Annotated in this window: 54 protein-coding genes, 2 pseudogenes and 1 riboswitch (1 of these 57 cut by a window edge); of the genes and pseudogenes, 22 read left to right on the forward strand and 34 right to left on the reverse strand. The window is 62.9% G+C overall.

The features are described 5' to 3' along the window. Positions 1–295 carry the 3' end of a phenylacetic acid degradation bifunctional protein PaaZ gene (gene paaZ / locus SB756_RS20635; RefSeq protein WP_341795557.1) on the forward strand. It extends 1760 nt beyond the left edge of the window, so the window shows 295 of its 2055 coding nt (coding positions 1761–2055); the start codon falls outside the window, past its left edge; its stop codon occupies positions 293–295. 160 nt (positions 296–455) lie between these two features. Further along, positions 456–755: a hypothetical protein gene (locus SB756_RS20640; RefSeq protein ID WP_341795556.1), complete on the forward strand. Its 300-nt coding sequence runs from the start codon at positions 456–458 to the stop codon at positions 753–755. Between the two features lie 32 nt (positions 756–787). On the opposite strand, the gene SB756_RS20645 is transcribed toward SB756_RS20640, so the two are convergent. Then, positions 788–2410, reverse strand: coding sequence for a hybrid sensor histidine kinase/response regulator (locus tag SB756_RS20645; RefSeq protein WP_410911639.1), 1623 nt, complete (start codon positions 2408–2410; stop codon positions 788–790). A gap of 116 nt (positions 2411–2526) precedes the next feature. Between SB756_RS20645 and SB756_RS20650 the strand changes: the two genes are divergently transcribed. Continuing rightward, positions 2527–3141 carry a LuxR C-terminal-related transcriptional regulator gene (locus SB756_RS20650; RefSeq protein WP_410911640.1) on the forward strand — a complete coding sequence of 205 codons (615 nt, stop codon included), beginning with the start codon at positions 2527–2529 and terminating at the stop codon, positions 3139–3141. A gap of 38 nt (positions 3142–3179) precedes the next feature. Here the strand turns inward: SB756_RS20650 and SB756_RS20655 are convergent, their stop codons facing one another. After that, positions 3180–3449 (reverse strand): DUF6555 family protein, encoded by a 270-nt coding sequence (locus SB756_RS20655; protein WP_016499664.1) that lies wholly within the window; start codon positions 3447–3449, stop codon positions 3180–3182. Positions 3450–3625: 176 nt separating this feature from the next. Next, the gene (locus SB756_RS20660) at positions 3626–3838 is read right to left on the reverse strand and encodes a general stress protein (RefSeq protein WP_341795553.1); all 213 of its coding nucleotides are present in this window, start codon (positions 3836–3838) and stop codon (positions 3626–3628) included. Between the two features lie 259 nt (positions 3839–4097). On the opposite strand from SB756_RS20660, the gene SB756_RS20665 reads away from it, so the two are divergent. Then, entirely contained in the window at positions 4098–4496 is a 399-nt protein-coding gene (locus SB756_RS20665; protein WP_341795552.1) for an NUDIX hydrolase, read from the forward strand. Positions 4497–4566: 70 nt separating this feature from the next. Here the strand turns inward: SB756_RS20665 and SB756_RS20670 are convergent, their stop codons facing one another. Beyond that, the gene (locus SB756_RS20670; protein WP_410911642.1) at positions 4567–5118 is read right to left on the reverse strand and encodes an ATP-dependent Clp protease proteolytic subunit; all 552 of its coding nucleotides are present in this window, start codon (positions 5116–5118) and stop codon (positions 4567–4569) included. A 244-nt stretch (positions 5119–5362) separates the two neighbouring features. Here SB756_RS20670 and SB756_RS20675 point away from each other — a divergent pair, with 244 nt between their 5' ends. Next, positions 5363–5779 (forward strand): hypothetical protein, encoded by a 417-nt coding sequence (locus SB756_RS20675; RefSeq protein ID WP_341795550.1) that lies wholly within the window; start codon positions 5363–5365, stop codon positions 5777–5779. A 137-nt stretch (positions 5780–5916) separates the two neighbouring features. On the opposite strand, the gene SB756_RS20680 is transcribed toward SB756_RS20675, so the two are convergent. The 9 genes from SB756_RS20680 to SB756_RS20720 all read right to left on the reverse strand — a co-directional run bounded on the left by SB756_RS20680 (position 5917) and on the right by SB756_RS20720 (position 13708). Next, positions 5917–6504: a nucleosidase gene (locus SB756_RS20680; RefSeq protein WP_410911644.1), complete on the reverse strand. Its 588-nt coding sequence runs from the start codon at positions 6502–6504 to the stop codon at positions 5917–5919. Between the two features lie 56 nt (positions 6505–6560). Next, positions 6561–7667, reverse strand: a complete 1107-nt coding sequence (locus tag SB756_RS20685) for a carboxylate-amine ligase (RefSeq protein ID WP_410911646.1) — start codon at positions 7665–7667, stop codon at positions 6561–6563. A 6-nt stretch (positions 7668–7673) separates the two neighbouring features. After that, positions 7674–8627, reverse strand: a complete 954-nt coding sequence (locus tag SB756_RS20690; RefSeq protein WP_410911648.1) for a methyltransferase — start codon at positions 8625–8627, stop codon at positions 7674–7676. Continuing rightward, on the reverse strand, positions 8627–9958 hold the full coding sequence (locus SB756_RS20695; RefSeq protein WP_410911650.1) for an iron-containing redox enzyme family protein: 1332 nt from the start codon (positions 9956–9958) through the stop codon (positions 8627–8629). The genes SB756_RS20690 and SB756_RS20695 overlap by 1 nt, the downstream gene beginning before the upstream one ends. A gap of 18 nt (positions 9959–9976) precedes the next feature. Beyond that, on the reverse strand, positions 9977–10174 hold the full coding sequence (locus SB756_RS20700; RefSeq protein ID WP_016499655.1) for a hypothetical protein: 198 nt from the start codon (positions 10172–10174) through the stop codon (positions 9977–9979). A gap of 60 nt (positions 10175–10234) precedes the next feature. Next, positions 10235–10411: a general stress protein gene (locus tag SB756_RS20705; protein ID WP_016499654.1), complete on the reverse strand. Its 177-nt coding sequence runs from the start codon at positions 10409–10411 to the stop codon at positions 10235–10237. 147 nt (positions 10412–10558) lie between these two features. Beyond that, complete coding sequence (locus SB756_RS20710) at positions 10559–11842, reverse strand: NTP/NDP exchange transporter (protein ID WP_410911775.1); 1284 nt, start codon at positions 11840–11842, stop codon at positions 10559–10561. Positions 11843–11846: 4 nt separating this feature from the next. Continuing rightward, the gene (locus tag SB756_RS20715; protein WP_341795545.1) at positions 11847–12758 is read right to left on the reverse strand and encodes an aldo/keto reductase; all 912 of its coding nucleotides are present in this window, start codon (positions 12756–12758) and stop codon (positions 11847–11849) included. A gap of 89 nt (positions 12759–12847) precedes the next feature. After that, the gene (locus SB756_RS20720) at positions 12848–13708 is read right to left on the reverse strand and encodes a Dyp-type peroxidase (RefSeq protein WP_341795544.1); all 861 of its coding nucleotides are present in this window, start codon (positions 13706–13708) and stop codon (positions 12848–12850) included. 184 nt (positions 13709–13892) lie between these two features. Between SB756_RS20720 and SB756_RS20725 the strand changes: the two genes are divergently transcribed. Next, on the forward strand, positions 13893–14786 hold the full coding sequence (locus SB756_RS20725) for a bile acid:sodium symporter family protein (protein WP_341795543.1): 894 nt from the start codon (positions 13893–13895) through the stop codon (positions 14784–14786). 78 nt (positions 14787–14864) lie between these two features. Here SB756_RS20725 and SB756_RS20730 read toward each other — a convergent pair whose 3' ends face one another. Further along, positions 14865–15332 carry a beta-carotene hydroxylase gene (locus SB756_RS20730; RefSeq protein WP_258911904.1) on the reverse strand — a complete coding sequence of 156 codons (468 nt, stop codon included), beginning with the start codon at positions 15330–15332 and terminating at the stop codon, positions 14865–14867. A 397-nt stretch (positions 15333–15729) separates the two neighbouring features. Between SB756_RS20730 and SB756_RS20735 the strand changes: the two genes are divergently transcribed. Continuing rightward, complete coding sequence (locus tag SB756_RS20735; RefSeq protein ID WP_016499648.1) at positions 15730–16443, forward strand: MgtC/SapB family protein; 714 nt, start codon at positions 15730–15732, stop codon at positions 16441–16443. 17 nt (positions 16444–16460) lie between these two features. Next, entirely contained in the window at positions 16461–16970 is a 510-nt protein-coding gene (locus tag SB756_RS20740) for a GNAT family N-acetyltransferase (protein ID WP_341795542.1), read from the forward strand. Positions 16971–16992: 22 nt separating this feature from the next. Here the strand turns inward: SB756_RS20740 and SB756_RS20745 are convergent. After that, a pseudogene (locus tag SB756_RS20745) lies at positions 16993–18561 on the reverse strand (diguanylate cyclase). A gap of 152 nt (positions 18562–18713) precedes the next feature. On the opposite strand from SB756_RS20745, the gene SB756_RS20750 reads away from it, so the two are divergent. Together SB756_RS20750 and SB756_RS20755 are read left to right on the forward strand one after the other, a co-directional pair. Continuing rightward, positions 18714–19214, forward strand: a complete 501-nt coding sequence (locus tag SB756_RS20750; RefSeq protein ID WP_410911653.1) for a DUF4142 domain-containing protein — start codon at positions 18714–18716, stop codon at positions 19212–19214. A gap of 8 nt (positions 19215–19222) precedes the next feature. Next, positions 19223–19474: a hypothetical protein gene (locus SB756_RS20755; RefSeq protein ID WP_341795539.1), complete on the forward strand. Its 252-nt coding sequence runs from the start codon at positions 19223–19225 to the stop codon at positions 19472–19474. 95 nt (positions 19475–19569) lie between these two features. On the opposite strand, the gene SB756_RS20760 is transcribed toward SB756_RS20755, so the two are convergent. Together SB756_RS20760 and SB756_RS20765 are read right to left on the reverse strand one after the other, a co-directional pair. Continuing rightward, positions 19570–19734, reverse strand: coding sequence for a DUF6021 family protein (locus SB756_RS20760; protein WP_241801080.1), 165 nt, complete (start codon positions 19732–19734; stop codon positions 19570–19572). Between the two features lie 55 nt (positions 19735–19789). Beyond that, positions 19790–20776 (reverse strand): DNA-binding protein, encoded by a 987-nt coding sequence (locus SB756_RS20765; RefSeq protein ID WP_410911655.1) that lies wholly within the window; start codon positions 20774–20776, stop codon positions 19790–19792. A gap of 238 nt (positions 20777–21014) precedes the next feature. Here SB756_RS20765 and SB756_RS20770 point away from each other — a divergent pair, with 238 nt between their 5' ends. The 3 genes from SB756_RS20770 to SB756_RS20780 all read left to right on the forward strand — a co-directional run bounded on the left by SB756_RS20770 (position 21015) and on the right by SB756_RS20780 (position 23672). Beyond that, the gene (locus SB756_RS20770) at positions 21015–21620 is read left to right on the forward strand and encodes a transcriptional regulator (protein ID WP_341795537.1); all 606 of its coding nucleotides are present in this window, start codon (positions 21015–21017) and stop codon (positions 21618–21620) included. Positions 21621–21726: 106 nt separating this feature from the next. Beyond that, positions 21727–22728, forward strand: coding sequence for a threonine/serine dehydratase (locus SB756_RS20775; protein ID WP_341795536.1), 1002 nt, complete (start codon positions 21727–21729; stop codon positions 22726–22728). Further along, positions 22725–23672: an ornithine cyclodeaminase family protein gene (locus SB756_RS20780; RefSeq protein WP_410911657.1), complete on the forward strand. Its 948-nt coding sequence runs from the start codon at positions 22725–22727 to the stop codon at positions 23670–23672. Before SB756_RS20775 ends, SB756_RS20780 begins: the two co-directional genes overlap by 4 nt. Positions 23673–23685: 13 nt before the next feature. On the opposite strand, the gene codA is transcribed toward SB756_RS20780, so the two are convergent. The 5 genes from codA to SB756_RS20805 all read right to left on the reverse strand — a co-directional run bounded on the left by codA (position 23686) and on the right by SB756_RS20805 (position 29002). Beyond that, a complete protein-coding gene (gene codA, locus SB756_RS20785; protein WP_341795534.1) occupies positions 23686–24927 on the reverse strand; it encodes a cytosine deaminase in 1242 nt (413 codons plus the stop codon). A gap of 4 nt (positions 24928–24931) precedes the next feature. Next, positions 24932–26149 (reverse strand): PucR family transcriptional regulator, encoded by a 1218-nt coding sequence (locus tag SB756_RS20790; protein WP_410911659.1) that lies wholly within the window; start codon positions 26147–26149, stop codon positions 24932–24934. After that, on the reverse strand, positions 26146–27411 hold the full coding sequence (gene codB, locus SB756_RS20795; RefSeq protein WP_410911661.1) for a cytosine permease: 1266 nt from the start codon (positions 27409–27411) through the stop codon (positions 26146–26148). Before codB ends, SB756_RS20790 begins: the two co-directional genes overlap by 4 nt. Positions 27412–27692: 281 nt before the next feature. Then, on the reverse strand, positions 27693–28358 hold the full coding sequence (tenA, locus tag SB756_RS20800; protein WP_410911663.1) for a thiaminase II: 666 nt from the start codon (positions 28356–28358) through the stop codon (positions 27693–27695). Continuing rightward, entirely contained in the window at positions 28355–29002 is a 648-nt protein-coding gene (locus SB756_RS20805; protein ID WP_410911664.1) for a TenA family protein, read from the reverse strand. Before SB756_RS20805 ends, tenA begins: the two co-directional genes overlap by 4 nt. 78 nt (positions 29003–29080) lie before the next feature. After that, positions 29081–29195: riboswitch (TPP riboswitch) on the reverse strand. Positions 29196–29447: 252 nt separating this feature from the next. Here SB756_RS20805 and SB756_RS20810 point away from each other — a divergent pair. From SB756_RS20810 to SB756_RS20825, 4 genes are all read left to right on the forward strand, one after another. Next, a complete protein-coding gene (locus tag SB756_RS20810) occupies positions 29448–32843 on the forward strand; it encodes an Ig-like domain-containing protein (RefSeq protein WP_410911666.1) in 3396 nt (1131 codons plus the stop codon). A 100-nt stretch (positions 32844–32943) separates the two neighbouring features. Beyond that, a complete protein-coding gene (locus SB756_RS20815) occupies positions 32944–33927 on the forward strand; it encodes an SCO family protein (RefSeq protein ID WP_410911668.1) in 984 nt (327 codons plus the stop codon). Positions 33928–34008: 81 nt separating this feature from the next. Further along, on the forward strand, positions 34009–36333 hold the full coding sequence (locus SB756_RS20820) for a putative bifunctional diguanylate cyclase/phosphodiesterase (RefSeq protein ID WP_410911670.1): 2325 nt from the start codon (positions 34009–34011) through the stop codon (positions 36331–36333). A gap of 116 nt (positions 36334–36449) precedes the next feature. Continuing rightward, positions 36450–37400 (forward strand): site-specific integrase, encoded by a 951-nt coding sequence (locus SB756_RS20825; RefSeq protein WP_410911672.1) that lies wholly within the window; start codon positions 36450–36452, stop codon positions 37398–37400. Here SB756_RS20825 and SB756_RS20830 read toward each other — a convergent pair. Together SB756_RS20830 and SB756_RS20835 are read right to left on the reverse strand one after the other, a co-directional pair. Next, positions 37390–38499 carry an SMP-30/gluconolactonase/LRE family protein gene (locus SB756_RS20830; protein WP_341798881.1) on the reverse strand — a complete coding sequence of 370 codons (1110 nt, stop codon included), beginning with the start codon at positions 38497–38499 and terminating at the stop codon, positions 37390–37392. The two genes, SB756_RS20825 and SB756_RS20830, sit on opposite strands and share 11 nt — an antisense overlap. 6 nt (positions 38500–38505) lie before the next feature. Next, positions 38506–39114: pseudogene (locus SB756_RS20835) on the reverse strand (SDR family NAD(P)-dependent oxidoreductase); the annotation flags it as partial. A 126-nt stretch (positions 39115–39240) separates the two neighbouring features. Between SB756_RS20835 and SB756_RS20840 the strand changes: the two are divergent. Next, positions 39241–40149 carry a LysR family transcriptional regulator gene (locus SB756_RS20840; RefSeq protein WP_410911674.1) on the forward strand — a complete coding sequence of 303 codons (909 nt, stop codon included), beginning with the start codon at positions 39241–39243 and terminating at the stop codon, positions 40147–40149. 45 nt (positions 40150–40194) lie between these two features. Here the strand turns inward: SB756_RS20840 and SB756_RS20845 are convergent, their stop codons facing one another. Together SB756_RS20845 and SB756_RS20850 are read right to left on the reverse strand one after the other, a co-directional pair. Then, entirely contained in the window at positions 40195–41334 is a 1140-nt protein-coding gene (locus SB756_RS20845) for a glycerate kinase (RefSeq protein ID WP_410911676.1), read from the reverse strand. Positions 41335–41559: 225 nt separating this feature from the next. Continuing rightward, complete coding sequence (locus SB756_RS20850; RefSeq protein ID WP_410911678.1) at positions 41560–42657, reverse strand: sugar diacid recognition domain-containing protein; 1098 nt, start codon at positions 42655–42657, stop codon at positions 41560–41562. A gap of 164 nt (positions 42658–42821) precedes the next feature. Between SB756_RS20850 and SB756_RS20855 the strand changes: the two genes are divergently transcribed. The 4 genes from SB756_RS20855 to SB756_RS20870 all read left to right on the forward strand — a co-directional run bounded on the left by SB756_RS20855 (position 42822) and on the right by SB756_RS20870 (position 48343). After that, positions 42822–44150: an MFS transporter gene (locus SB756_RS20855; RefSeq protein WP_063424194.1), complete on the forward strand. Its 1329-nt coding sequence runs from the start codon at positions 42822–42824 to the stop codon at positions 44148–44150. A gap of 196 nt (positions 44151–44346) precedes the next feature. Further along, positions 44347–45867 (forward strand): FAD-dependent oxidoreductase, encoded by a 1521-nt coding sequence (locus SB756_RS20860; protein WP_410911680.1) that lies wholly within the window; start codon positions 44347–44349, stop codon positions 45865–45867. A 72-nt stretch (positions 45868–45939) separates the two neighbouring features. Further along, on the forward strand, positions 45940–46950 hold the full coding sequence (locus SB756_RS20865) for an aldo/keto reductase (RefSeq protein ID WP_341795519.1): 1011 nt from the start codon (positions 45940–45942) through the stop codon (positions 46948–46950). A 265-nt stretch (positions 46951–47215) separates the two neighbouring features. Then, positions 47216–48343, forward strand: coding sequence for an alkene reductase (locus SB756_RS20870; protein ID WP_410911682.1), 1128 nt, complete (start codon positions 47216–47218; stop codon positions 48341–48343). A 126-nt stretch (positions 48344–48469) separates the two neighbouring features. On the opposite strand, the gene SB756_RS20875 is transcribed toward SB756_RS20870, so the two are convergent. From SB756_RS20875 to SB756_RS20910, 8 genes are all read right to left on the reverse strand, one after another. Then, positions 48470–48682, reverse strand: a complete 213-nt coding sequence (locus SB756_RS20875; RefSeq protein ID WP_410911684.1) for a cold-shock protein — start codon at positions 48680–48682, stop codon at positions 48470–48472. Positions 48683–48880: 198 nt separating this feature from the next. Continuing rightward, entirely contained in the window at positions 48881–49792 is a 912-nt protein-coding gene (locus SB756_RS20880) for a LysR substrate-binding domain-containing protein (protein ID WP_410911686.1), read from the reverse strand. A 77-nt stretch (positions 49793–49869) separates the two neighbouring features. Next, on the reverse strand, positions 49870–50562 hold the full coding sequence (locus SB756_RS20885; RefSeq protein WP_410911688.1) for a TraX family protein: 693 nt from the start codon (positions 50560–50562) through the stop codon (positions 49870–49872). Positions 50563–50565: 3 nt separating this feature from the next. After that, positions 50566–51642, reverse strand: a complete 1077-nt coding sequence (locus SB756_RS20890; RefSeq protein WP_410911690.1) for a metal-dependent hydrolase — start codon at positions 51640–51642, stop codon at positions 50566–50568. Positions 51643–51747: 105 nt separating this feature from the next. Continuing rightward, on the reverse strand, positions 51748–52998 hold the full coding sequence (locus SB756_RS20895; RefSeq protein WP_410911692.1) for an OprD family porin: 1251 nt from the start codon (positions 52996–52998) through the stop codon (positions 51748–51750). Positions 52999–53052: 54 nt separating this feature from the next. Then, positions 53053–54252: a benzoate/H(+) symporter BenE family transporter gene (locus SB756_RS20900; RefSeq protein ID WP_341795513.1), complete on the reverse strand. Its 1200-nt coding sequence runs from the start codon at positions 54250–54252 to the stop codon at positions 53053–53055. Positions 54253–54308: 56 nt separating this feature from the next. Beyond that, the gene (locus tag SB756_RS20905) at positions 54309–55640 is read right to left on the reverse strand and encodes an MFS transporter (protein WP_410911694.1); all 1332 of its coding nucleotides are present in this window, start codon (positions 55638–55640) and stop codon (positions 54309–54311) included. Positions 55641–55696: 56 nt separating this feature from the next. Beyond that, complete coding sequence (locus tag SB756_RS20910; protein WP_028613974.1) at positions 55697–56458, reverse strand: 1,6-dihydroxycyclohexa-2,4-diene-1-carboxylate dehydrogenase; 762 nt, start codon at positions 56456–56458, stop codon at positions 55697–55699. Between the last annotated feature and the right edge of the window lie 16 nt (positions 56459–56474).

The following is a 56474-nucleotide window of genomic DNA, read 5'->3' on the forward strand; positions in this document are numbered from 1 at the left end:
CATTGCTCACGGTTATTTCGTTCTGTCGGCAGCTGCCGGCCTGTTCGTCTCGCCTGGCGCCGGGCCAGTACTGGCCAACTATGGCCTGGACACCCTGCGTTTCATCAACCCGGTGGGCATCGGCGATACCATTCAGGCGCGCCTCACCTGCAAGCGCAAGATCGACCAGGGCAAGACCAGCCCGCTGGGCCAGCCGCAGGGTGTGGTGGCGTGGGATGTGGAGGTGACCAACCAGCTGGGTGAGCTGGTGGCCAGCTATGACATCCTGACCTTGGTGCTGAAACAGCCTGAGTGATTTGTTGACCTCGCGTGCCTCTTCGCGGGTAGATCGGACCGCGAAGAGGCACGCACAGGTTACATAAAGGCCAAGGGCCACCTCGTACATCTGCCCTAATCGCCCACCTCGCCCCTCGGCGTTATAGTCCAGCGATAACAACGCCAAGGAAGCTCGCATCATGCACGCCCTCAAGCTCGTCCTCAGTGCCGCCCTCCTGGCCGGCGTCGCCGGCTGCCAGACCATCAAACCCTCCGAAGACACGCTCAAGCAGCGCACCGAGTTCATTCTGAACACCAAGGTTTCGAACGTCGCCGACGTGCGCAGTGACAGCACCATCACCTACTACACCGCCACCACCGCCAAAGGCCGGTACGAGTGCCAGATGCCCAGCGGTGGCATCGTCGCGTTGGCCGGCATGGGCCTGTACGAGCCAACGCCCTCCTGCATGAAGGAAGGCCAGGCGGTCATCCTGCAATAACCCACGCACAGCCCCTGCGCCCTTGCGCCGGTCTAAAGCGCCGGCGCCGCAGGCTCCTCGCGCAATGCGCGCAGGGCCGCACGCAGTTCAGCTGGGCGTACCGGCTTGGAAAGCACGGCGATATTGCGCTCATGCACCGCTGCCTGAATCTTCTCCGGGTCATGCCCGGTCATGATCAACGCGGGTACGTCCCAGCCGCGCTGGGCCCGCAACTGGTCGATGCAGTCGAGCCCGGTTGCCTCCTGCCCCAAGTCATAATCGGCAACGATCACTTCACAATCGCTGCTCAAGCCAGCAGGCGAACTATGCGCCTCCACTTCGCACCCCCAGCGCTGCAGCAGCGCCGAGGTCGCCCGCAGCACATTGTGGTCGTCTTCCACCAGGCATACCCGCAAGCCGCCAAGCAGGCCGGCCGCTGCCGGCGAGCGCTCGCCCACAACCAGGGCTGGCTGAGCGCTGAGGCGCGGCAAGCCTTGCAGGCTGACCGCCGTGCCGTGGCCTGGCCGCGAACGCAGCTCTACTGTCAGGCCCATCAGATGCCCCAGCCGGCGCACAATCGACAAACCCAGGCCCACACCCTCGACATCGTTGTCGCGTACCTGGCGTACCCGGTAGAACTCTTCGAACACCAGCCGCTGATGCGCTTCGTCTATGCCTCGCCCCTGGTCATAAACGACGATGGCAAGGCCTTCGCCGCAGCGCCGTACCCCCAGCAGCAGCGGGCGATGCGCTGCATATTTGAAACAGTTGGACAGTACGTTCTGCACCATGGTCGTCAACATGCCGCGGTCGGTGCACGTCCAGTACGCGCAGGGCCGCAAGCGTATCTCCACCCCCGCCCAGCGGGCGGGCTCGGTGTTCTGACGCACCAGCTCCGCCAGAAATCCGGCCAGGGCGAATGTCTCGCTGCGCGGTTGCACGCGCCCGTTGTCCAGGGTGTAAAGGTCGAGAATCGAGCGAAAAAGCTGCGATACATTGAGCAGCGAGCGGTCGATGCTGTCCACCAGTCGCCGCTCCTCTTCGCCCAGCTGCGCCTCGCGCAGGCATGCCGTGAACAGGCCGATAGAGTGAATTGGTTGGCGCAGGTCGTGGCTGGCCTGCGCCAAGAAGCGGGATTTCTCGCGGTTGGCCGCCGCAGCCTGTTCAGAGGCCTTGCGCGTGCGCTCCAGCAGCAGGTGCGCATACACCGGGATGACCGTGCTGGTGGTAAGCAACATCAACACCATGAACGGGTTGGCCTGCCAGTAAGGCGTGATCTGGTACACCACCAGCAACGCCGCCAGCGCCAACACCGTGGCAATCGCCAGGTAGCGCGAGCCGAAGCGCATGCCGTTGCCCAGGTTCACCCACACCATCACCGCATAGATCGGCAACGCCGCCTCGCCACCTACCACCAGGCCGAAGCAGGTACCGGTATAGTCATGCACCATGCCCAGTACCCGTCGCCAAGGGTAATTCCCGGGCCAACGGGCAATGGCCTGGCGCAAACCGATGGACACCAGCACAAAGGTGACGATGTAGTAGATGACCGGCAGATAAGGCGCAAGCGAGCTGCCCGGCAGAAAGCCCAGCACGGTCATGTAGACCAGCGCACAGCAGGCGACGATCACGCGCAGGTTGGCTTGATCGAGTTCGTTGTTCTTGTCCAGGTCCATGGCCAGCCTCCCTGTGCACGGGGTCGCATTGCTGCCATCCGTAGGCAGCACCCTTTCTCCGAGGCTGCTAAATTAGCATGGCCTTCTACACTTGCGGCTACAGGGAGTTGCCAAGCGTGACGTGTCGCATCATCGTGGCGGATGACCATCCGCTGTTCAGGGAAGCCCTGGCACGCACTGTAAAGCGCGTGGTTGCGGGTGCCTGCATAGAAGAGGCCGGCAACCTGGATGAAGTAATGGCCTTGGCTGATGGCGGGGAAGTACCTGATACCCTGATCCTCGACCTGCGTTTCCCCGGGCTGGTGGACATCCAGTGCCTTGCGCGTTTACGCCAACAGTTTCGACGCACCACGCTGATCATCGTGTCGATGGTCGACGACCCCGCTATCGTCGAGCAGGTGATGGCTACGGGAGTCGATGGCTTCATCGGCAAAAGCATCGCCGCAGATGAGATAGGTGCGGCAATCCTCGCCATACGCAATGGCGAGGTGCTGGTCAGGTATGCGCCCTCAGGCTTGCTGCCCAACCTCGGTGGCGAATGTGCAGTGGGGCAACTTACCCACCGTCAGCAAGAAGTACTCCGGCTGATTGCCCAGGGCAAGACCAACAAGGAAATTGCCAAGGCCCTGAATATCTCCCCGTTTACCGTGCGCATACATGTCTCGTCGCTGCTCAAGCTGCTTGGGGTCAGCTCGCGTACGGCTGCTGCGGTGAAGTACACCGGCAGCTGACACCATAGGTCAGGGGCTGCCGGCGCTCAGATGGCGGGTTAGACCGTCGCCGCCGGGTCCCCCACCGACTGGTTCGGCTTGCTCCCCGAAATTCGCCAGCTCACCGCGGTAATCCCGTAGCGCTCGGCCATCGGCCGGCTGATCTTCCTGATCTTCTCACGCCCGAACTTGGGAATGATGCCGATACCCGCATCGCAACTTGCCCAATGCCAGGCCTCGGCATTGTCCAGGCGTTCCAGGCGAATGATGAAACTGCGCGGTTGGCCATGCAGTTGGTAATCGATGATGTAAAGCTGTGGGCTAGGCATCGCAGGGGGCCTCCTCTTCTCCATGGATGACTCCCTGATTGATCAGGCCATCGCCAGAAGATTCAAAATTTTGTCGAACAATTGGCACCAGCGGCCGTTACAGGTGCCAGAGCAGGCCTGTTCATGGGCGATTCCGGGTCGGCAAACCCGGAATCGCTGCGTGTCAGCAAGGGTGTTCACCGCTGACTGCGACCGCTGCCGTGGCTATTCTGGCCACCCTTGCGCCCAGCGTCCGAAGCACGCTGGCGGTCGTTGGCGAAGTTGCCGCCAGAAGCCTGCCCGCCCTTGTGACCCGCGCGCGAAGCCCGTTCCCGGTCGTTGGCAAAGTTGCCCGGGTTGGTTTCCTTGGTGCCGCCGCGCCGGCTTGTTCGCTCTTGGTCCTGCGCCATTTGGTTTCTCCTTGCGATGGATTGGCTGGTCGCATGAGCATGTGCCCTGCCTTTGTTCCGAGCGGCCGATTGCCGGGTCTGCTCAATGCTTTTGACTGCAGCTGACCAGTGGCACGAAAAGGACGCCGACAAAATGTTTGCGTGGGGTGCGCGATTAAAGGACAAATCCCTGTCTTGACCGTTCGTCGGATTAAACGCAACGTTTGTTTCTGCCAAGGGCCGAATCCTCATAAAACAAGCGCATCGCTCAGGAGGCCTGATGAAGTTGAACAAGGACCGCGCCACCATCATCTGCCGACATGGCAAGCAAACCCATAAATGGTTATGGGTGAGAAAGTCCAAAGGCGCCTGGACCCTTCCCGGTGGCAAGATTGAACCTGGCGAAACGCCCATGCAGGCAGCAGAGCGTGAATTGCTCGAGGAGACCGGGTTGCAGGCCGATTCCCTGACCTTGTTGATGCGCCACGAAACCCCCGAGCGAATGCACTACGTATTCGAAGCAGAGTTTGCCGACGCACCGCAACCCAAGGCACGGCATGAAATTGCCGATTACCGCTTCGCCCACCTAAACCAGGCTCCCGGGCTCAAGGGTGAAATCAAGTCGCTTATCCGCTCGCTACTGGCTTGCGACAGAACCACTGCGGCGTCAGTCCGGTAAGGCTGCGCGGAATGTTGTCGCCGAACCTCGGGAGCGGGTTTACCTGCCAAGAGGCCCGCAAAGGCGAACGCTAGGCATGCACACTCCACTGAACTGACTCCGGCTCGATGGGCATCTCGTCGATGGCATGAATCATCCCGTTCTCCAGGGCCTCGCGTGGGCTCAGAATTCGCGGGTGGGCCATCAGGTATCGCGGCACATCCAGCACCTGCGCCGCACCCTCGGTCCGTTCGGCAACGATCTGCGCATACAACTCCAGATCGTAATCGAGGCTCATTGCGTATTCGGCCATCCGCGCGTGGTCAACCGAACCATGCAAGGTCCAGTGAAACGGATGGAACAGGAACTTGCTGAAGCTGCACGCCGTGCGCCGCTCCCCCGCCAGGAACAGAATATTACCCATGGATTCCACCGTGCCCAGGTTGTGGGTATGCACCGCTACCGGCAATGCCCGCAAGAAGTTGTACAGGGTAAACCCGTAACTGCATTCGCCGCCCATGGTGGCGATGTTCAATTGCAGGATCCCGGCGCCCTGTTGCAACGCCCGCGAGCAGGTGTTGATCAGGTTGCCACAGGTCGACGAATTGATCGGCCCGGTGAAATGAATGATATGTCTGGCCATGCTTTCCTCCAGGGTTGGCAGGCATCCCTTGCACTGCTGGGTATCGTCACCCTGCCCGGCCACCTGCCAAGGCTGACCTTCCAAAAGCCTGATATGCGGTGGAAACGCCAGGGGCTGCAAAGTTCAACCCGGCATCGGTCTCTCCGTTGGTCAAGCGCGTTGAACCTCCGCTACTGATCACGAGTCGACCGATTCAGGACCGTCTTGAGGACCTGACGAGGGCCCTGTGCCCTGGAGGTGGAAAATGCGCTTTTCTGTGCTGATGGTGATGGTTGCAAGCCTGGCCAGTGGCCAAGCCCTGGCCGAAGCTTGCAATGTGCTGACCCGCTCCTCCAGCGATGCGGTAACGCCGGTGGACCGGCACACCTGCTACAGCTACAGCAATCTGCCTGCAGAAGCGATCAACTGGTCGTGCAGCAACGAGAGCAAGGACATGCTTAATAGCGAGAAGCGCAAGGTAGAGCGCTGTGCGGATGGCAGCGTTGGCAGCTGCATCGCGCCCTTGACTCAGGAAGCGCTGGCCAATCCCAAAGCCGTCGGTGGCGACAAGCCGGCTTTGCCCAAGGATGCCCGCGTGATCACCTACTACTACGATACTCCCAGCCTGGGCCAGGCACGAACCGACTGCGAGCGTAACAACGGTGTCTGGCAGACTCATTAAATCTTCTAACCCATGCCTGTCCCTGTCGCAGCAACTAGCTTGCTCATCAACTGCAAGTCAGCGGGTGCGCTATGGGACCGGCTCTAGCCGCGAACACCGGCAACGCCGGTGCCATCCACCGCGTTTTCGATCAGCGCTCAAACCTGGCTGAACAACACCCGCTTGAATGCCTCGGCCGCCAGGTGCACCTGCACGGCCCAATCCCCTGCGGCATCGCTGCCGGCATCATCGGAAATGTATTTCAGGCACACAAACGGAATACCTTCGTTAAGCGCTATCAACGCCAGCACGTAGGCTTCCATGTCGACCACATCATAAGGCGCGTCGCCATGGTTGACTTCGAAGCTGTCACCGCTGCCACAGGTTTCCAACGGCAGGCCGGGGATTGCTGCGCCATGTTCCAGGACTACCGGGATATCCGACAAGGGTGTTTCGTAACGGGCAAAGCCCAGCGGTGTCACGTCCATGTCGCGTTGTACAAAACGGTTACAGCACACCACCTGGCCCTTGCCATGGCGCTGGCTGCCCGCCGAGCCAAGGTTGACGATAAGTCTGGGCCTGCGGGTTGCAACCGCCTTGGTCAGTGCGATCGCCGCATTGACTTTGCCAATGCCGGTGAACACGGTGTTCACCTCGGTGAAGACATCGCCAGCCTCGGCCTCGAGGGCGAAGACGAACAGCGTGTCATCCAGGGAAATGTCGGGGAATTGCTTGATCAGCATCATGGAGCAGGTGTTTCCGCGTGGCTGCAAGGGGCGCGGCCATTGTCGGCCAACCCCGGCTAATTGCAAGTCCCGGCCGCCACTACGGCCTGCAGCGCCTGTGCCTTGTCGAGCCCGCCCTCGATGGCCTGGGCCAGGCGGTGCAACTGCTGGTCGGCATGGGTGCCGTCGCGCAGCAGGTGCCGGGCATGCTGACAGGCACGCTCGGCATCCACGCTGTCGACCGGCACCTGCTCCTGCAACTGGCCAAGCCAGCCTTCGGCCGTGACTGGCTGTTGCTCGTGCATACCAATGAATTGTGCATGGCGCCCATAGCGCATGGCGCGCCAATAGTTCTCCTGGGCGATCCAGCGCAGTTCGCGGTTGCTGGGCAACAGGTCATGGCGACCGGTAATGGCGTGCTCCACCAAATGGCGAAACAGCGCGGCGATGCACAGGGCATCTTCCAGTTGCGGGCAGCCATCGCAGATACGCAACTCCACCGTCGGGAAGCGCCGCGAAGGCCGAATGGCCCACCAGAAGTCGCCATCCACAGCCAAGGCACCGGTTCGCTGCAACAAGGCCCGGTAGCGTTCATAGGCGGCCCAGTCCGGCAAGGCCTCGGGCAAACCCATGTGCGGCCATTCCCCGCAAATCACTCGGCGGTAGCTCATGTAGCCGGTACGCTGGCCAGCCCAAAAGGGCGACGAGGTGCTCAGTACCAGCAACAACGGCAACCAGCCTAGCAAGCGGTTTATCAGTTGCATGCGGTCACAACCTGGCGGAACACCAACGTGCACATGCAAGCCGTTGAGCAGGCTTCGCCGGGCCACATGCCGGTAGTCATCGAACAGTTGCTGATAATGTGCCGGGGCTGCAGCCTTCTGCCGCAGCCAGGCGGCACTGGGGTGGCTGGCCGCACCGTAAAGTCCCATCCCCTCCTCGGCCAGCGCCACGCTCAAACGCTGCCGCCTCTGCTGGAAGAACTCACGTGCTTCATGAAGGTTGCTGAACACCGGGGAGGCCAGCTCGATCTGGCTGCGGAACATCTCCTGGGCAAAGTATTGGCCCAGCACTTCGCGACAACGCCCGATTACTGCAGGGCACGGTGTCGCAGGGACCTGCCCTGAGTCCAGCCTCACCAGCAGGTATTCCTCCTCGATGCCAAATGTGCAGGCCCGGGCCATGTTGCCTCAGCGATGACGGGTTACCGTGAGCGCCACGGCGGCGATGCGTTCGACCTGCTCATACCCCGGTTCGGCCAGTTGCTCGCCAAACACGTCAGGGTCGATCTCGCGGTACACCCAGGCCCATTGTGGCCCCGCCAGGCGCAAGCGGACAGCTTCGAGCAACGGGTCGCGGCCATCGACAATGGCCACGCCGGTGTATAGCAGCAAGGTGCCGTGGGGGGTCAGGCGTTCGCATGCCTGGTCAACGATGCGCAGCGACAGTTCAGCGCCCAGCGCACCACCGCCGTGGCGATAGGTGCGGGCGCTGCGGTCGAGCATGTATGGCGGGTTGGCGACAATCAGGTCGAACGTACCGGTGATGCCGTCCAGCAGGTCGCTGGGCGCTATCGACACATTACTCACCCCCGCCAGCGCCGCGTTGATCGTGGCGTAGCGCAACGCCAAGGGGTTGATGTCCACGGCGCTGACCTGCGCATGCTGGGCGGCGCGAGCGATCAGCAACGCACCCACCCCGCTGCCGCAGCCGATATCGACTGCGTGCTCGACCGGCATGGGGTTGTGCTGCAGGTGCTGGTGGATGACCTGGGCAAAGCGGTAGCTGTCCGGGCCGAAGAACACCGCATCGCTGGCGTCGGTGGGGAACGCTGAATGCACCAGCAGCAGGTCGTCCAGGCTGGACCAACGCACCGAACTGCCCAGCAGTTCGCCCCTTGAGACCAGCACCTGCGCGCGTTCGAGCAACTGGAGTTCATCATTTGATACAAGGCCTGGGGCGAAAGGTCGGCTCCAGCCGAACACGTCGCGCAAGCTGCTGGCCTGTCCGGAACCCTCGCGGGCATTGACGCGGCTGTGGGTCGCGGGTGTCACGCAGGTAAATCGGTAGCCGTCCGCGCGTAACCGCTGGCCCAGTTGCAGCAACGCCTGGTCGGCGTCGACTTGTGTGGCATCAAGCATCATCAGCGGGGTTCCTCCTGAAGCAGCCCGGTGGTGCGAATGTATGCCCGGGTCGCCGCCAGGCCCTCAGGTGTGGCATGGCGGTTGCCGGCCATGCGCCCTATCAACGCGGCGACTGCTTCACCGGGCATTTCGCCTTGTGATTCCCCCGGCGATTCGGGCAGGCCCCAGCTACCGGGCGCTACACGGCGGATCGTGGGCCGCCAGGTGTCGGCGATCCAGTCGTGCCACAGTTGTTTCTCGTAACTGTTGAACACACCGAACATTACCGCCGTGGGCCCTTCGATCAGCTTCCACCAGCGGCTGTGGGCCGGGTCCTGGCCCCGCACAATCCAGCCTTGGGCCTGCAACGCGGCAACGAACTCGGGCATGGCGCCAGGTGTGGCCAACCACTGATTGATAGTGCGCTGCTGCAGGCGGCAGCGGTCGGCATGCATGAACTGGCCGTAAATACGCTTGCGTTCCAGGGCTGCGAACAGTTCATCCTGCAGGTCGAACTGGCGGATCAGGTCAGCTGCCGCAATACCCAGCTCGTTCAGGCGATAACCGTTGCGCACCCTGTTGTAGAACGCCTTCTGGTCGTGATGGGGGCTGAGCTGGCGCAGGGCCTGAAGCGATAGCTGAGCGTGGCCGCTGGCGGCATTGTCGATCGTCACATGCAACTGGAAGTACTGGCCGTCGATGCCCAGCTCTGCCAGCTCGTAAGTGGTGATCAGCAGGTGCAGCGGTGGTTGTTCATAGCCGAGGTTATAGCCAATGACCTCAGGCAGGTGCGTGTTGCAATGCTGCCCCAGGGCCAGCTGCAGGCTGCCTTGGAGATACCGTGCATCGTCCAGTGGCATCGCCTCTACACACCCCAGGCGACCCAGCAGACGCTGGTAGATCAGCACATGATTGCAACGTGGGTCACCATTGCCAAGCTCTTCCAGGTAAGTCCGGATCAGACCGTGAAAACGTGGGTCGCCCCAGTGCTGCAGCGTGCCGTGCAGCCAGGCTCCATCCACCGCTTTGGTCGGTGCAACCTGTTGCAGAAACCACAGCGCATGGGCGCGGCAGGTAAAGAAGCGAGGTGGTGCGCCTTGCCGGCGTTGCTCAAGGTAGTCGGCGTAGCCGGCGGCGACATCGCCAGCGCACCTCGCGCTCCAGGCTGGCAAATTCGAAGGTGAGTCAGGCAGGTCATCCGGCAAACGTGCAGCACGTGAAAGTTGTTCGTCGAGCCATGCGTCGCTGCCGTCATAGTGGCCTGTCAGCATTGCCTGATAGCGCTGTTGCACGCTAGAGCGCTCGGCGGTCATTGGCAACATTGGAGCGGTGTCGCGGTTCATCACCCTCATGCCGTACTCCTTGTGGGCCTATTGGCTCGGTTTCTGCCCCGGCATCGGTTCCGGGTCGGGCGCAGGCTGCGGTGCCGGCTTGGTATCGGGTTGCTGCATCTGCAGTGATGGCTTGCTGGGGTCGGCATCCTTGCCCGGGTGGTCATTGTCGCGGTCAAAGCAGCCGCCGACCAAAGTCAGCGAGCCCATGAGGATGATCAGTGGAGTCAGTCGCATGGGTATTCCCCCTTTGGCTGATTGCAGTGCCAGGTCGCCCCGGCACTGCGCGTCGGTCAATTACGAGCGGCCGCCCTTGCGGCCCGACTCGTGCGGCATGTCCTTGCCAGAGGACTGGCCGCCCTTGCGTCCGGCTTCGGAAGCCTTGTCACGATCGTTGGCGAAGTTGCCTGGGTTCTTGTTACCGCCTTGGCTGCCTTGTTGGTTGCCGGTACGGCTGTTGTCTTTAGTGGCCATGGTGTTCAAACCTCGTATGACTTCGGAATGCACGGCAAGCTGCCGTACACAGGTTGGGAGTTCGGCGATATCGCGGGATTCGTTTTATTGCGAAGGGTTCGGACCGGCGGCGTTAAATAAGCGGCAACGCCATATTTGGTGCGCCTGTCAGTCGTGCGGCGGGTTATCCAGATGGGCCTGGCGGCGGCCCAGCCAGCTCCCGGTCGCAGCCCAGCCCAAGGCAATCACGGCGCCGATCAGCATCGCCAGTTGCGGGTGCTCACCCATTACGTCCAGCGCACGCTTGACCCAGCCGCTGAGGGCATCGCCGCCTCGGTAGACCACCGTGTCGATGAAGTTCTTGGCCTTGTACTTGTCCTCGGCGAGCAGCACGGTGAACAGCATCTCCCGCCCTGGCCGCACCAACGCGTACTCGCCGGCCCGGCGCACCACCATCACCACCACGAATACTGCGAACACCGGGGCCAGTGCCAGCCACAGGAAACCTGCTGCCATTACCAGCGGCACCGCCACCAGCAGCACCCCCACGCCCAAGCGCCGGGCCAGGCGCCCCGTGAGGAATACCTGAGTGAGGATGGCCAGGGCCTGCACCACCGTATCGATCAGGCCGAAGACCTGGGTTTGCCGGGTGCGGTCGGTGAAGGTTTCACTGACGATGCGCGCCTGCTCGAAATACAGGAAGGTGCTGACGCTGGCCAGCAACACCACGAACAAAGCGATGCCCAGCAGATACGGGGAGCGCAACACGGCGGTAGCGCCGGCAAACGGGTTGCCACCCAAGGGCCGCGAGCCCGCCCGCTCGACCTGTTCAGGTAGTGGGTGGCGCAGTCGCCAGCGCTGCAGGAACAGCGCGGCACCGATACTGCCCAGCAGAAACACTGCGGCCAGCACCAGCAGCCCGGAATGGCCCAGGGGGGCCACCAGCAAGGTGCCAAGGATTGGGCCGCTGAGCCCGCCCAGGCTGGCCCCGGCGGCCAGCAGGCCGAACAGGCGCTTGCCCTGCGCAGTGGAAAACAGGTCGGCGAGCACGCTCCAGGCCAGGGAAATGGTCAGCAGGTTGAAAACCGATAGCCAGATGTAGAAGGCTCTGGCGGCCCAAAGATCGTCCGGGTTGCCGGCAAACAGCGCCGCGAACAGCAACAGGTTGCTGGCAAAGAAACCGTAGGTCCAAGGCAGGATATACCTGCGCTGCACCTTTGACGCGAGCCAGCCAAACAGCGGCAGGCAGGCCAGGGTGGCGATGAAGGTGCCGGTGAATAGCCATTGCAGGTTGTCTACACCACCGGCGACGCCCATGGTTTCTCGCACCGGGCGCAGCATGAAGTAGCCGGTGAACAGCAGGTAGAACAACATCAGGCCGGCGATTACTGCTGGCCCCTCGCCGGGCTGAATGTTCAGCCCTTGGTCCAGGCGCCGCCGCCAGCCTTGCATGATGTCAGGCAAACTGCTTGATCAGCGCCTGTTGCTGCGCCTGGGTGAGCATGGGTGCTTGTCCGGCCTTGAGCTGGTCGAGCTGGCGATCGGGTCGGCCGGTGGCGGGGATTACCGTGGTCACTGCCGGGTGGCTGATGGCGAACTTGAGAAACAGCTGCGCCCAGCTGCCAATGCCTGCCTCAGCAGCCCAGCCGGGTAACGCCAGGTCCTTGACCTTGGCGAACAGGCGGCCATCGTCGAAGGCCCGGTTGATGAGCACCGCAACGCCCTTGTCCTGGCACAGCGGCAGCAGTTCGCGGGCAGCGTCGGGGGCATTGACCGAATAGTTGATCTGAATGAAGTCCAGCGGCTCGCTGCGCACGATACGGGCGACTTCGTCTTGGCCACTGTTCAGGTAATGGGTTATGCCGACATAGCGGGTCTTGCCCTGCCGCTTCAGCTCGCGGGCATAGGGCAGCTGGGTCTGCCAGTCACGCAAGTTGTGGATCTGTAGCAAGTCGACCTTGTCGGTGCGCAGGCTCTTCAGGCTGTCAGCCCATTGCGCTTCGGCGTCGGCACGGCTGTCGGCGGCGATTTTGGTGGCAATGAAGCACTGTCTGTGCCAGCCGCCCTCTTCCAGCAACTGCCCGAGGATGCTGTCGGCACCGCCGTAGTTGGGCGAGGTGTCGATCACCCGGCCGCCCCCTTCGAAGAATGCCTTGAGCACCGCTTTGAGCTGCTGATACTGGGCCGAGTCGGCTTGTACCTCAAAACTGCCGGAAGTACCGGCACCGATCACGGGTAACGCCTCACCGGTGGACGGTACTTTGCGGGTCAGCAAACCCGCCGGGGTGGCGGCGTGCAGCCAAGGGCTGACGGCGGCCAGCACCCCCAGCGTGGCACCCGCGCGTAGGACATCGCGACGTGCGTACATGGAAAAGCTCCCGTCATGAATCGGAAACTTTCAAGGCTAGCCGCACTATCCCGTGCCGGCAGGTGTTTCTGTATCTGGATGTTTAGTGATCAGGCCAGCAGCAGGCTCAGGTCAACACCCGTCTCGCCCATCGGCGGGCACCAGTAATAGCCACCGGTCAGTGGCCGACTGAAGCGGTACAGGCCGTCGATGATGCCGTCCTCGAGGCCGCTCATGCGCCGCAGCTGTACTTCAAATGCATCGAAGCTGTGGCCCAGGGCAACGAAGGCAAGGCCGGCGCCACGCTGGTCTGCCCAGGCCACCGAGCGACGGACCATGAATGCTTCGGGGTCAAAGCTTTCCTGGGCGGTGCGTTTGACGTGCGCAGACTCGGGCGCATCGTCCAGCTCTTCGTTGTCGCTCAGGCGGCGGCCGATGATGTTGTCCTGGTCAGCCTGGGGCAGCGACTTGAAGTACTCCAGGTCGTGCTTCCACAGCTGAAACGCCGCAAAGCTGGAGCCGTCGGCAGCAATGGCCGCCTGCACAGCGTCTTCGTCCACCGGGTTTTCGGTGCCGTCTTCATAGCCGGTCAGGTCATGGCCGCCACGGTGCAGGAAGCCGTCAACGCTGTCCGTCAGGCGCAGGGCTGGTGCCAGCGCGTGCTCCAGGGCCTGGGCGCGCAGTAGCAGATCGCCGCGCTCGTTACCGCGCAGCCACAGCCACAGCGCGTGCTGGGTGCTGGGGTTCTCCACGGCGGCGTCCAGCAGCGGGAAAGCTCGCAGGCCAGGCACAGCGCGGCCCAGGGCCTTGGCCAGCGGTGCACCGACACCCAGGATCAGCTGGTCGCCATCGACCTGTGGCAGCAAGGCATCCAGAGCGGCGGGCAGCGCCTCGGGTGATTGCAGGGTGAAAAACAGGTGACGGGCATGGGCCGGCACCGGGGTGGCAAGCAGCCCTTTCTGGAACGGCATGACAGGCTAATCCTCGGATAAAAGCGGAATGCTACTGCGCCTGCAGGCCTGCTGCAATGCGGCATGCAGCCTCGCCAAATGCCGCAGTTGGTAACAAACGGTTACCAATAGCTGGCCCTTTGCGATTAGCTATCAATCAGGCTCGACCTACACTGCTCGAGATCGTTCGCCCGAGAGACTGCCCATGACTGCCTCGCCCTTGCTCACCGCCTTTCTGCCGCTTGCCTTGGGCATCATCATGCTCGGCCTTGGGCTGTCGCTGACCCTGGCCGACTTCGCTCGTGTGGTGAAGTACCCCAAGCCAGTGGTGGTGGGCCTGGCCTGCCAGATTCTGCTGCTTCCGCTGGTGTGCTTCCTGATCGCCAACGGCTTTGGCCTGGAGTCGGCCCTGGCGGTGGGGCTGATGCTGCTGGCCGCTTCGCCGGGTGGCACCACGGCCAACTTGTTCAGCCATCTGGCCCATGGCGATGTGGCGTTGAACATCACGCTCACGGCCGTCAACTCGCTGATCGCGATTTTGACCATGCCGTTGCTGGTGAACTTGTCGCTGAGCTGGTTCATGGCCTCGGACCAGGCCATTCCACTGCAATTTGCCAAGGTCTTGCAGGTGTTCGCAATTGTCCTGCTGCCGGTCGCCCTGGGTATGCTGATTCGCCATTACGTCCCTGCTTTTGCCACACGCATGCAGAAGCCTATGAAACTGGTGGCGGCACTGTTCCTGGCCTTTACCATTGTCCTGGCGCTGGCCAAGGATTGGCAGACCGTGGTCGAGTACGCACCGGTGGTGGGCCTTGCTGCGCTGTTGTTCAACCTGCTGAGCCTGGCCGTGGGCTACTGGGTGCCGCGCCTGTTGAACATCCCCAAACGTCAAGCAATTGCCATCGGCATGGAGATTGGTATTCACAACGGCACGCTGGCGATTGCCTTGGCACTGAGCCCTTCATTGCTGAACAACCCGACCATGGCGGTGCCGGCGGCACTTTACAGCCTGATCATGTTCTTCACGGCGGCAGGGTTTGGCTGGTGGGTGAGCCGCGGGCATGTGGCCGCGCAGCCCGAGGGTGAAACCGCAAATTGATGGTGCAGACCTGCACTGCCCCTTGCAGGAACGGCACAAGGCCGCTCCTGCAAGGGGCCGAGCCAACCGCCCGGGTCGTTATTGCTGGCCCCGCTCGCGCCGAAGCTGCTGCTTCAACACCTTCAACGGCGGCGCATAGAAAAACCCGAACGACACACTCCCCGTGCGCCCCTTCACCGCGTGGTGCAACTGATGCGCACGGTGCAGCCGCTTGAGGTACCGGTTGACTGGCCGTGGCGCGCGCGGCCAATGCCGGTGAAAGAACCCGTCGTGGGCCACGACATACAACATGCCGTACCCCGCCACCCCGCCACCAATCCACTGCAAAGGGGCATAACCACTTTTGCCCAAGGCGACCAGCGCTGTGGCGATCAGCCCCAGCGCCACCAGGTACAGGTCGTTGGTTTCGAGCATGCCCAGGTGTGGCTCATGGTGCGAGCGGTGCAGCCACCAGCCCCAGCCATGCATGATGTACTTGTGAGCCAGCGTGCCAACGCCCTCCATGGCCACCAGGGTGCCGAACAATACGGCGAGATTGAACAGCATGGAACGGTCCGGTGGATGGCAAAGGGAGGCGCAAGGTTACCGGCTGCCCAGGTTTTTTTCCATGCGGGCGTGACCGGTTGCAGGCCACCCACGGATGAAGCCATCGTCATGTTTTCACCCTTGACCTGCTCTGCCACGCGGCGTATGGTCCGCGACGCAATTTTGCCTTCCTCAACAGGAGACCTGCCTTGGACAGTAGCCCCAGTCGCTTGCGACAGGCCCACGTGGCGCGCTAGCCCGGCAGTTTCCTGCACTGTCTGGCCGCTCTGGCAAGACGGTGGTTTCCTGTAACCCCCGCTTCTTCTCCCCTCCTCGTGGTCCTGCGCATTTTTCTGGTTTTTCAACCACGCCAACTGATGGCGTTCATGCGGGCGTGTGCCTGCGGAAGAGGTTTGCTATGGATTGGAAAGTATTTCTGCTGCGCGTCAGCATTGCCCTGCTACTCGGAGCACTGATCGGCGCCGAACGGCAATTGCGCCAACGCCTGACCGGGCTGCGCACCAATGCGCTGGTAAGTACCGGTGCCTGTCTGTTCGTGCTGATGACCCAGGCGGTGCCAGGCATGGCGCCTGCCGACGCGTCGCGCGTCGCCGCCTATGTCGTGTCGGGCATCGGCTTTCTCGGTGGCGGTGTGATCATGCGCGATGGTTTCAACGTGCGCGGCCTGAACACCGCGGCCACCTTGTGGTGCACGGCTGCGGTCGGCGTGCTGTGTAGCTTGGGGCTGTTGCTGGAGGCAGCATTGGGTAGCCTGGTGGTGCTATGCGCCAATATCCTGTTGCGTGATATCGCCCAGCGCCTGGACCGACAGGACGTGGTGCCGGCCAGCGAAGTGGAACAGCACTTCGAAGTGCGCATCGTCTGCCGCGCCGAGGACGAAATCCAGGTGCGCAGCCTGATGCTGCATAGCCTGGGCGATCCGCAGCTGCGCTTGCAGTCACTGCAGAGCGAAGACCTGGACACCCCTGCGCGCCTGGAAGTGCGCGCCGAACTGCTGGGCACTGCGCAGGCACCGGCGCAACTGGAGCGGCTGGTCAGCCGGGTCAGCCTGGAAAAAGGCGTAAGCTCGGTGCGCTGGCAATTACAGCCGCAGGTGTTGGCGGCGGACTAGAACGACAGGAGTGATTCATGCTTATCCGCCCTACCCTTGAACACGATGTTCAATCCCTGCCGGACATCGAGCGTTCGGCAGCCCAGGCATTTGTCGGCTGGCCGGGACTGGCCTGGCTGGCCCAGGGTGATGTGATGGATTGCGCTGCGCACAGGGCTTTCGTCGAGGCAGGTGGTAGCTGGGTGGCTGAGGATCCTGCCGGGCGCATTGTAGGGTTTGCATGTGCCCGGCTTGTGGGCCAGGCACTGCACCTTCATGAGCTATCGGTGCGCCAGGAAGCCCAAGGAAAAGGGGTCGGCCGCCGGTTGCTGCAGCAAGTCACAGATGCAGCGCGTTGCGCAGGTGTGGGCGAGCTGACGTTGACCACCTTTGTCGATGTACCCTGGAATGCGCCTTTTTATGCACGGTTCGGGTTTGAAATTATCGATGAGGGGCTGCTGGGCGAACGACTCCGGGGCATTCTTGCCAGTGAGCACGCTCATGGTCTGCAAGGGCGATGTGCAATGCGCCTCTGCCTTGCTCGTTAGCCGTCGGGGGCGCAAAGCCAGATCACGAATCAACGCCCAGCACCACACTCCCCGCCACACAATACCGGTCCCGCCCCTGCTGTTTGGCCTGGTACAACGCCCGATCTGCCGCCGCGACCAGCGCCTCAGCAGTCACGCCCTCCCGCGCCAGGTCGCCCACTGCGATCCCCGCACTGAACGATACCCGTCCCAACGGGCTGGCCGCATGCTCCAGCATCTGTCGGTGTAACAGTTGCTGCAGCTCCTGCACCAGCGCCTCTGCCCCACGGCCATCGGTGTCGGGCAACAACAGCGTGAACTCCTCGCCGCCATAGCGCACAGCCAGGTCGGCGGGCCGCTTCAAGGCCTGTCGCAGCACCTCGGCAAAGCGCCGCAGGCAGTGGTCGCCTGCCGGGTGCCCCTAGTGGTCGTTATAGGCTTTGAAGTAATCCAGGTCGAGCATCACCAGCGCCAGCGAATAGCCCTGGCGGCGGGCCCGGCGCAGCTCTGACTCGAACACCGCATCCAGCCGGCGTCGGTTACCCAGCCCGGTCAGGCTGTCGGTCAAGGCCAGCGCTTTCAGTGTCTGATGTGCCTGGAGCAGCGCCCGCTCTATGGCAATGCGCTCGCGCAACTGGCGCAGCACCACACCTGCGAACGCGGCCAGCCCGACCAGTAACAGCAACAGTACCGCCACCGATTTGATTGCATCATGCCGCCAGGGCGCGATGATCGATTCACGCGACAAGCCCGCCTCCACTACCAGTGGGTAGCTGGACAACGCGCGATAGCCATACAGCCGCGGCGTGCCATCGATCACCGCGACCGCCTCGGCTACCCCTTCTGCGGCATACGGCAGGTGGTTACGGAAAATCTCGCTGTTGGCCAGGCTGCGGCCTACCACCTGTGCCACGAACGGGCGCCGTACCAGGATGGTACCGTCGCGCTTGGCCAGCACCAGCGCGCCGCGTTCGTCGATCTTGAAGTCGCCGTAGTAGCGCACGAACCATTCCACTTTGATGGTGCCCAGCAATACACCGGCGAAGCTGCCGTCGGCATATTCCAGGCGCCTGGAAATAGGAATGATGAGATCGCCGGTCGAACGGCTGCGTACCACCGAACCGATACGTACCCCCCGGTCGGTGTGGTTGCGATGGTAAGCAAAGTAGTCGCGGTCGGCGTTATTGGCGTTGGGCGGGATTGCCGGCTGATCGGTAACGATCCAGCTTCCATCCGGGCCGTAAACGAACAGCCCGTGCAACTGCGGCATGATGCGTTTGTGCTGCACCAGCAAGGCATGCAGGCGCGGCCGGTCGATGCGCTCGAAACCGTCGCCTTCCAGGCGTTCGGCCAAGGCAGCGGTAATGGCGTCGACCTGGCGGATAGCGTCCTCGGCATGCTGCGCCGTGGCCCGGGCCAGGTTGCTGACCATGTTCTCGGCATTGCTGTAGGCGTATCGGTAGTCACGCCAGATGCGCCAGCCTTCCACCAGCACAAATGCCAGCATCACTACCAACATGAAAGCCAGTACCAGGCGGAACAGCCCCACGGCACGGCCCTCGCCTGTTAGCGCGAAAAGTCCGTCGTCATCCTGTTTCCTGGCTGCGCCCATTGGAGTCCCTGGCCATACCGCGTTCGCCGCCTTTCACTATAGTTCAGCGTCCCACAGACGAAACCGGAGGCGAAAAAGATTAAACCTTTGTCTCACCGTCACCCTCAACTGTACGCGACATTGAGGTCGCGCCACGGTTTAAGGAGTGAAGCATGAGCAATCTCTTCATCAAGCGCGTTGGTTTCTCCATGGTGTTGGGCCTGGCATCGGTGCACGCACTGGCGGCGAGCTCCGACGACTTCGTCGATGCGGCCACCGAGGCCGGCATTGCCGAAGTGGTCACCGGTAATCTGGCCAGGGAAAAAAGCCAGAATGCCGAAATCAAGACGTTCGCCCAGCAAATGGTCACTGACCACACCCAGGCCAACCAGAAACTCGGCGACATCGCCCGCAAGCTGGACATTTCCGTTCCGGACGAGGCAGCCATGACCGACAAGGTCAAGAAAATGATCCTGGAATGGCGTGATGAGTCGTTCGACAAGTCGTACCTCAACAATCAGGTCGACGCTCACGAAAAAGCGGTGGAACTGTTCAAGAAAGAGGCTGCATCGTCCGACAAGGCCGAGCTGAAGGCCTTTGCCAGCGAAACCCTGCCTAAACTCGAACAGCACCTGGAGCATGCCAAGGCGCTTCAGGCCAAGCACGCCAAGTGAGGCTCGCCATGAGTAACGATGCATTGAAAACCGAAGTGCTTACCCGCCTGCTGCATGCGCACCCTGAAGGGCTGGGCAAGGAAGTGCTGGACAACTACCGCGGTGAGAAAGCGGTGGCCGGCATGCTGAAGACACTGCAGGAAGCAGGCCTGATCCACGACGGCAGCGTGGTAGTGGGTAGTGATCACCAGATCAGCGTGCACTACCCGATCAAGCTGTCGGCGTCGGGGGTCGAAGCAGCGCGAAAAGCTGACGCCTGAATACTCGCCCGTCGGGCCCTAAGGCCGCTATTACGGCAAACCTGCTAGCTCAATGAGCTAGCAGGACGCTGTTGGAGCGCTGGGCATAGCCGCACTCACTTGTCCTTTTCAATGTCTCTGGGCGCCTTGGCCGGCCCTTGCGGGTCCACCTGTGGGTCGTCTACATCCGGGGAATCAGGGTCGAAACCAAGGTCGTCCGGTTTATCCGACTGCTCCGTCGAGTGGGGCCCCTCTTTGCGTACTTGCTCAGAATCATGCATGGCGTTTTCTCCCGTGAGTGTCAAAGGAAGAACACGCCAGCCACGGAAAGTTTGATTAATCTCCAACGGGTGCCAGCTGTGCGCGACATTGCGCCAGCGCCTGGTCCCGTTCCTTCAACTGTTCCTCAAAGCGCTGCAATTGCCGCGCTTGTTCGGCGCACAGGTCTCGTCTGGCCTCCAGGCTCTGCGCCTGCACATCCAGCTGACGGCGCATTTCCTCGCTGGCGCCTTGAGCCTGGGCCAGGATCGTGCGCAAGCCCTGAATCTGCGCATCGCGTTGCTCCAGCAACTCGTCCTGCGCCCGGCACTCGCTGGCCGCCTGGCGGTGTTCGCCCAACAAGCGCTCGTTGTCGCGGTGCAGGCGGGTCAGTTCATCCTGCTTGACGATCATGCCCTGCTGCAACTGCCGCACTTCCACCTGCATCTGCTGCAACTGCGCTTCGTGGCGGCGCTGCTCCTGCTCGCGCTGCTCACGGCTGGCATTGCGGTAGTGCTCCAGAGCATCGCGGGCATGGCGATGCTTGTCTTCCAGCGATTTGACCTGTTCGTCCTTGTCAGCCAGACGCACCTGCAGTTCGCCCAGTGACTGGTTGAGGCTGGCACTGCGCAGCTGTTCGGCCTGCAGGGTGCTTTGTGTGGACAGCAGCTTTTCTGTCTCGGCGGCCAATGCCGCTGCATCGATTTTGTGTTGCTGATGCGCTGCAGCCAGCGCCTGCTGGGCAATCTCCAGCTGCGCTTCAAGCGTTTCCCGCTGTTGAGTGAAGGTGCTTTCGGCCTGCTCGATCGTCAGGTCGGCCTCGTCCTGCAATTGGGTTGCCAGTTGGCCGACCAGGCGGCTCAGCACATCGCTCAGCGCGGCGCCGCCTTCGGAAGCCACCGGCTGCTGGCCGTTCAACTCCTTCAGGTAACGGTGAATGGTGGTCTTGGAGCCGGTATTACCCAGCTCGATACGTATGGCATCGATGCTGGGGTTCTCGCCCCTGGTAATCAGCGCCTGACGCGCCTGCTGCACTACCACCTTGTTGATACCGCCCCGGGCCATGCTTGCTCCTACGATTTTGTACTGTGTTATGTACCATGTAATTACGTACTGATTATGGCGATATCCAATCGCTTCTGCAAACAGTTCCTGACATGGAATAATCACGGCTTATCGCATGTGATAAGCAAAATGCTGTTGTTTTCGACGCTGGCAGCCCTACGGAAGGCGCAGGGCACGACCTTGTGCCGGTTTCGCTTTGCCGCCACCATGGGCGTCCAGCACTGATCACCGACAGAAAATGAACCTGGAAAACTACAAGGCAATCGCCGACAGCATCGCCCTGCTGCTGTACCCGCACGCTGAAGTCATCGTCCATGACCTGCGCAGCCAGACGGTGGTGCACATCGCCAACAACTTCTCCCAGCGCAAGCTGGGCGATGATTCGGCGATCGATCACGAATTGGGCGATTTGCTTGACGGTGCCAACCTGGGCCCGTACGAGAAGCTCAACTGGAATGGCCAGAAGGTCCGTTCCATCAGTACCGTCCTGCGCAACGCAGATGGCGAAGCCGAGCACCTGATGTGCATCAATCTGAACGTGTCGGTACTGGAGCAAGCCCGTGTGGCGCTCGATGCGTTCTTCCAGATGGGCCGGCTGGTACCGCAACCTGACTCGTTGTTCCGCAACGACTGGCAGGAACGTATCAACACCTTCCTGCACGCGTGGCTGCAAGCGCGCAACCTGTCGCTACAGACACTGCAGATGAAGGACAAGCGCAGCCTCGTGCAGGCACTGCACGCCGAAGGCGCGTTCGAAGGGCGAAGTGGTGCTGACTATGTCGCCAACGTGCTGAGCATGGGCCGGGCCACCGTGTACAAGTACCTGAAAGAGCTGAAGACCTAGCAGTGCGACCTTGACCGACAGGAGGTCGCCAAGCGGGCGTGCTCGTGTACTTGCCTGGCATGGATAATTATTCTACTGTGGACAAATATTCCATAAGGAGCACAGCATGCCAGCCACTACAGCTTCACCGACCTTTGCCGACAGCCTTTACCTCGATGCACTCTACGAATCCATCAAGGAAGCACACAGCGCACTGCGCCCAGCCGTCAGCATTACACCACTCACCTACAGCGCCCGGTTGTCGGCATTGAGCGGCTGCGAAGTCTTGCTGAAATGTGAACACCTGCAGCACACGGGGTCGTTCAAGTTCCGTGGCGCCAGCAACAAGATCCGCCTGCTGCCGACCGAAGTACGCAAGCGCGGGGTAATCGCTGCCTCTTCCGGCAACCACGGGCAGGCACTTGCACTGGCCGGCAAAACGGCTGGCGTGCCAGTGACTGTCTACACCGCCACTTCCGCCTCGCCATACAAACTGGAGGCGATGCGTGCGCTGGGCGCCGAAGTGCTTTGCCTGCCCACGGACCCGCTAAGTGCAGAGCTGGAGGCAGCCAGGCAAGCCAAGGCTCAGGGTGTACCGTTTGTGTCCCCCTACAACGACCTGCAAGTCATTGCCGGCCAGGGCACCATCGGCATGGAGTTGTTCGAGCAGGCACCCGACCTGGACGCGGTGTTTGTCGCCGTCGGCGGTGGCGGGATGATTGCCGGCATCGGTGCCGCCCTGCGCGTACTCAAGCCGGGTACCGAGATAATCGGCTGCTGGCCGGCGAATGACCCTGCACTGGAGCGATCCCTGAAGGCCGGAGAGATTGTCGAGGTGGACGCCCGCGAAACGCTGTCGGACGGCACAGCTGGCGGCGTCGAGCCCGGCGCTGTCACCTTGCCGCTGTGCCAGGCGTTGCTCACCGATACCGTACTGGTCAGCGAAGACGAAATTCGCGCCGCCATGCGCGTTATCGCCAGCACTGAACGCTGGATCATCGAAGGCGCTGCAGCGGTTGCGGTCGCCGGCATGCAAAAGCTCGCCGAGCGCTATCAGGGCAAACGTGTCGCAGTGATCCTGTGCGGCCGTAACATCGTGCTGGAAAAATTCCTCGAGGCCGTGCAATGAAAGTCTTCAGCAAGGCGCAGATCACCGCCAGCTTCAACCCGGAGCTGGCGGTTAGCCTGCTGGAAGAAGGCTTCATCGCCTACTCCAACGGCAAGGTCCAGGTGCCGCCCGTGCAGGCCTTCGCATTTCAAGCGGCGAACGGTGACTGCTGCGTGAAATCGGCCTACATCGAAGGCAGCCCTACCTTCACCGTCAAGCTTTCAACCGGTTTTTATGACAACCCTTCCAAGGGCCTGCCGAGCAACGATGGCCTGGTGCTGGTGCTCTCGGCGCTCACCGGGCAGCCGCTGGCACTGCTGCAGGACCAGGGCTGGCTGACCGCCATGCGCACCGCGCTGGCCGGGCGTATCGCTGCCCGGCTGCTGGCACCGGCCGAGGTCAAGGCCATTGGCATCCTCGGCACCGGCATGCAGGCGCAGATGCAGCTTGAACAGCTGCGCGCCGTTACCGATTGCCGCCAGGCCATTGTCTGGGGCCGGCATGAAAACGGGCTTGTGGCCTATGCAGCATTTGCCCGTGAACTGGGCTTTGAGGTTCGCACCACACGGGATGCGGCAGAGGTCGCGGGCGCGGCAAACCTGATTGTCTGCACCACCCCTTCCCGCCAGGCGCTGCTGCACAGCGAGTGGGTCCAACCGGGTACGCATATCACTGCCGTCGGCGCCGATGCACCCGGCAAGCAGGAGCTGGACCCGGCACTGGTGGCCAGGGCAGACCGCATCATCGTCGACTCGGTCGCCCAGTGCAGCCAGTACGGCGAAGTGGCTCACGCGCTCGAGAGCGGTCAGCTACACGCGAACCAGCTGATCGAGTTGGGTGCGCTGTTGGCCGGCCGCACCAGAGGGCGCGAGCACGACGGCCAGATCACCCTGGCAGACCTGACCGGCGTGGCTGTGCAGGATGCTCAAGTTGCGAGCTGCGCCCTGGCTGCACTGAGCACCTGAAGCCATAGCGAAGTCAGAGCAAACGCTGCACCTGTGCCGGCGTACGCTGCATCAGCACCTTGCCATTGCGTACCGACACCAGTGCATGCCCCTGGGTACGGACCATTTCGTAATCATCAGGCGCCGACAACAGCAACAGGTTCGCCGGCCGCCCCACCTCGATGCCATAGCGCTCGCCAAGGTTCAAGGTGCGGGCGCTGTTATCGGTGACCAGGTCAAGGCAACGCTGCAGGTCTTCGTAGCCGAGCATGTGGCAGATGTGCAGGCCGGCTTCAAGAATGCGCAGGATGTTGCCATTGCCCAACGGGTACCACGGGTCGACGATGGAATCCTGGCCAAAGCACACGTTCATCCCGGCACGGTCGATCTCGGCAACACGGGTGACGCCACGGCGTTTGGGGTAGTTGTCAAAACGCCCTTGCAGGTGAATGCTCTCGGTCGGGCACGACACGAAGTTGATGCCCGACAGCTTTAGCAGGCGGAACAGCTTGTAGCAGTAGGCATTGTCATACGAGCCCATGGCCACGGTATGGCTGGCTGTCACCCGGGCCCCCATGCCCCGCACCCGGGCCTCTTCGGCCAGCACTTCAAGAAAACGTGATTGCGGGTCATCGGTCTCGTCGCAGTGCACGTCCACCAGGCAACCGGTACGCTCGGCCAGGTCCATCAGGAACTTCACCGACGACACGCCCTGGTCGCGGGTATTCTCGAAATGCGGAATGCCGCCGACCACATCGGCGCCGATGGCCACCGCTTCGGTCATCAGCGCCCGGCCGTTGGCGTACGACTCGATCCCCTCCTGCGGGAAGGCGACAATCTGCAAATCGACCAGTTCGCGCACTTCGTCACGCACTTCGACCATAGCCTTGAGCGCGGTGAGTTTCGGGTCGGTCACATCGACGTGGGTGCGCACATGCTGGATTCCGTGGTCCACCAGCATGCCGATGGTCTTTTTCGCACGGGCCTTGATGTCTTCATGGGTGGTGATTTCCTTGCGCTCGGCCCAGCATTCGATGCCTTCGAACAGGGTACCGCTCATGTTCCACCGGGGCTCGCCGGCAGTCAGTGTGGCGTCGAGGTGGATATGCGGTTCGACAAAGGGCGCCACCACCAGGTTTTGCCCTGCGTCCAGCTCATGGGCGGCAACGGGCGCCACCACCTCGGCCTGCGGCACGATGGCGGCAATGCGCTCGCCGTTCAGTTCGATGCGGAACAGGCCAGGCTTGCCGCGCAGCCGTGCGTTGATGATGTTCATGCTGTTACTCCTTGCCGTGGGCTTCGCTCATGCGCCATACCAGCATGGCGACCGAAGCATTCATGCGAAAAAGCGGGTCATCAATGGACTGCCCGCTCAGTTGTTCGATGCGCTGGATGCGCTGATTGATGGTGTTGCGGTGCAGCCCTAGCCGCTGTGCAGCCTTGATGCCGTTGCCGTTTTCCATGAGCAAGGCGTCGAGGGTGTGCACCAGAGCATTGGCCTGCTTGCGGCCAGGGGCGATCAACGGGCCAAGCGTACGGCTGACGAAATCGTCGATCAGCGAGCGGTCGACGATACCTTGCAGCAGGCGCAGCACGCCCAGTTCGCTGAAGTTGCAATAGCCGTTGGCTGGGCGCAGGTGCTGCGCGACGTCCAGGGCCTGACGCGCCTCGTTGAGGGCCTGACGATAGTGCGCGCAATCGTCGGCGACGCTCGACAAACCCATGTGCAAACTCAGTTCACCCGTCGTGGCCTGCAGCTGCCGGTAAAGCGCAGCCAACGTCTCAGGCAGATCGTGTGTATCGGCCAGCAGCAACACGAACAGATCACCCGGCAGCTGCGCGGTAACGCTGCCTGGCCGTTGGCGGCACCAGGCTTCGAGCTGGTCTTCCAGGGCCTGCCGGGTAGCTTGCCAGGTACGCTCGCCGTGGGCCAGCCCGTGGCGCTCGAACAAACCGTCCACGCCTGCCAGGCGCAAAGCCAGCAAGCGACGCGGCTCGTCCAGTGCCAGCTGGAGGTGCGTTGCGCGCTGCCGGGCAATCGCCAGGCTCGGGTAGTCGCCAGTGAGCAGCTGGCCAAGGATATCGTGACGCGAGCGGCGTACCTGGCTCATCTGCACCAACGCCGTGCCGATCAGGTGGGTAACCACCACCATCTTCAACGCGTAGGGCTGCTCGATCAACGGCATGCCAAGTTGCTCGGCTTGTGCGATGACAGACGCCGGGACGCTCTGGATAAAGCTGCCGCCGGTGAGGATCACCATGCCGGCGATGCCCACGGCGTCGCCATCTTCCAGCAGGCTCAACAGGTTGGCCTCGCCGCGCGGGTGGTTGATGCCGGTAACGAACACCAGTTCACCGCCCATTACCCATTCAGCAATGCCTTCGTTTTCCGCCACATACGGCCAGCGCACCCGCCGCTGAAGGTTACGTGCCCCGGCCAGCACACGCATCTCGTGCAGGCCAGGCAAATGCAGGATCTCGTCCAGCGCCAGGCTCACGGCTCCACACCTGCCTGGCCCGGCGCCCGGCGGCGTGCGCCCAGTTCGAGCATGACGATGTAGCACAGGGCCGAGGCGCCTATACCCACCAGCGGAGCGACCCAGGGCGAGGCGTACGCCAACACTGCGCCCACGGCATAGGCAAACAGCCCGGTGAAGTTGTAGCGTGGCAGGCTTGCGGTGCCCAGTGCCGGGTATTGGCCGCGGTGTCGGTACCAGAAGTCAGCCATGATCACCCCGCCCACCGGTGGAATGATCGACCCCAGCAGCACCAGGAACGGGATCAGCATTTCGTACATGCCACCAATCGCCAGCACAATGCCAACCCCGGCCGCCACCAGCGTTGCCGTGCGCCGGCGCTCACTGCGCAACAAATGGCAGGCGGCCGCCGACACGTTGTAGATGGTCGGCCCCTGAATGGTCCACAGGTTCAGGCATAGCATCACTACCGCCGCGAACGACAGGCCCTGCAGCATCATTACTTCGACAATATCGGCCTGTTGGTAAACCATCGCGCACCAGGCACCGGCCACCACCATCAGGCCGTTGCCAAGCAAGAATGCCACCACGCTGGCGATCACCGCCACCCGGCCGCTACGCGACAGCCGTGTCCAGTTGGTGGCTTGGGTGGCACCACTGGCGAAGGTGCCGAACACCATGGTCACTGCTGCGGAAAAGGTCATGGTCTCGTGCGGCACTACTGCAGCCAGGCCGGTAAAGCCACCGGCATCGCGGGTGGCGATGTACATCGACACCAGCAGCAGCACGAACATCAATGGCACCGACACGCGCGACAGCACGTCCAGCCCCTTGAAGCCGATGATGGCAGTAATGCTGAAACCCAGCCCGAACAGCACCATCAACGGTAAACCGAAGCCTTCCGCCAACCCCAACAGCTTGACCAGCACGATGGCCACCGTGGCCGTACCCCAGGCGTACCAACCCAGTTCAGCGAAACCCAGCAGAAAGTCCGAGAGCCGGCTACCTGCCTCGCCGAAACAGAAACGCCCCATCAGTACGGTATTCAGCCCGCTGCGCGAAGCGATGAATGCCAACGCTGCGGCATACATCGCCAGCAGGCTGTTGCCGACGGTGGCCACCCACAACATGTCGACAAAATTGAAAGCCATGCCCAGCTTGCCGCCGGCGAACATCGTGCCGGTGAAAAAGGTAAAGCTGAACAAGACCATGGCAATCGGCAGCAGGCCCTTGCGGGCAGACTGCGGGGCTTCGCTGAGGGGATATTCGCTGGGTGAGCTCATTGCACGGGGGCTCCGGGTGATAGTTGGGAGCTGGAAGAGCAATATGCGGGCCGCTTTTTCGAGGGCCGAAACCCGGAATCAAATCGGGCAGGCAGCCCAGAAGGTGATGTGCACTGTGAACATTAAAGTCGCATTTCGGCGTTGTGAAGGTGTGCTGAACGACTTATTTTGAGGCATTCATGCACCAAAGCGGGCTTGGGCTGGGTAGGATTCACCCAGACGACCAAGCACTTTGGGGCTGCTGCGCAAGCCATCGCCGGCAAGCCGGGCGGCCCCGGGGGCTACGCCACCCCGTCCAGGCCCATCTGCCAGAAGTCTGCCTCCAGGCTGGATGCCTGGCCAAATATCCCCACCAACTCGGCAAACCGCTGCTCGGTCATGCTCCGCGCTGCCAGCTCATCCAGGTGCTTGCGCGCTGCGGCCGCCACCCCTTGGTAGCCTTCACCGGCATACTCGCCAATCCACTCGCGGTACGGGTGATTGCTCAAATCGCCAATCCGATCGGCCAGGGTCCGGCCGATTTCGGCATAGCCGATCACGCAGGGTGCCAGGGCCACATGCAGCTCCAGCAGGTCGCCGGCAGCGCCGCAGTCCAGCACGTAGCGCGTGTACGCCACGGTGGCCTGGTGCTCCGGCGCGGCCTCGATATCGGCCTGGGTCAGCCCCCAGCGGGCGCACAGGCGCAAGTGCAGGTCGGTTTCATCCAGAATCGCCGCCAACCCGGCCTGCGCCGCGCGGATGTCGGCCGGGCGACGGCTCTTGTAGGCCGCCAGTGCCCAGGCGCGGGCGAACTGGATGAGGAACAGGTAATCCTGTACCAGGTAGGTCCGGAACGCTTCCTCGCTCAGCGTGCCCTCGCCCATCTGCCGCACAAAGTCATGGTCTACGTAGCTGTGCCACTGTTGGGTGGCTGCGGCCTTGAGGCGCTCGAAGATATCCATGCTCATTTGCCCTCCGGGTAGACGGCATCGAAGAAGGCCAGCTCCAGCGCAACGGTGCGCTGGTAGAAATCGCTCGCCAGTGCGGCTTCCCGCGGGCCGACACGGTCCAGCTCAGACTGCAGGAAGGCAACAAAGGCCTGGAATGCCGGGTTGTCGTGCAGGGTGATCCACTCGGCATGGACAAAATTGTCCGGCATCGGCTTGGGTGCCTTGAGCGCCCAGTCGAGGTAAAGGCCTTCGGCAACGTTGAGCACTGCCAGCGCCGCTGCATAGGAGCGGGTCGCTGCCGCTTCACGCATGATCGCCTTGAACCCTGCGGTTGGCACGGTATCGGCGGGTGCGCTGCGTTGTGCGGGGCTCACGTCCAGGGCCTCGAAAGCACGCAGGAAGTAGGTGTTCTCATCGCTGGAAATCATCCCGGCAAAGCAGCCGAAGCGCAGACGCGCCTCGAACGTATCGGCGGTCGCGATGGCCGCACCCAGCAAGGTCAGGAAACTGTCGAGAAAGCGATGGTCCTGCACCAGGTAGTCGACCATGATCGGGTCCGGCAGGCTGCCGTCGCACAATTGGGTCACGAAACGGTGGCCAACGGCCGCCGACCAGGTCGGCTCGCTTTGGCGACGCAGGGACTGGCTGAAACGTTCGGTCATGTTGCTGTCCTTGATGTAGGTGACAGCGAGACCTTGGCAGTTGGCATGGGCGGGCCTCGCAGTGAGGCCGGCAAAAAGGCAGGTTACAAGCCCCATCCCTTCGCCGGCATGATCCGGAGCAGGTTCGAAGGGTCACCGCGCTGCTGCTTGCAGCGGTTTCTCAGCCCTTTGCCGGGCTCCCCTTGGTGGCGAACAGGTATACCCCAGCGGATCGAGGCTGTCACGCCCCCAATCCACCCAATCAGTGGGCATTGGGTCACCCGCTTGTGGGGATTTATACCCATTCTTGACGCTCCGTCATCTAGCGCACGCCAGGCGCCACAAGGATATGTTTAACAAAGCATTACTCGGATATCTGTTGGCACAGCCGTTGCTCAAGGCCTTTTATCGGGCAAAACGCCATTGATGGCTAGAAGCCATAAAGCCGCGAGCGAGGCACAAGGCAATGAAAACACCTGCCGTGATCCACCCTACCAGGCACGCATTCCAGCTATCTTCGGTCACTGCGCTGATGCTCAGCCTCGGACTGATCACGGCCATGGCCGCCCCCATGGACGACAACAGTCAGCCGCCGCCGACCGACTCATCGGCCTATACCGACCAGCCGGCTGACCCGACCCCGGCTTTGCTCAACCTGAACACTTTGCCAGAAGCCAACCAAGGCTCACTGGAGCTTATCAATGGCGTGTACGGTGACCGCAATACAGTGCGCACCGATAACGTGCTGCCGCCAGCCTTGCAAACCTCGGACAGGTACCCCACCAACGGCAAACCCAGCCCATTGTTCGGTGCGCAACCCTTCACGCAGCAACTGTTGTTGTTCGAAGAGTTCGGGCCAGAAAAACTGGACCCGACACTGCCGCGGCCCGACCTTGGCTTCCCAGTGCCCACCCTCGGCGCGGCACCCGCGCAAGACCCTAACGTAGTGGCCCGCAGCGGTCCTAACGGCACTGCGCTGGAGGCCTTCCTCAAACAACCTGGCCTATACCCCTTCCCGACCCAGTACTCCAATGTGCTGGACCGCAACCCCTGGAAGGCGCAGATCGAGATGTTCCTCAACCGCCAGCCGGTCGGTTCGCCTGCTGAAGGCCGGCCACCAGGAAAAGGCTGGTCGCACCAGCGCTGGAACGAGTTCTACCCGCAGGCGGCGTTCAAGACTGCCCAGGCCGGTGCGCGGATCAACCTCGGGCTGCGTGACCGCAAACAGCTGCACAACTATGCGGTTGGCGAGTTCGCCCCCGGCGGCCTGTATTACCAGACCTCCGACATCCCGACCACACTGGGCACCACCAAGGGCATCGACACGCGCTTTCACCCGAACATGCCCTTGCAGAACCACAAGTCGCTGTGGACATTCGACGGCACCTTCCCGGCCAAGCTGTTGATGGTGCGCTACGGCCAGCCGATCCTGATGCGCCATTACAACGCCCTGCCGATCGACCCCTCGGCCAACGGCGGCTTTGGTCTGCACACCCTCTCCACCCACGAGCACAACGGCCACTCCCCGGCCGAGAGCGATGGCTTTGCCAATGCCTACTTCTTCCCGGGCCAGTACTACGACTACCGTTGGCCAGTGCAACTGGCCGGGTATGACACCATCAACACCCGTGCCCAGGACCCGCGTGCCGCCTTCCCCTGCTCACCGGGCGAAACCCTGTTCGTCAATGACGCCACGCCGGGCCTTAAAACCTGCCAGAACGGCAGCATCAAGATCCGCGGTGACTGGCGTGAAACCATGAGCACGCACTGGTTCCACGACCACATGATGGATTTCACGGCGCAGAACGTCTACAAGGGCAACGCCGTGATGATGAACTACTACAGCGCCCTGGACCGCGGTAACGAAGCCCTGCAGGATGGCGTAAACCTGCGCTTCCCCAGCGGCTCGGGCATGCCGTGGGGCAACCGTGACTATGACGTCAACCTCATGATTGCCGACAAGGCCTGGGATGCCAACGGCCAGCTGTGGTTCAACCCGTTCAACACCGATGGCTTCCTCGGTGACCAGATACTGGTCAACTGGCAGTACCAGCCCAAGCTCAAGGTGCGGGCGCGCAGCTACCGCTTCCGTATCCTCAACGGCTCGGTATCGCGCTACTTCAAGTTTGCCGTGGTGCGGGAAATTGCCGGTACCAGCGGTGAGTTCAAAGGCCCCGCCGGCTCCAACCTGTCGTATGCCCGGGTGCCGTTCCACATGATCGCCAACGACGGCAACATCATGGAACACGCCGTGCCATTCGACGGCACCATGGATCTCAACGGTGACGGCAACCTGCAGGACAACAACGGCATCCTGCCGCTCCAAGCCATCGCCGAGCGCTATGACATCATCATCAACTTTGCCAAGAACGGCATCAAGGCAGGCGACAAGCTGTACTTCGTCAACCTCCAGGAGCACCGCACCGGCAAGGGCCCGGAAGCTATCATTGCGCTGGCCGACGTGCTGTCGGGAAAATACAAGGCGGTGATCAAGCAGACCAGCAAAGGCCCGCAGTGGGACAACGGCGACCCCGCAGTCGGCAAGTTCTTGCAACTGCTGGTACAGCCTTATACCGGCCAGGACCTGAGCATGGACCCGGTGGCCTATGAGCCAGCCAAGCCAGGCAAGGCCGCAGGCCTGAAAATGCTACCGCTGCCAATTGACCGAAACTCCGCCGCCGACCTGGCCAAACTCAAGGATGCCCGCCATCGCGAGTTCATCTTTGGCCGCTCCGACGGCACCGACACCAAGCCGTGGACCATCAAGACCGATGGTGGCTTCGGTTACAGCATGGACCCACGACGCATCACTGCTGCACCGCAATTGGCCAATCAGTCTACTGACGGTGGTTTCAGCGGGGACGGCACCCTGGAAGTGTGGAAAATCATCAACGGCGGCGATGGCTGGAGCCACCCGGTGCACGTGCACTTCGAGGAAGGCGTGATTCTGAGCCGTGACGGCAAGGCGCCACCAGAATGGGAAAAATGGGCGCGCAAGGACGTGTACCGCATCGGGCCGGAGACCGAATCTTCGGAAGAAGTGGAAATGGCCATCCGCTTCCGCGAGTTCGCCGGTACCTACATGGAGCACTGCCACAACACCCAACATGAGGACTCGTCGATGCTGCTGCGCTGGGACGTTGAGCACCCGGGGCAGTTCCAGGTGATGCCGACCCCGCTGCCAGGATGGGATGGCGTGCGATACATGGCTTCGGTGGGCTTGCCGACCTTCCGTACCAAAGGCAATGACGACAATGACGACTCGGCCAACAAGCCCCCCGTCGCAGCCAATGACAGTGCAGCCACTACCGCTGGCAAGCCAATTACCCTGAACGTGCTGGCCAACGACACCGATCCGGACGGCAACGTACCGCTGACCGTGACCGGCCTCAGCCAGCCAGACTTCGGCCAGGGTTCAGTCAGCACGGGCGGCACCACGGTGGTTTATACCCCACCTTCCACGGTCACCACGCCGTTCACTGCCAGCTTCAACTACACGGTGCGTGATGCCAAAGGGGCCGAGTCGGTAACCCCGGCCACAGTCAGCATCGCCGTGAGTGCGGCGGCAGCGATTGACCAGATCCAGGTCACCAGTGCCACGGTGCAGGTGCGCAGCGGCAACCGCTTCACCTGGGATGTGCAAGGGACCACCACGGTGGCCACGGGCAACAGCATCACTGTGACTGTGGCAACCACCGGCGGCCCGGTCAGCCTGGGTAACGCGACGCTGACAGCTGCTACTACGGGTGCCCGTTGGCGGGTAACGGTGACCACCACAGGCTTCGGTCCGGCCACGCCGGCAACGGTCACGGTGAAATCGGCGCTGGGCCAGACGGTGACTGCACCAGTCAGATATCAGTGAGTGCACCGCTCCCACAGAAATCGCGCAGCCGCGAGCGCTGTGAAGGTTGTGTGGGAGCGGGCGTGCCCGCGAAGGGCTGCACACCATCGAGGACCCTATCATGCCTGGCTCATGGCGTTTCCTGCTGGTACTCGCGGTATTTGCCGCCAGCATCCCGTTCTGGCCACTGCAACCGCAAAAACCGGTCGCTGAAGCAAGCGCGAGCCCTTGGGGCGCCGACTACTTCCCCAACATCCCCCTGCTCACCCAAGACGGCGAGAAGGTGCGTTTCTTCGACGACCTTATCAAGGACAAGGTGGTCGCCATCAACTTCATCTTCACCGGCTGCACTGACTCCTGCCCGGTGGAAACCGCGCGGTTGCGCCAGGTGCAAAAGATTCTGGGTGACCGGGTCGGCAAGGACATATTCCTCTATTCCATCAGCATCGACCCCTACAACGACACCCCCGCCACCCTGAAGCGCTACGCCGAAAAATTCGGCATCGGCCCTGGCTGGACGCTGCTCACCGGCGAGCCCGACGACATCGAGCAATTGCGCCGTAGCCTGGGTTTGTGGATAGACGGCCTGGAAAACGGCCGCTCCAAAGACCACAACCTGAGCCTTATCATCGGCAACCAGGCCACCGGCCGCTGGATGAAGGCCTCGCCCTTCGAAAGCCCGTACATCCTCGCTGACCGGCTGGGCAACAGCTTGCACAACTGGAAGCAGGCCAGCGCCATGAACAATGATTATGCCCAGGCCCCCGAGATACGTTCGCCCAGCAGTGGCGAGCAGATTTTCCGTACGCGTTGTTCTTCCTGCCACACCTTGGGCAACACCGACCCAGGCCAGCCAGGTATCGGCCCCGACCTGCTGGGCGTAACCCGCCAGCGTGACGCCAACTGGCTGACCCGCTGGCTGAAGGAGCCCGACCAGATGCTGGCCGAGAAAGACCCGCTGGCCATGCTGCTGTATGAGCAATATAACCGCCTGGCCATGCCCAACATGCGCCTGGGCGATGCCGAAGTCAGCGCATTGATGAGCTATATCGAGGAAGAAACCGCGCGCCTGCAAACACCTGTCGCGAATAGGGAAAACCCTTAAAGGCGATTAGCCATTAGTCATCAACCTGTCATCTCCTTGTCGTATTTTTTGAGCATCACCCAGGGTCGGGAACTGTCAGCAGTGATACGCCGTTCGCTTTCATCCGCCAGCCTCCTGCGACTGCTGATCCTGATGCTCTGTGCAGCCACCCTGGCCTTTCTCTGGGGGCTGCACATCACGCAGAAAGCCGCCGCCCGCCAGGACGCGCTGTCGGCCAAGGCCGCCGAGCACCTGAACCTGGCCAGCATCGTCGGTGAAAGCCTGCGCCAGCTGGTCGACCGCGCCCAGGCCGTTGGCCGGGTCACCCAGGACGACATGAAGGTGCTACGCCAGGGCAACTTCAGCCTGGCGCGGATACTGGCCGAGGACCCGGTGTTCAAGCGCATGAGCCTGTACGACCGGCAAGGCCGGCTGTTGTCAGCCAGCCATACCGACGAAGCTTCCGCACTGCCCGAGGACTGGTTACGCCAGCTGCAACTGCACGTTGCCCGCTATGGTTTCCAGCCCTTTCTGCCCAGCGTGCAGGCGCCGGACCAGCAGGCCACCCTGCCCAACTGGCGCCTGCCGTTTCTGCTGCCGTTGACCGACCTGCCAGGCCGCGAAATCGAAAACATCCTGGTGGTGCAGCTGGACATCGGCTACCTGGCGGTGCTGTTCCAGCATATCGACCTGGGCAGCAGCGGGCTGGTGCGCCTGCTGCAGGATGACGGGCTGGAGCGGCTGCGCATAGACACCAGCGGCGTAGTGGTGGCCGGCGACGGGTTGCAGCCTGAACTGCCGGATACCGGCAGCGACGCGGGCATGCTGACCCAATACGCGGCCGGCGACGCGTACCAGAGCCTGTACCGACATGTGCCAGAGCGCGGGTTCAGCGTAGTGGTCAGCCAGCGCCAGGATGAAATCCTCGCCCCTTCGACCCTGGCCTATTCCCGGCAATTCTGGTTGAACCTGAGCATGACGCTGATGATCATCGCCAGCCTGCTGTGGACCTTGCGTCTGCTGCGCAAGCGGCAAGAGGCCTTCAGCGCCCTGGAGCATGCCCAGCAGGTCAACCAGCAGCTTATCGGCCGCCTTGAAGACGAACACCGGCGCAGCAGCCATGCCGCCGCCACCGACCACCTCAGCGGGCTGCACAACCGCCGCCAGTTCGTCGAGGTGGCCGGCCAGGCGCTGACCCGCCAGCGTGGCAAGCGCCGGTTGATGGCAATCCTGTTCATCGACATGGACCGCTTCAAGTCGATCAACGATTCGCTCGGGCACAAGATCGGCGACCTACTGCTCCAGGCCGTGGCCGGGCGCATCCAGCGTTTGCTGGAGCCCGGTGACGAGGCGTCGCGCTTTGGCGGCGACGAATTCGTGGTGTTGCTGGCGGGTGAGCGCAGCGAAGACCAGATCAATGCCTGGGTCCGTGAACTGGTCCAGCGCTTGTCGGCCACTTATGCCCTTGACGGCCAGGAGGTCAACACCAGCCCGAGTGTGGGCGTGAGCATCTGCCCACGCGACGGCCAGGACATCGACAGCCTGATCCGCAGTGCCGATGCCGCAATGTATTCGGCCAAGCAGGCCGGCCGGGCCCAGTACCGCTTCTTCGACCCCTCGCTGAACCTGGCCGACATCCAGGCCTTTACCCTTGAACAGGCGTTCGGCAGCGCCTTGGCCGAGCGCCAGTTCGTGCTGCACTACCAGCCGCAGATCCGCCTCGACACCCAGCAGGTACTGGGCTACGAAGCGCTGGTGCGCTGGGACCACCCCGAGTTCGGCCTGCTGTACCCGGACCGCTTCATCGACCTGGCAGAGCGCAGCGGCTTCATTGTCGATCTGGGCTGGGAGGTGTTGCGCCTGGCCTGTGAAGCCTTGGCGGGCTGGGACGTGCAGGGCCGGGAAACGCGGTTGGCCGTGAATGTATCCGCCCTGCAACTGCGCCAAGGCGACTTCGCCATGCGGCTGCTGAACGAACTGCAGAGGTATGCCATTGCCCCGCAGCGGCTGGAGCTGGAAATTACCGAAACCACCATCCTCGACCCCGAAGGTACGGCCGTGGAGCACCTGCATACCCTGCGCGGCGCCGGCCTGGGCATCAGCCTGGATGATTTCGGCCGTGGCTACGCCGGCTTCGCCCATCTGCATTCGCTGCCATTGAGCAAGCTGAAGATCGACCGCTCGCTGATCGCCCCGCTGTCCAACAGCCCTGATGACAGCCCGATCGTGTCCTCCACCATCATCCTGGCAAAGCGCCTGGGCCTGGAAGTGGTTGCCGAAGGCGTGGAAACCCGCGAACAGGTGGTGTGCCTGAAGCTTGCCGGTTGTGATATCGCCCAGGGCTACCACTTCAGCCGGCCACTGTCGCCGGCGCAGTTGCGCGACTACCCGCCCTTCAATAGCGTCGAGGAGAAAGCATGCGTGTAATGCCAACCCTGGCGCTGACCCACTGACCCCAGCTGACGCTCCTAAAGAGACCGCGCTGGCATGCAATATCCCTTGATTCGGTTTATCGTGTGCCCATCACCCACCGAACCCGCATCATGACCGATATCGAGCGCTACCTTCGCGCCGCCACCCGTGACAACACCCGGCGCAGCTACCAGGCTGCCATCGAGCACTTCGAAACCCACTGGGGCGGTTTTCTCCCGGCCACTGCCGAGAGCATTGCCCGCTACCTGGCCGACCACGCCGACCAGCATGCCGTCAGCACCCTGCGCCAGCGCCTGGCTGCGCTCAGCCAATGGCACGTCGCCCAAGGCTTCCCCGACCCGACCAAGGCGCCGCTGGTGCGCCAGGTGCTCCGCGGTATCCGCACCCTGCACCCGACACCGCCCAAGCAGGCAGCCCCGCTGTTGTTGCAGCACCTGCAAACTGCGGTGACCTGTTTTGAAGAGGAGGCCCGCCAGGCACGTGAACATCACGACCTGGCCGCCCTGCGCCGGGCCCGCCGTGACAGTGCGCTGCTGTTGCTGGGTTTCTGGCGTGGCTTTCGTGGTGATGAACTGGCGCGCCTGCGCATCGAACATATCAAGGCCGAAGCGGGTGTCGGTATCACATTGTTCCTGCCGCGCAGCAAGGGCGACCGAGAAGCCCTGGGCGTGCAACACCGCACCCCTGCTCTCAAGGCCTTGTGCCCGGTCACGGCCTACCTGCAATGGCTGGAGGTCGCCGGCATTGCCCATGGGCCGGTGTTCCGCAAGCTCGACCGCTGGGGCAACCTCGGTGACAGCGCGCTCAACAGCAACAGCCTGGTCGGCTTGCTGCGGCGCATGCTGGAGCGTGCCGGGGTACCGGCGGCGCTGTATACCGGCCACTCGCTACGGCGTGGCTTCGCCACCTGGGCAACCGCCAATGGCTGGGAACTGAAATCGCTGATGAGCTACGTGGGTTGGAAAGACGCCAAGTCGGCCTTGCGCTATATCGACTCGGCGCAGCGCTTTGGCGAATTGGCCGTTTTACCGGCCGGCCAGACGCAACGGCTTATTCCTTGAAGCTGTGCCGGGCAACGCCGCCAGTTTCCGGGCGGATGGCATACAGGTCGCCAGCATCGGGGTAATGGTGCAGCTCTTCCGGGCTCATGTCGAAGCGCGCGGTGCTGATGTACAAGGTGTTCAAGCCCGGCCCTCCAAAGCAGCAACTGGTGGGGCACGGTACCGGCATCAACACCTGGTCGGTCAGGTGGCCGTGGCGGTCGTAACGCAGCAGGCAGCTGCCATGGTACTGGCATACCCACAGCCCGCCTTCGCGGTCCAGCGCCAGGCCATCCGGCCGCCCCAGTTCAGCGGGGGTTTCGGCAAACAGCGTCACCGCACCCAGTCGGCCTTCGACGAGGTACTCGGCGCGGTAGATGGCGCGCGCCGCCGAATCGACGAAGTACACCGTATGGCCATCCTGCGACCAGGCAAGGCCGGTGGGCAAGGCCATGTCGTCGTGGATCACCTGGTCGTTCAACTGCCCGTCGAAGCGGAACAGCGCCCCGGTATTGCCGCTCAAGGCCTCGTCCATCAGCCCGGTAACGAAGCGTCCTTGCGGGTCGCAGGCGCCGTCGTTGAAGCGGTAGGTTGAACGCGGGTGGACAGATGCAGAATGCTGGAGCACCTTGCGCGCCGGCACATCGAAGATGGCCACGCTGGCATCTTCTGTGAAAATCAGGTTGCCCCGGTCGGTCAGCGCCAAGGCGCCAATGCGCGCGGCTGACGCGTAAACGCTGTGAACTTCGCCGTCCGGTGTCAGGCAGTTGATGCGCCCGCCAGAAATATCAACGAAGTACAATGCGCCGCTGCGCTCATCCCAGACCAGGCTTTCACCCAGGTCCGCGCGCGTGTTGGCGACTTTGACCGGCACGTAGTTGCATTCCTTGATGCGGTTCCAGCGCTCGGCCACTTCCGCCAGGTCGGCGGCCTGCACACGGCCCAGGTCCCGGGGGTAGCTGACGCCGCTGTTTTCGTTGAAGCGGGTGGCGGTGAACTGGCCGTTGCTGGCGCGCAAGATGTAGCCGGTGTCATGGCACAGCGCACTGGCCAGGTACAGCACGCCGGGCGTAACCCACTCGGGCTTCAGCTCTTCTGGCGGTTGGCTGATGCCCCACATGCGGGTCTTGGCCACCGGCGATATGGCATTGACCAGGATGCCGTGCTCCTGGCCCTCCATGCTCAGGGCGTTCATGATGCCGACCTGGGCCATCTTGCCGGCGGCATAGGCCACCAGCCCAGGCTGCGCATAGCGCTGGTACATGGCACGGTCCGAGGTGGTCAGCACTACCCGTGGCGCTGCGGAGCGCTTGAGGTGGGGCCAGGCATGCTTGGCCAGCCACACGGGCGCATGCACATTGATGCCCAGCGCGCGTTGCAGGAAGGCGGATTCATGATCTTCGATACGCTGGTAATCGACCCAGCCGGCATTGTGGATGAGGATATCCAGCGCGCCAAACTGCTCGATGGCCAGCTCGACCAGTTGCTTGCAGGCGCCCTCGTCCTCCAGTTGCCCGGCGTGCCCAACCACCGCAAAGCCTTTGCCACGCATGGCCGTCAGTGCGTGTTCGAGTGCCGAAGCGTCCTGCCCTTGCCCCGATCGGTCGGTGCCCAGGTCGCTGATGACGACCTGCGCGCCACGTTCGGCCAACGCCATGGCATAGGCCAGGCCCAGGCCTTGTGCGGCACCGGTGATGACCGCAACTTTATTGTGAAAAGGGTCTGTAACGAGCATTTCTGGCTACCTTCAATTCTCCTTTTTACGATATCAACAAACAAATCTATGACTTAATATTAAAAGCATGCACCTTTGATATCTCAGGGATATCACCGACGAGTAGCCACGCTGCAGGGATAGTGGATGATCGAAACACGTTTGCTCAGGCAGTTCATCGCTGTGGCCGAAGAATTGCACTTTCACAAGGCCGCCGAGCGCCTGCACATGGCGCAACCACCGCTGAGCCAGGCGATCAACCGCCTTGAAGAAAAACTGGGCTTCAGCCTGCTGCTGCGCAACAAGCGCGGGGTGCGCCTGACCGCAGCGGGTGCGGCGTTTCTGGACACGGCCTACCGCACGCTGGCTGAGCTGGAACAGGGGATCGAGTACGCCCGCAGTGTGTCTGCGGGGGGCAGCGGCAAGCTGACCATCACGGCCATTTCCATCGCCTATTACGACTCGCTGCTCAGCAGCTTGCGCCGTTTTCGCGAGACTTATCCGAACGTGCAGTTAACCATCCGCGAGATGCCATCCGCGTCACAGGCCAAGGCTTTGCTGGCCGGTGAGGCAGATATCGGCTTCATGCGCAGGCTGCCGCTGCCGGCTGGCACCCTTGACGCACGGTTGTTGCTTGATGAACAGATCGTCATGGCCTTGCCCGCCAGCCACGCGAAGGCGCAAGAGGGGGAAGTCGACCTGCGCGAGTTTGCCGATGAGGATTTCGTATTCACCCCGCAAGCCTTGGGCGGTGGCTATCACGCGCAGTTGCTTGCGCTGTGTGAGGCGGCGGGTTTTTACCCCCGGGTGGTGCAGGAAGCTGCGCAGATTCACACTTTGCTGGGCCTGGTAGCATGCGGTTTTGGCGTGGCCCTGGTGCCGGCCTCGTTCGTCGGTTCCACTGCGCGTGAGCGGGTGCAGTTTTGCCCGATCCGGCCGATCGATAAGCAACCCGCACCCGGGATCGGCCTGTACATGAAATGGAACCCCCAGAACGCTTCGCCAGCACTGGCCAACTTCATTGCCATGTTCGATTCCCAGCCCACCATCAGGTAACCCTGTGGGAGCGGGCACGCCCGCTCCCACAGGGTTCAGCGCAGGTCAGGTTCGCTTTGCAACGCGCCACAGCCGACCAATGTCACAAGCCCGCGCCTGCAGCAACTGCGCAGCATTGGCACAAGCCTGCTCCAGGCTCATCGGCCCGCTGGCCAACGCAAATGCAGCATCGACCCCATGGGCATACAACTGCTGATAACCCTCACCCAAGGTCCCGGCCAGCACCACCACCGGCACGCCATGACGCTTGGCTACCCGGGCCACACCCATCGGTGTCTTGCCACGCAGTGTCTGGGCATCGAAACGGCCTTCACCCGTCACCACCAGATCTGCCCCCTGCACCAATTCATCGAGGCCGGCCAGCTCGGCCACTACCTCCACCCCAGGGCGGAACTGTGCGCCCATGAAGGCCCGGGCAGCGAAGCCCATGCCACCGGCAGCGCCGCAACCTGGGTAGTCGCGCACATCCTTAGCCAGCACCTGTGCACAGATATCGGCAAAATGCCCCAGCGCCTGGTCCAGGGCCTGCACCTGCTGCGGGCTGGCCCCCTTCTGCGGGCCGAAGATCGCCGAAGCACCATTGGCGCCACACAGCGGGTTGTCGACGTCAGCCGCCACTTCAAATTGCACTTCGGCGAGCCGGGGGTCGAGGTCGCTGGCGTCGATGCGGGCCAGCTTGGCCAGGGCCAGGCCGCCCTCCTCCAGCGCTTGCCCGTCAGCGTCCAGCAGGCGCAGGCCAAGTGCGCGCAACATGCCGCTGCCGGCATCGTTGGTGGCGCTGCCACCGATGGCCAGTACTACCCGCTGCGCACCGGCGGCCAAGGCGGCTGCAATCAGCTCGCCTGTGCCCCAGGTGCTGCTGCGGCAAGCGTCGCGCTGGCCGGTCGGTACCAGTTGCAGGCCACTGGCCTGGGCCATTTCGATGATTGCCGTACGGCTTTGCGGCAACCAGCCCCATCCGGCCTCCACGCTCTGCCCCAGCGGCCCGCGCACGGTCTGGCGGCGCAATTCGCCGTGGCTGGCGGCAAGGATCGCCTCCATGGTGCCTTCGCCGCCGTCGGCCATCGGGCACTCGACCAGTTCAGCGTCCGGCCACGCCTCGCGCAGGCCCACGGCGATAGCGCGGGCGACACCGGCAGCGTCGAGGCTGTCCTTGAACGAGTCGGGGGCAATGACGATCTTCATGGGGATTCTCCTGTCCTGATGAGCGGCATGCTGACAGCTGTTCGCCGAGGGGGCCTCGGTCAAATGCACAAAACGCCGGACGGGTTGTTTGGGCGGATGCCTTCGTAACTGCTTGCCGGCCTTGTAGGAGCAGCCTTGTGCTGCGAAGAGGCCCGCATGGCCGGAGCGGGTTTGTCGCCCTGACCGGCCCTTTCGCAGCACAAGGCTGCTCCTACGGGAATCGCGTCAATCTGCTGGCAACAGCTGCAACCCCAAGTACAAACTGAGCATTCCTTCCATGCGTAGCGGGTCGACCTCGCCCAGTTCGGCAATCCGCTCCAGGCGATAACGCAGGCTGTTGCGGTGGATGCCCAGGGCATCGGCACAGGCCTGGCTCTGGCCGTCATGGGCACACCAGGCGCGCAGGGTGGTGAGCAGCTGGCCGCTGTTGTCCCTGGCGCGTATGCGCTGCAGCGGCTCCAGCAGCTCATCCAGCGCATCATCATTGCGGTGACGCCACAGCAGCGCCGGCAGCCGGTAGCGCTGCAGGCTGAGCAAGCGTTCGGTAGGCAATACCTCGCGGCCATAAGCCAGCAAATCGCGTACCCGGCGGTAACCCCGGCGCAACTGCTCCAGGCTCTGCGCGGCACTGCCCAGGGCCAGCCGCTCCACGTCCCAGCCATGGCGTTGCAGGCGCTCCAGCAGGCGCGGCTCATCCAGTGCCACGCTGGCCGGCCGGCACCACAGCAATGACTGGCGGGCCGGGCTGACACACCAGCTGTCCGGATACCGGCTCATCAACCACGCCGACAACGCCTCGGCGGGTGGCCCCGAGGCCAGTTCGAACAGGCAAGGTACCCGCGGCAGCTGAGGCTTGAGGCCCAATTGCCGGGCTTCGTCGAGCAGCCGAGGTGAATCACCGCTGCCGCCCAGCAACAGCGCCAGCAAATCATCACAGCGCTGCCGTCGCCATTGCTGGTCGGCCTGTAGATGGCGCTGGGCCAACAGCATCTCGGCAGTCATGCGTACCAGCTCACCATAGGTGCGCACCTGCTGCGGGTCCCCGGTCAGGCCCAGTACACCCATCAACCGGCCATCGAGCATCAGTGGCAGGTTCACCCCAGGCTGCACACCCTTCAGGCACTTGGCCGCGTCAGTATCCAGTTCGACGATTCGGCCGTTGGCCAACACCAGTTGCGCCCCTTCGTGTCGGGTGTTGATGCGCTCCGGCTCGCCGCTGCCCAGGATCAAGCCCTGGCTGTCCATGACATTGACGTTGCACGGCAGAATGGCCATGGCCCGGTCAACGATATCCTGTGCCAGGTCATGGTCGAGTTCGAACATTGCGTGGTCCTTTAGGGTGTTAGGCTTTTGGGCTCGGGCACAGCAGCCTGGGCCAAGCACTGTGCAAAAGCACAAAGACAGGCTAGCCGCAGTCCCCGAGACTCGTCAGGGCGAGCGCCGGAACAGGCGACGCGGCAAAAACCATAACAAAAGAGAACCCGATCATGGCACACAGCCCCGCCCCTGACCAAGGCTCGGACACCACCCGCAACGCGCTGTACCGGCGCATCACCCTGCGGCTGATTCCGTTCATTTTCATCTGCTACCTGTTCAACTACCTGGACCGCGTCAACGTCGGCTTTGCAAAGCTGCAAATGCTCGACGCCCTGAAATTCAGCGAAACGGTGTACGGCCTTGGCGCCGGCATCTTCTTCATCGGTTACGTGCTCTGCGGCCTGCCGAGCAACCTGGCACTCAACCGCTTCGGCCCGCGGCGCTGGATTGCGCTGATGATGATTGCCTGGGGCAGCCTGTCCACCTGCCTGCTGTTCGTCACAACCCCCACCGAGTTCTACGCCCTGCGGCTGCTTACCGGCGCTGCCGAAGCCGGCTTCTTCCCGGGCGTGGTGCTGTACCTTTCGCGCTGGTTCCCGGCCGCCCGTCGCGGCCGCATCATGGCCCTGTTCATGTCGGCAATCCCGGTGTCGGGCCTGCTCGGCGGGCCGTTCTCCGGCTGGATCCTCCAGCACTTTGCCGCCGGCCAGCACGGCCTGGCCGGCTGGCAATGGATGTTCCTGATCCAGGGCCTGCCCACCGTTGCCTTGGGTGTGCTGGCGGTGTTCCTGCTCAGCGACGGTTACCAGAAAGCCGCCTGGCTGAGCCCGGCCGAGCGCCAGCTGATCGCCAACGACCTCGAAGCCGACGCTGCGGGCAAGCCGAAAACCACGGGCGATGGCGTGCTCGCCGTGTTGACCAACCCGCTTATCTGGACCTTTGGCTTCATCTACTTCTGCATCCAGAGTGGCGTGTACGCGATCAACTTCTGGTTGCCGTCGATCATCAAGAACATGGGCTTCGACAATCCACTGCTGATCGGCTGGCTCAGCGCCATCCCGTACCTGCTGGCCGGTGTGTTCATGATCCTTTGCGGCCGCTCGGCAGACCTGCGCAACGAGCGCCGCTGGCACCTTGTGGTGCCGATGCTGATGGGCGCCGTTGGCCTGCTGATTGCGGTGAACTTCGCCGGCAACCCAGCCATTGCCATTCTGGGCCTGTCGATCGCCACCATGGGCGCGCTGACCGGGCTGCCGATGTTCTGGCCGATGCCAACCGCCCTGCTCAGCGCCGGTACAGCAGTTGCCGGGCTGGCGATCATCAACTCCGTGGGCCAGATGGCCGGTTTCCTCAGCCCGTACCTGGTGGGGTTCATCAAGGACCAGACCGGTTCCACCGATGCCGCGCTGTATTCGCTGGCGGCGTTGATCGTGCTGGGTAGCCTGGTCGCCCTGCGTGTCACGCGGTCGGGTGCGCTGAGTTCTGCACGCGCCAGTTGAGCCTGTTTGCGGGTAAACCCGCTCCCACAGGCATGCCACAGCCTTCGAGGCTGTGGTGATCCTGTGGGAGCGGTTTCACCCGCGAAGAGGCCCGCCAGGCCACCCTACATTTCCCTCCTCCACCGATCGTCGGTTCAACGCATCCCCTCCCTACCCCAGGCGTCAAATGGTTCCAAAGGCCCCTTTGGAGAACCCCATGACCCAGCACGCCGTGGCCCGTCTGGCCCAGCTCGACGAACACCGCCCCTTGCGCGTCCAGGCCGGCAATGAAGAGCTCATCCTCATTCGCCAGGGCGAACAGGTGCATGCCTACCAGGGCAACTGCCCCCACGCAGGTGCCCCACTGGATGAAGGCCTGGTCTGCGGCGGCCTGCTGGTTTGCCCTTGGCACAAGGCTGCATTCGCCGTCGATGACGGTGTGGTCTGCGAACCCCCTGCGCTGGCTGACCTGCGCCGCTACAAGGCCTGGGTGAAGGACGATGAAATCTGGGTCGACGACCAACCGCTGCCCGCCATCGAACCACCCACGCACAGCGATGCCCGCTGCTTCGTTGTGGTCGGCGCTGGTGCGGCCGGCAGCGCCGCGGTAGCCACCTTGCTGGCCCATGGCTTCGCTGGCCGGCTGGTGTGGATCGAACAGGAGCGCCAGCCGGCCTACGACCGCACCGCGCTGAGCAAATTCGTGATTGCAGGGCAGATGACGCCCGATGAAGTACCGGCGTTGCTCGAAGCCGACGCCCTGCGCAAGGGCCAGTTGGAGCGCAAGCACGGCAAGGTGCGCACCTTGAACAGCCAGAAACGCCAAATTACGCTGGTCGATGGCCAGCAGATCGGTTACGACGCCTGCCTGCTGGCCAGCGGCGGCAAGGCACTACGCCCTGATATCCCCGGCGCCGACTTGCCCGGCGTGTTCACCTTGCGCTCGCGGGAGGATGCCGCACAGCTGCTCGACGCAGCCGAACCCGGCCAGCCGGCGGTGATCGTAGGTGACGGCTTCATCGGCCTGGAGGCGGCCTCGGCCCTGCGCAGGTACGGCGTTCAGGTGCACGTGGTGACTCGCCATGAAGTCCCGCTTGCCAAGCAGTTAGGTGATCGCATCGGGCGCAGTATCCGCGAACTGCATGAGCGTAAAGGGGTTACCTTCCATGGCCCTACGCAAGTCCAGCGGTTTGAAGGCCGGGACAAGGTCGAAGCGGTGCTGCTGGCCAACGGTGAACGCCTGGAGACGCCACTGGTATTGCTTGGCACCGGCGTGATACCGGCCACCGCTTTCCTGCAGGGCGTGCAGTTGAACGAGGACAAGTCGCTGCGGGTCGATGCAGAAATGCGCGCCGCTGACGGTTTGTGGGCTGCAGGTGACATCGCCACGTTCCCGCTCTCGGGTCGCCCTGTACGCATCGAGCACTGGCGCCTGGCCCAGCAACACGGGGTGATCGCCGCCGCCAACATGCTCGGCGAGCAGCGCCGCTACGCCGATGTGCCATTCTTCTGGACCTACCAGCACGGCCGCACCTATGAAGTGCTCGGCCACGCACGGGAGTGGAACCGGATCGAATTTGTCGGTGAGCCGGAAAAAGGCGATTTCATTGCCTTTCAGTGTGTGGGTGAACAGGTCGAGGCCGTCATCGCCAAAGGTTACTCCGATGCCATGGCGGCGCTGTCGCAGCGCCTGAAACGCCCATTGAACCTGCAGGAGGCGATCGCGCTGCTTGGCTGACAGCCGCCTTTAAAAGCGCCCCGGTTGTGTGTAAAACAGGTGGATCAGCCGACTGCAAAAGGACCAACGCGCATGATCTACCGCCCCCTCGGCCACAGTGGCCTGCAGGTTTCCGCCCTTACCCTGGGCAGCATGATGTTCGGCGAGCAGACCAGCACCGAGGACGCCCTGCGCATCATCGACAAGGCCTGGGACCAGGGCATCAACTTCATCGACACCGCCGACGTGTACAACGCCGGGCGCTCGGAAGAAATCGTCGGAGAAGCAGTGGCGCGCCATCGCCAGGACTGGATCGTTGCCAGCAAGGTCGGCTTCGGCCTGGCCGACGGCCTGCCGAACCGCAGCGGGCTGTCACGCAAGCACATCTTCAACGCGCTGGAAGCCACCCTGACGCGCATGGGCATGGACTATCTGGATATCTACTACCTGCACCGCGAAGACCACAAGGTGCCGCTGGAAGAGACCGTACAGGCCATTGGCGACCTGCTGCGCCAGGGCAAGATCCGCTACTGGGGCGTGTCCAACTTCCGTGGCTGGCGCATTGCCGAGGTCTGCCACGTTGCCGAGCGACTGGGTGTGCCCAAGCCGGTGGTCAGTCAGCCGCTGTACAACATCGTCAACCGCCAGGCCGAACCGGAGCAGCTCGCTGCAGCCGCCGCACACGGTCTGGGCGTGGTGCCATTCAGCCCATTGGCCCGGGGCGTACTCAGTGGCAAGTATGCGCCGGGTGCCGTGCCCGATGCCGGCAGCCGCGCCGGGCGCCAGGACAAGCGCATCATGGAGGTGGAGTGGCGCCAGGAGTCGTTGGCCATCGCCCGGCAGATCCAGGCTTATGTAGAGGCAAAGGGTATAGGCATTGTCGAGTTTGCCATTGCCTGGGTGTTGAACAACCAGTGGGTGAGTTCGGCGATTGTCGGGCCGCGTACCGAGGAACAGTGGGATACCTATGGTGGTGCATTGGCGGTGAAGATCACGGCGGAGGATGAAGCGTTCATCGATTCGCTGGTGACGCCGGGGCATGCGTCCACGCCGGGGTTCAATGATGTGGCCCACTATGTGAGCGGGCGGTTGGCCCGTAGCTGAATATCCCGTACCGGCCTTTTCGCGGGTAAACCTGCGATGGTTTCAAGGCGACCACAAGCCCTGTAGGAGCAGCCTTGTGCTGCGAAGAGGCCATTGCAGCTGAAGACAATCTTTAGCCTTACCGGCCTCTTCGCAGCACAAGGCTGCTCCTACAGGGCCGGTACTGACAACGCCATTGGGGAGCCCTGCGCCGGGCTTCCGGTCCCCCCTTTCCCCAATCATCTCGGTATCGTGCGCACCATTGGTTTTCACCTCTGGAGCTGCAATGAAACTCTTCCAACCCCTGCAAATCGGCCCGCTCACCTTGGCCAATCGGGTGTTCATGGCCCCCCTCACCCGCCTGCGCAGCCTCGAGCCGGGCGATGTGCCAACCCCCATGATGGCCGAGTATTACCGCCAGCGTGCCAGCGCCGGGCTGATCATCACCGAAGCCACCCAGATCTCCTTCCAGGCCAAGGGCTATTCCGGCTCGCCCGGTATTCATAGCGCCGAGCAGATTGCCGCCTGGAGGCACATCAACGAAGGCATTCATGCCGAAGGTGGCCACAGCGCCGTGCAGGTGTGGCACACCGGCCGAGTGTCGCACACCTCGCTGCAACCCGGCGGCGAAGCGCCTGTGGCGCCCTCGGCGCTGCCGGCCGGCGCACGTACCACCCTGCGTGACGAGCAAGGCAACCTGGTACGTGTAGAAACCTCCGCACCGCGCGCCCTGAACGAGAACGAAATTGCAGGCATCGTCGCCGACTTCGGCCAGGCAGCAGTGAACGCCCGAGAAGCCGGCTTCGACTTCATCGAACTGCACGCTGCCCACGGGTATTTGCTGCACCAGTTCCTTACCCCGAGCGCCAACCAGCGCGAGGACCGCTACGGCGGTAGCGTCGAAAACCGGGCGCGCATCGTGCTTGAAGCAGTGGACGCGGCAATTGCCAACTGGAGTGCCGAGCGCGTGGGTATCCGCGTGTTCCCGCTGGGCGGGTTCAATGGCGTGGACAATGGCGAAGACCAGGAGGCCGCAGGGCTATACCTGATCCGCGAACTGGCCAAGCGCAACCTCGCCTACCTGCACCTGTCCGAGCCGGACTGGGCCGGCGGCAAGCCGCTGCGTGACGAGTTCCGCCAGGCGATCCGCGATGCCTATCCGGGGGTTATCATTGCTGCGGGTGCCTACACCGCCGAGAAAGGCGAAGACTTGATTGGGCGCGGTTTGATCGATGCCGTAGCGTTCGGGCGCAGCTACATTGCCAACCCGGACCTGGTACAGCGGCTGCGGGTGCAGGCGCCTCTGAACGAACATCGGGCACAGTTCGACTACGCCAATGGGCCCGAAGGCTATACAGATTATCCGTTTCTGCACCAGGCCATGGGCGCTGGTGAAGCTTGGGCTCACCGATAATCAGGGTATTCACCGGATACAGACGGCCATCCTGCCCCTGGATCTGAAAGACAAAAAACGGAGCCCTCCAAGGGCTCCGTTTTCCAGTGGCCGGGCACGCCTTAGCGTACCAGTCACTCAGGCATCTTACTCGGCGCGCACTTGCGCAGCCTGCATGCCCTTCTGGCCCTTTTCGGCAACGAAAGACACTCTCTGGCCTTCTTTCAGCGACTTGAAGCCGTCCGATTCAATGGCTTTGAAGTGGACGAAAAGGTCGTCGCCACCGCCTTCGGGAGTGATGAAACCGAACCCCTTCTCATCGTTGAACCACTTGACCGTTCCTGATTGTCTGTTGGACATACTCTAAATCCTCTAATGCTGGCTGGTGCGTTTACGTGGGTAGCTGAGCCGCCAGTCGATCGACTGGCATCTTCACACTCCATCTTGGGCGATATGAAGCCAACTAGCCACTCACACTTTTACCAGTACACAAAAAATTCGCCGATGCCAGCGATAAACCCAGATACAGGCTCGGCATGGGGGCCTGATAATCCCCAATCAGTGCTCCCAAGGCCCGCCCGATTCCCAGCTGGCGACCAACAAGTCGATGAAACCGCGTACCCGAGGGGACAGGTGGCGCTTGCTCGGGTACACGATGCGAATCGGGTCCGCCGGTGGCCGGTAGGCGTGCAGTACTTCCACCAGGGCGCCAGCGCGCAGGTCGTCACCGGTGATGTAGGTGGGCAGGTGAATCAGCCCGAAGCCGGCCCGGGCGCCGTCGAGCATCGCCTCTGAGCTGTCGATGTTCAACCGGCCAGGGTCTTCGCACAAGTGCAGGCCTGCTTCAGTGTCAAAGCGCCAAGGCATGGCTTTTTCGCCCGCGAGGAAGGCGATCTTGTCGTGGCCATAAAGGTCTGAAGGCACCAAGGGAATACCTCGCGCTTCGAGGTACGCGGGCGAAGCGCAGGTGACAAACTGCTGCCAAGCCACCGTGCGGGTCAACAGCTGCGAGTCTTCCTTGGGTGCGCCAATACGCACCGCAACGTCTACGCCCTCCTCGACCAGGTCGACAAAGCGGTCTGTGAAGCGGATGTCTGCGCGCAGTTCCGGCCACTGTTTGAGGTACTGGTCCAGCACCGGCAGCACATGGCGCTGGCCGAGCGACAGCGGCGCAGTCAGGCGCAAGGTACCGGTGGGCTGGCCGCGGCGCTGGGCCATGGCGCTTTCCACCTCGTCCAGGTCATCCAGTATCTGTCGCCAGCGTTCGAATGCCACGAGGCCTTCATCGGTCAGGCTCAGCTTGCGCGTGGTGCGATTGAGCAAACGCACCGCCATGCGGGCCTCCAGCCGAGCAACGCTCTTGCCCACCGCCGACCGGGTCAGGCCCAGGCTTGCGGCGGCGGCAGTGAAGCTGCCGGCCTTGGCGGCGCTGACGAAGGCGGCGATATCGCCGAAGCGGTTGGGTTCCATGGACGGTTCCTAAGTGTGATGCGGCCGGTTTAGATGGGTCTGGATCTGTGAATTGCAAGCGCCGGGAACGGCAAGCCTCACGACAAGCCTTTGATCACAAGCAGATGCACGGGATAGAACAGGTATCCCCACCGCCCTACCGCAGGTACCCGCCAAGCATCATGACGCAACAACAGCCACCCGACAGGGACTGCCAGCGCAGCTGCAACCAGCGTCAGTAGGGTAATGGGGGCCAGAAAGTGCTCGCGCAGCCAGTTGTTGGTCAGGTTGCCACCAATGGCCATCAGGCAGGGTAGCAACCAGGCCAATCCGCCCTGCCTGCGAGCCACCAGCCAGGCGCCAGGTAGCAACACCCCCGCCAGCCCGTACATCAATTGATCACTGAACAACCACCCCGCCAGCAGGCCTGCAAGGCCAAGCACGCGCGCCGACCGCAATGGGTGGTGCACACCCCAGGCAACCAGCAATCCCAGTACCAGTGTCGGCATTACACTGAACGTCTGCGAACCACTGTCCAGCCAACGATAGGCAGGCTCCGAGAGCACCGCGAACAGCAGCATCAGCGACAGATAGCGCAGATTGGCGCGGGTATGGAACAGCTCTGCCCTGGCGCGCCCCACATTCACCGCAATGGCCAGGCAAAACAGCGGAAACGCCAGCCGGCCGAGCACGAACAAACCATCGGCCTCAGGCCATATGAAGCGCAGGTGGTCGGCAACCATGGTCAGCATCGCTGTCCATTTGACCAGGTCCAGCCCGGCCGAACGCATGCCTCAGTGCCCGCGCTCGACCGCACCTGCCCCCAGGTACCGGTCGGTCCAGGCAGCCAGGGGCAAAGGTGGCTGCTGGTCGACGATACGACGCCAGATCAGCACCAGGTCATTGCCGTTGAACATTGACCCGGGCCCGGCGCCGTCCCACACCGAAGGCACATCGGCAATCCAGTGGCCCTGGGTGTCGCGGTGCGCCATGTTGAAACGGAAGGTGTAGTTGCCCGGGATGCCCATGCGCAAGTCGGTAACCACCAGCGCATCGCCTATCTGGTCATACCGCAGCCAGTCGCCGGTGAACCAGCGCAACCGCTGGTGCAAAGGGTCGCCTGCCAGCGCGTTTGCCAGTTCCAGGTTACGCGGCAAGCGTTGCATTTCCGGCGCCTGCCGGTCGAACCCGCTGCTGATGCCTTCGTAGTAGTCGCCATATTGGGTCTTGGCCATTACCCGCCAGACCAGGCTGTTGAATGCGATCGGCACGGCGCGAACCTCGCTCACGACGTTGCCTTGCTGGTCTAGTGCCGCCTGGAAGCGTTGCTCGGCTGCCATGCGCCCGGCAAGGCCGAAACCCAGGTAAGCGGTACTGAACACCAGTGCAAGGGTCAACAGGCGTGTAGCCCGGCCGGTAACGCCCTTGATGCTTGTGTAGATGACTGCCGCCAGCAGTGGCAAGGTATAGACCGGATCAATAATGAACACTGCGGCCCAGCTTTGGGGGGTGGGTTGCAGTGGCCAGAACAGTTGCGTGCCATACACCGTAAAGGCATCCAGCAACGGGTGGGTGATGAGTACCAGCCAGAAGGCAAGGAACAGCCTGGGCAAGGTGTAGCCTTTGCCGGGCCAGCATTTATTGACCCCCCAGGCCAGCAGCAAAGCCAGCCCGGTGAGCACGAACAGCGAGTGCGAGAAGCCGCGATGGTAGGTCATCTGCGACACAGGGTCCGCATAGCGGATGATCACATCAAGGTCGGGCAGCGTGCCCAGGGCGGCGCCATACAACAGCGAGCGGCGGCCCTGGATGCGGCCAAGTACGGTGCCTTGCAGGGCAGCGCCGAGTACGGCCTGGGTAATGGAGTCCACGGGTAGCATCCCTGAAAGGTGGTTCCTGAAAGCTACCCTCAACCTGTGCCGATACGCAATTCCCGTGTAGGAGCGGCGAAATGCTCGTGATTTTGTGTATACCTTTCAGAACAACTGCCAGGTGTACACCAGGGTCAGCCGGTTCTCGTCGATATCGCTGCGGTAATTGGAACGTGCCATGGCGTTTCTCACCCGAATCCCCAGCCCTTTCAGTAGCCCGCTCTGTACCGCATAACCGATGTCCAGGTCGCGCTCGCGATCACGGCCTTCATAGCCCAGCCCGGTATCGACATTGTTGCCGGTGATGTAGCGCACGGTCGCCACCAGGCCTGGCACGCCCATGGCGGCGAAGTTGTAGTCGTAGCGCACCTGGTACGAGCGTTCGTCGGTGTAAGCGAATTCATAGGTCGGCACCTCGTTACCCAGCGGCGAAATATTGGCGAACACCCGTGGGAACGGGCTGTCGCCATAGATGCCCTGGTAGCCAGCATGGAAGCTGTGCCCGCCATGCCGGGCGGTGAACATCGAGAAGAACGCCTGGTTGTCGATGTTGCCCAGCAACGCCTCGCCATCCTCACGCGCGGTGAAGTAGCCCAGATTGGCACTGAGCACCCAGTCCCCCACAGGCTTGCTGTGCTTGAGGCCGACAAAGCCCTGTTCGTAGATATCCTCCAGTTGCCCGTACCACAGGCTGACGCTGCTCTGGTTGGCATTGAACGCATAGTCCCCGCCCACGTAGTTGAAGGCATCGCTCTCGGCCTGGCGCATCGGCACATGGCCGAGCATTGCGTTCATCTTGCCGTCGCCGCCTTCGTTGCGCAGGTGGGTGCTTTTCAGATGCCCGGCCTGCACGGTCAGCCCGTCAATTTCAGACGAGCTCACGCTGGCGCCCTGGTAGGTCGGCGGCAGCAGGCGGATGTCGCTGAAGGTCAGCACTGGCAGGTTCGGTTGCAGTTCACCGACGCGCAGTTCGGTCTTCGACAGGCGGGCCTTGAAGGTGGGCGCAAGGCGGCTGTACTCGTCGGCAGCACGGCCGTCGCCATGCACCGGCAGCAGGCCGGTGTTGGTGCGGTCGGGGCTGCTGTCGAGCTTGATGCCCAGCAGGCCCAGGGCGTCCACGCCAAAGCCCACCGTACCGGGCGTGTAACCGGACTTGAAGTCGAGGATGAAGCCCTGCGCCCACTCCTCGGCCTTGGACTGCTTGTTGGCCCCGACAATGTCGGAGAAATCGCGGCTGAAGTAATAGTTGCGGGCGCTCAGGGTGGCCTTCGAATCCTCGAAGAAACCGCCTTCGGCGGCCAGTAATGGTTGGCTGAGCAAAGTCAGGCCCAGGGCTACGCAAGGGGTGTTGTTCATTCCGAAGCTCTCTTGATCTTGTTTTTATGGATAAAGCGTTGGGAACACGGCGGTTCATGGGGTGCGGCGCAGCACCTCCCCGGCACGCGGCTGGCGCAGCCTGAGCAGTGCATGGGCCAGCAGGCCGAACAGCAGCCCCCAGAACGCTGCCGACAGGCCAAGGAAGGCCACCCCCGAAGCGGTGACCAGGAAGGTGAACAGGCCTGCATCGCGCTCGGCCGGTTCTGCCAGGCTGCGGGCCAGCGCCTCGCTGATGGCGCCGTACAGGGCCAGCCCGGCCAGGGCCGCGATCAGTGCGGCGGGAAAGGCTGCGAACAGCGACATCAACGTGGCACCGGCTATGCCCAGCAACAGGTACAGCGTGCTGCCAGCCACTGCCGCCACATAGCGCCGTCGTGGGTTTTCGTGGGCCTCATGGCCCGTGCACAGGCTGGCGGTAACCGCCGCCAGGTTCAGCCCGTGGCAGCCGAATGGCGCCAGGACGGCACCGGCCAGGGCACTGGCGCTGATCAACGGGCTGGCCGGTGTGGCGTAACCCGCATTGCGCAGCACCGCCATGCCCGGCATGAACTGCCCGGTCAGCGCCACCAGCACCATCGGCAGCGCCAGGCTGAATACCGCTGGCAGGCTGAACTGAGGGGTGATCCACTGCGGTGAAGCCAGTTCCAGCACCAGCGCCTCGCTACGGAACGCACCGCTGGCCACGGTCACCAGGGCGCCCACGCACAGCACCGCAGCCACTGCGTAACGGGGCTGAACCCGGCGCATCAGCACGTAGGTGACGAACATCGCCAGTACCAGCAACGGCTGCACTGGCAAGGCGCGGAACACTTCGATACCAAAACCGAACAGGATGCCAGCCTGCATGCCAGCGGCGATGGACCCCGGCAAGCGCGCGATGATGCGGTCGAAGGCCCCGCTGATGCCGATCAGCAGCAGGACCAGGTTGGCCACCAGATAGGCACCTACGGCCTGTTCCAGGCCGAGTTGCGGCAAGGCAGTGACCAGCAGCGCGGAGCCTGGGATCGACCAGGCGATCACTACCGGCACGCGGTAGCGCAAACTGAGCAGCGCACCAAGCACGGCACTGCCCATGGACACGGCCCAGACCCAGGATGACAACTGCTGGTGCGACAGCCCGGCCGCTTCGGCAGCGTGGAAAATGATCACCAGCGGGCCGGCGTAGGAGATCATCGTGGCGATGCAGCCCGCGACAATGGCGGACAGTGAGCTGTCCTTGATCAGGGTTTTCATGGCGCATCCCGCAAGGCAGTGGCCGGTCTTTGTGGCTGGCTCTTGTTCTTTTCGGGTCATGCCTGCGCCGCGATGGCCGGGGCTTGCCGACGGCCGCTGGCCAGGTGCACGGCCATGGCCAGGGCGGCAATCGCGCCTGGGATGGCGAAGGCGATGAAGTTGAGTTGCAGGGGCAGGTTGATGCCCATCAGTGCGCCGCCCAGCAAGGGGCCGACGATGGCGCCGTTGCGGCCGATACCCGAGGCCCAGCCAAGCCCCGTGGAACGCACCGACAGCCCATACATTTGCGCGGCGCCGGCATACAGCAGGATCTGCGTACCAATGGTGGTGGCGCCGGCAATGAAGATCAGCAGGTACAGCACCGGCATCGGGCTATTGACGCCCAGCAAGCTGATCGACAGCGCGGCGGCAATGAAGAACGCCACCTTTACCTTGACCAGGTTGTAGCGATCACCCAGCCAGCCGCCGAGGATGGCCCCAGCCATGCCGCCGAAGTTCAACGCCAGCAGGAACGACAGGCTGGAACCCAGGCTGTAGCCAGCGTTGGCCATCAGTTTTGGCAGCCAGGAGCTGAGTGCATAAACCATCAGCAGGCAGCAGAAGAACGCCAGCCAAAGTGCCAGGGTGCGGATGGCGAGGCCGTTGCGGAACAGCTCCAGCACTGACGCCCCGCCACCTGCTTTACGGTCAGCCGCCTGCAGCACGTCATCGGCCTGCACGTCGCAGTGCGGGTCGAGTCGTTTGAGCAACGCCCGCGCTTCCTCGGTACGCCCCTTGCGCACCAGAAAACCAATGGACTCTGGCAGGTAGTAGAGGATCACCGGCAACAGCAGCAGTGGTACAGCAGCGGCGAAGAACATCGACTCCCAACCGAAGCGCGGCAGCATGAAGATGCCAACGCCCGCCGAAAGCATGCCGCCCACCGAATAACCGCTGAACATGATCGCCACCAGCGTGCTGCGCAAGCGCTTGGGGGCGTACTCGTTCATCAGTGCCACGGCGTTGGGCATCAGGCCACCACAGCCCAGGCCAGCGATGAAGCGGTAGATGCCAAACTCGCTCGGGCTGCTGGCAAACCCATTGAAGATGGTCGCCACCGAGAACAAGGCGAAACAGATGGCAATGCCCTTCTTGCGCCCGATGCGGTCGGCCAGGCTGCCGAATGCCAGGGCGCCGAACATCATGCCGAACAGCGCGTAACTGCCCAGCGCGCCGGCCTGCAACGGGGTCAGGCCCCACTCTTTCATGATGACCGGCAGTACCACGCCGTAGATGAACAGGTCATAGCCGTCGAAGATCAACAACAGGCCGCACCAGGCCATGACCATCCAGTGAAACGGGGTAAAGCGCGCGTTATCGATGATCGGGTGTACGTCAAGGGTTCGCATGGCATCTGTCGCTCTTGTTTTTGTTGTGATGGAAAGCTCTTGCCTTGGGGTGTTGCTCAGCCGAGGTCGCCGCCACCTACCGGCAGGGTCACGCCGGTGATGTAAGAGGCCTCGTCGGAAGCGAGGAACAGGATCGCCCCCACCTGCTCGTCGATGCTGCCGTAGCGGTGCATCAGGCTGCTGTCGAGGGTCTGGTCGACGATCTGCTGGTACCAGTGTTTTTCCTGTTCGCTTTGCTCGGCGCTGTTGCGTGGCACGCGCCGGGGTGGCGCTTCGGTGCCGCCGGGCGCAGTGGCGTTGACGCGGATGCCGCGCCCTGCAGTTTCGAAGGCCAGGCAGGCGGTAAGCGCGTTGACGCCGCCCTTGGCTGCGCCATAAGGCACCCGGTTGACGCCACGGGTGGCGATGGAAGAAACGTTGACGATGGCGCCGCTGCCGCGCTCAAGCATGTACGGCAGCGCGGCATGGCAGCACCACAGGGTGGGGAACAGCGAACGGCGCACTTCGGCCTCGATCTGCTCGACTTCGTAGTGCTCGAAAGGCTTGGCCCAGATGGTGCCGCCGACGTTGTTCACCAAGATGTCGAGGCGGCCGAAGGTTTCCACCGCACTGGCCATGACCCGGGCGCAATCGGTGTGTTGCTCCAGGTCGGCGGTGAGGGTGAGCATGCCTTCGCCGGCCAGCTCGTGGACCAGTTCGGAACGGTCTACCGCCACCACTTGCGCGCCTTCGGCCTTCAGCCGCCAGCACACGCCCCGGCCGATGCCTTGAGCGGCGCCGGTGACCAGGGCAACCTTGCCTTGGAATCTGTTGTTCATATGTTTTTCCTGCATG

The sequence above is a fragment of the Pseudomonas sp. SIMBA_068 genome (genome assembly GCF_046534705.1).
Classification (GTDB): domain Bacteria; phylum Pseudomonadota; class Gammaproteobacteria; order Pseudomonadales; family Pseudomonadaceae; genus Aquipseudomonas; species Aquipseudomonas putida.

Excerpts from the sequence above, each read along its gene's own strand:
- SB756_RS20640 (WP_341795556.1), top strand. The coding sequence starts at position 456 with ATGCACGCCCTCAAGCTCGTCCTCAGTGCCGCCCTCCTGGCCGGCGTC.
- SB756_RS20645 (WP_410911639.1), bottom strand. The coding sequence starts at position 2,410 with ATGGACCTGGACAAGAACAACGAACTCGATCAAGCCAACCTGCGCGTG.
- SB756_RS20655 (WP_016499664.1), bottom strand. The coding sequence starts at position 3,449 with ATGCCTAGCCCACAGCTTTACATCATCGATTACCAACTGCATGGCCAA.
- SB756_RS20660 (WP_341795553.1), bottom strand. The coding sequence starts at position 3,838 with ATGGCGCAGGACCAAGAGCGAACAAGCCGGCGCGGCGGCACCAAGGAA.
- SB756_RS20665 (WP_341795552.1), top strand. The coding sequence starts at position 4,098 with ATGAAGTTGAACAAGGACCGCGCCACCATCATCTGCCGACATGGCAAG.
- SB756_RS20670 (WP_410911642.1), bottom strand. The coding sequence starts at position 5,118 with ATGGCCAGACATATCATTCATTTCACCGGGCCGATCAATTCGTCGACC.
- SB756_RS20675 (WP_341795550.1), top strand. The coding sequence starts at position 5,363 with ATGCGCTTTTCTGTGCTGATGGTGATGGTTGCAAGCCTGGCCAGTGGC.
- SB756_RS20680 (WP_410911644.1), bottom strand. The coding sequence starts at position 6,504 with ATGATGCTGATCAAGCAATTCCCCGACATTTCCCTGGATGACACGCTG.
- SB756_RS20685 (WP_410911646.1), bottom strand. The coding sequence starts at position 7,667 with ATGGCCCGGGCCTGCACATTTGGCATCGAGGAGGAATACCTGCTGGTG.
- SB756_RS20690 (WP_410911648.1), bottom strand. The coding sequence starts at position 8,627 with ATGATGCTTGATGCCACACAAGTCGACGCCGACCAGGCGTTGCTGCAA.
- SB756_RS20695 (WP_410911650.1), bottom strand. The coding sequence starts at position 9,958 with ATGAGGGTGATGAACCGCGACACCGCTCCAATGTTGCCAATGACCGCC.
- SB756_RS20700 (WP_016499655.1), bottom strand. The coding sequence starts at position 10,174 with ATGCGACTGACTCCACTGATCATCCTCATGGGCTCGCTGACTTTGGTC.
- SB756_RS20705 (WP_016499654.1), bottom strand. The coding sequence starts at position 10,411 with ATGGCCACTAAAGACAACAGCCGTACCGGCAACCAACAAGGCAGCCAA.
- SB756_RS20710 (WP_410911775.1), bottom strand. The coding sequence starts at position 11,842 with ATGCAAGGCTGGCGGCGGCGCCTGGACCAAGGGCTGAACATTCAGCCC.
- SB756_RS20715 (WP_341795545.1), bottom strand. The coding sequence starts at position 12,758 with ATGTACGCACGTCGCGATGTCCTACGCGCGGGTGCCACGCTGGGGGTG.
- SB756_RS20720 (WP_341795544.1), bottom strand. The coding sequence starts at position 13,708 with ATGCCGTTCCAGAAAGGGCTGCTTGCCACCCCGGTGCCGGCCCATGCC.
- SB756_RS20725 (WP_341795543.1), top strand. The coding sequence starts at position 13,893 with ATGACTGCCTCGCCCTTGCTCACCGCCTTTCTGCCGCTTGCCTTGGGC.
- SB756_RS20730 (WP_258911904.1), bottom strand. The coding sequence starts at position 15,332 with ATGCTGTTCAATCTCGCCGTATTGTTCGGCACCCTGGTGGCCATGGAG.
- SB756_RS20735 (WP_016499648.1), top strand. The coding sequence starts at position 15,730 with ATGGATTGGAAAGTATTTCTGCTGCGCGTCAGCATTGCCCTGCTACTC.
- SB756_RS20740 (WP_341795542.1), top strand. The coding sequence starts at position 16,461 with ATGCTTATCCGCCCTACCCTTGAACACGATGTTCAATCCCTGCCGGAC.
- SB756_RS20750 (WP_410911653.1), top strand. The coding sequence starts at position 18,714 with ATGAGCAATCTCTTCATCAAGCGCGTTGGTTTCTCCATGGTGTTGGGC.
- SB756_RS20755 (WP_341795539.1), top strand. The coding sequence starts at position 19,223 with ATGAGTAACGATGCATTGAAAACCGAAGTGCTTACCCGCCTGCTGCAT.
- SB756_RS20760 (WP_241801080.1), bottom strand. The coding sequence starts at position 19,734 with ATGCATGATTCTGAGCAAGTACGCAAAGAGGGGCCCCACTCGACGGAG.
- SB756_RS20765 (WP_410911655.1), bottom strand. The coding sequence starts at position 20,776 with ATGGCCCGGGGCGGTATCAACAAGGTGGTAGTGCAGCAGGCGCGTCAG.
- SB756_RS20770 (WP_341795537.1), top strand. The coding sequence starts at position 21,015 with ATGAACCTGGAAAACTACAAGGCAATCGCCGACAGCATCGCCCTGCTG.
- SB756_RS20775 (WP_341795536.1), top strand. The coding sequence starts at position 21,727 with ATGCCAGCCACTACAGCTTCACCGACCTTTGCCGACAGCCTTTACCTC.
- SB756_RS20780 (WP_410911657.1), top strand. The coding sequence starts at position 22,725 with ATGAAAGTCTTCAGCAAGGCGCAGATCACCGCCAGCTTCAACCCGGAG.
- codA (WP_341795534.1), bottom strand. The coding sequence starts at position 24,927 with ATGAACATCATCAACGCACGGCTGCGCGGCAAGCCTGGCCTGTTCCGC.
- codB (WP_410911661.1), bottom strand. The coding sequence starts at position 27,411 with ATGAGCTCACCCAGCGAATATCCCCTCAGCGAAGCCCCGCAGTCTGCC.
- tenA (WP_410911663.1), bottom strand. The coding sequence starts at position 28,358 with ATGAGCATGGATATCTTCGAGCGCCTCAAGGCCGCAGCCACCCAACAG.
- SB756_RS20805 (WP_410911664.1), bottom strand. The coding sequence starts at position 29,002 with ATGACCGAACGTTTCAGCCAGTCCCTGCGTCGCCAAAGCGAGCCGACC.
- SB756_RS20810 (WP_410911666.1), top strand. The coding sequence starts at position 29,448 with ATGAAAACACCTGCCGTGATCCACCCTACCAGGCACGCATTCCAGCTA.
- SB756_RS20815 (WP_410911668.1), top strand. The coding sequence starts at position 32,944 with ATGCCTGGCTCATGGCGTTTCCTGCTGGTACTCGCGGTATTTGCCGCC.
- SB756_RS20825 (WP_410911672.1), top strand. The coding sequence starts at position 36,450 with ATGACCGATATCGAGCGCTACCTTCGCGCCGCCACCCGTGACAACACC.
- SB756_RS20830 (WP_341798881.1), bottom strand. The coding sequence starts at position 38,499 with ATGTGGGGCATCAGCCAACCGCCAGAAGAGCTGAAGCCCGAGTGGGTT.
- SB756_RS20840 (WP_410911674.1), top strand. The coding sequence starts at position 39,241 with ATGATCGAAACACGTTTGCTCAGGCAGTTCATCGCTGTGGCCGAAGAA.
- SB756_RS20845 (WP_410911676.1), bottom strand. The coding sequence starts at position 41,334 with ATGAAGATCGTCATTGCCCCCGACTCGTTCAAGGACAGCCTCGACGCT.
- SB756_RS20850 (WP_410911678.1), bottom strand. The coding sequence starts at position 42,657 with ATGTTCGAACTCGACCATGACCTGGCACAGGATATCGTTGACCGGGCC.
- SB756_RS20855 (WP_063424194.1), top strand. The coding sequence starts at position 42,822 with ATGGCACACAGCCCCGCCCCTGACCAAGGCTCGGACACCACCCGCAAC.
- SB756_RS20860 (WP_410911680.1), top strand. The coding sequence starts at position 44,347 with ATGACCCAGCACGCCGTGGCCCGTCTGGCCCAGCTCGACGAACACCGC.
- SB756_RS20865 (WP_341795519.1), top strand. The coding sequence starts at position 45,940 with ATGATCTACCGCCCCCTCGGCCACAGTGGCCTGCAGGTTTCCGCCCTT.
- SB756_RS20870 (WP_410911682.1), top strand. The coding sequence starts at position 47,216 with ATGAAACTCTTCCAACCCCTGCAAATCGGCCCGCTCACCTTGGCCAAT.
- SB756_RS20875 (WP_410911684.1), bottom strand. The coding sequence starts at position 48,682 with ATGTCCAACAGACAATCAGGAACGGTCAAGTGGTTCAACGATGAGAAG.
- SB756_RS20880 (WP_410911686.1), bottom strand. The coding sequence starts at position 49,792 with ATGGAACCCAACCGCTTCGGCGATATCGCCGCCTTCGTCAGCGCCGCC.
- SB756_RS20885 (WP_410911688.1), bottom strand. The coding sequence starts at position 50,562 with ATGCGTTCGGCCGGGCTGGACCTGGTCAAATGGACAGCGATGCTGACC.
- SB756_RS20895 (WP_410911692.1), bottom strand. The coding sequence starts at position 52,998 with ATGAACAACACCCCTTGCGTAGCCCTGGGCCTGACTTTGCTCAGCCAA.
- SB756_RS20900 (WP_341795513.1), bottom strand. The coding sequence starts at position 54,252 with ATGAAAACCCTGATCAAGGACAGCTCACTGTCCGCCATTGTCGCGGGC.
- SB756_RS20905 (WP_410911694.1), bottom strand. The coding sequence starts at position 55,640 with ATGCGAACCCTTGACGTACACCCGATCATCGATAACGCGCGCTTTACC.
- SB756_RS20910 (WP_028613974.1), bottom strand. The coding sequence starts at position 56,458 with ATGAACAACAGATTCCAAGGCAAGGTTGCCCTGGTCACCGGCGCCGCT.